Genomic DNA, 57,671 nt, shown 5'->3' with positions numbered 1-57,671 from the left:
GACCTTTGAACTGGAAGGGTACGCCGTCAGGACCTTTGCCTCGGCGGCAGAGGTCCTTCCCCATATCGACCCGGACTGGCTTGGGGTGGTGATCACCGACGTGAAAATGCCGGGCATGGACGGACTGGAGCTCCTTGCCGCCATCCGGGAGATGGCCCCGGACCTTCCCGTGGTGATCCAGACGGGCCACGGCGACGTGCCCATGGCCCTTTCCGCCATAAAGGCCGGTGCCTACGATTTCATCGAAAAGCCGGTGCCCCCGGAGTACCTCATTGATGTGGCCAACCGGGCCCTGGAGTCCCGGCGCCTCAGCCTGGAGAACCGTTCCCTTAAAAAACGTCTGGCGTCGGAGGCGGACATCGGCTCGCGCATCATTGGCGAGTCCCAGGCGGCCTCGGGGCTCAGGCGCACCATCGGATCCCTGTCTCTCATCGACGTGGATGTCCTTCTCATTGGAGAGACCGGCGTGGGCAAGGAGCTTGCCGCCCACTGCCTCCACGACCTGGGCAACCGCAAAGCCGGAAAGTTCGTCCCCTTAAACTGCGGGGCCATTCCCCCCAACCTGGTGGAGAGCGAGCTCTTCGGGCACGAGCGCGGGGCCTTTACCAGCGCCTCCACCCGGCGCATCGGCAAAATCGAGCAGGCCCACGGCGGTACCCTCTTTCTCGATGAGATCGAGTCCATGCCCCTGTCCGTTCAGGTGAAGGTGCTCAGGGCCCTGCAGGAGCGGACCATCGAGCGCGTGGGGGGCGATCGCCTGATTTCCGTGGACTTTCGGGTCATCGCCGCCACCAAGGTGAACCTGCGGGACGCCGTGACCCAAGGGGCTTTCCGTGAAGACCTCTTCTACCGACTCAACGTGGCCCGGGTGCCCATCCCTCCGCTTCGAGAGCGCACCGGCGATGCCCGGCTGCTCCTTCAGTGGTTCCTCATGAAGATGGCGGAGCGGTTTCACACGGCCCCGCCGTCCCTGGAGTCGTCTGTGCTGGAGCGCCTCGAAGCCTACGACTGGCCCGGCAACGTCCGGGAGCTGCGCAACGTGGCCCAGCAGCTGGTCCTGGGGCTGCCCCTGGACCTGGCCGAGCCCCGGAACCCCGCCACGGCCGAACCGGATGCGCCCGCACCCGATGGCCCATGCGGAACCGGGCTGGACGACCAGGTGAACCGCTATGAGAAACAGCTCATCGAAGAAGCCCTTGCCCGAAACGGCGGCAGCATGACCCGCACCGCCAACGACCTGGACATCCCGCGAAAGCGTCTCTACCTGCGCATGCAAAAATTCGGCATCCAGAAGTGATGTCTTCCGGGGGCGGGTTTCTCGCCCCCGGACCGCTGTCAATGGGTCAATTCCGGACCCTGTGGGTCGATTTTGACCCATTCCCTTCCCTCTTCCCTTTTCCCCCCTTGAAAAGATAGCGAGTCATTTCAACGGCAGGTTCGGCCTTACCGACTTTGGCACGGCATTTGCTATTTATTATGCCAGGAATAACCCCGGAGCGTTGAGGATGACGCCTCCGGCACCCGGGCGGGTGACGCCCTGCAGGGCACCCCTTGAAGGATCGGCGGGAACCGTTCGACCCTTTTTTTCTGTTGGATGCCCCATCTGCCCCATAAAGAAACATCAACCTTAGGAGAACCTGATGCGTAAAGTGATGACCCTCGTCCTGGCGTTGAGCCTTGCTCTGCCCCTCTCTCTTTCCACCGCCTTTGCGAAGGAGTACCCCTCCAAGCCCATCAAGATCATCGTGCCGTCCAAAGCCGGAGGGTCCACGGACACCGGCGCCCGCCTCTTTATCAAGGCGGCCAAGAAGTACTGGCCCGATGCCAAGTTCGTCATTAAAAACGTTCCCGGGTCCGGCGGCCAGAAAGGTTTTGAAGAGATCGCCAAGGCACGCAAAGACGGTCACACCATCGGCATGATCTTCACCACCCAGGTGGTGGCCCACGTGGTTGCCAAGCGCGCCCGCTACACCCTGGACAGCTTCCACGTCATGGGCAACGTCATGCAGGACCCGCTCATCGTGGCGGTTCCAAAAGACAGCTCCATCAAGGACATGGGCGCCTTCATCAAGGAAGCCAAGGCCCGCTCCCTCACCACCGCGGTCAACGGCATCGGCTCCGATGACTTCATCGCCGCCAAGAAGCTGGAGCGCCAGACCGGCGTGACCTTCAACCTCCTGCCCACCAAAGGCTCCACCGAGCAGAAAGCCATGATCCTGGGCGGTCACGTGGACGCCAGCGTCATGAACCTCTCCCAGCTCCAGGCCCAGCACAAGGCAGGCACCGCACGCATCATCGCCATCCTTGACGATAACCGCTCCGAGATCCTCCCCGATGTGAAAACCGCCGCCGAGCAGGGTTTCCCCGTCAACATGACCGCCACCCGCGGGTTTGTTGCTCCGGCCGGTGTGAAAAAAGAGATCCTGGCCAAGCTCGACGATCTCCTGGCCAAGGTGCAGAAGGACGAAGAGTTCATCGCCGAGTGCACCAAAGATGTCTTCTTCCTGCTGCCCATGAACGGTGTGGATTACCTTTCTTACCTCACCGACCTGCAGGCCGAAACCCAGACCTTCTACGATAAGAACCCATGGTGATAACACATGACAAAACGTGTCGCTGAGTTGCTCATTCTCGGGGGCTTCATGCTCCTGGCCATGCTGCTCTACCGCAGCACCGCCGCCTACCCCGAGGCTGTACAGGGGTCGACGGCCATGTATGTTCGATTCCTTGCCGTCTCCTTAGGGATACTGTGCGCCGTGGAGGTGGGGATGTGGCTCAAGTCACGGGAGCAGGAGATCAGCGAGAAGCTGAATATTACCGCAGCACCGATTCGGTTCTGGGGCCTTCTCGCGGAGCTGGTGGCCTACACCTTGCTCCTGGAGCCTTTGGGCTTCTACCTGGCATCCCTTATCTTCTTACCCGTGGCCATGGTGACCCAGGGGGCGAAAAAGCCGCTGACCATCGGAGCGACCACCGCAGGGGTCCTGCTGTTCGTCTTTCTGGTGTTTGAAAAGCTGCTGGCCGTTCCCCTGCCCGAGAGACTCTGGTTCTAAGCACGACGGGCCTCCACACCACGTGTGATCCGGTTGCAACACACACCACAGACCGGATCACACGGAGGCCCTACAAAGGACATCACTTATGATCGTTGAATCGTTAACTGCCCTCACAAACCCCTACTCCCTTCTGGCGGTCTTCATCGGCACCGTCTCCGGGGTGCTGGTGGGAGGCATGCCCGGGCTCACCGCCACCATGGCCGTGGCCCTTCTTATCCCCGTCACCTTTGCCCTGGAGCCCCTCACGGGCCTGCTCCTCATGGGCGGGGTCTACTGCGGTGCCATGTACGGCGGCTCCATCCCCGCCATCCTGCTGCGGACACCCGGTACCCCGGCGGCTGTCGCCACAGCCATGGAAGGCTACCCCATGACCCAGAAGGGCAAAGGGGGCCTTGCTCTGAAGGTGTCGGTGATCTCAAGCTTTGTGGGGGGAACCTTTTCCGCCTTTGTGCTGCTGCTTGTGGCGCCCATCCTTGCCAAGTTCGCCTTGAGCTTCGGGCCCCCTGAGTATTTCCTGCTGGCCCTGGTGGGCCTGGCGGGCATCGTCTCCATGGCCGACGACGAGAGCAGCCTGGTCAAGGCGCTGATCTCCGGTCTCATCGGGCTGATCCTGGCCGTGGTGGGCACCGATCCCATGTCCGGGATGCTGCGCTACACCATGAATAACCCGGACCTGTTCGACGGCATCGCCTTCATGCCCGCCCTCATCGGCCTCTTCTCCATCTCCCAGATGCTGGAACTCACCGGCTCCGGGAGCATTGTGGCCGATACCAGCGTCATCACCAAGATCAAGAGAGAGCCCATGCCCAAAGGCCTGGGCAAGTACATCGGCACCGGCTCCCTGGTGGGCACCATCGTGGGGATCCTCCCCGGCGAAGGGGCTACCATCGCCGCCTTTCTCTCGTATAACGTGGCCCGCCAGCGCTCCGAGAAAAAAGAGCTCTTCGGCAAGGGCAACCCCGAGGGCATCGCCGCTGCCGAGGCAGGCAACAACGGCTGCGTGGGCGGCTCCCTTATCCCCACCCTCACCCTGGGCATCCCCGGCAACAGCGTTGCCGCAGCCCTCCTGGGCGGGTTGCTGGTCCACGGTCTTATTCCCGGGCCGGAGCTGTTCACCAAGTACGGGGTCATGACCTACGCCTTTATCCTCTCCCTCTTTCTGGCCAACGTGGTCTTCCTGATCATGGGCCTGCTCATGGCACCCCACTTTGCCAGGATCTCCCTGACCCCCACCGGGCTTCTCATCCCCGTGGTCTGTCTCTTCTCGGTCCTGGGCTCCTACGCCATGAACAACAGCATCTTCGATATCTACGTGGCCCTGGGCTGCGGTATCGTGGCCGTGGTGCTCCACAAGACCGGATTCTCCCTGGGCGCCCTCATCCTGGGCCTCATCCTCGGCCCCATCGCCGAGAGCGGCTTTGCCCAGGCCCTCATCATGGGCCACGGGGACTACCGCATCTTCTTTAACCGGCCCCAGGCCATGGCCCTCTGGGTCCTCATCATCCTGCTGCTGGTTCCCCCCGCCTACCAGGCCGTGAAGCGGCATCGGGAGAAAAAAGAAGCAGACACCCTGCAACCGGTTTAAACGAAACATCCGGTGGCCCATGGCCGCCATGAAAAAATATATGCCGCAGCGCGTTGCCCCGAAAAATGAGGGGCAATGGGCTGCGGTATTTTTTTTGGACGGTTTTTGAGGTGGGGCGATGGGGCGCGTGACGTCGGGCGGTGCCACCCGCGAAATTGGTCGGTGAATTGTCGGGTGTGCTGTGTGTGTCGAAAGGCGTTCAAGGTGTTGATATGGATCGGGTTTTGAGTAGAGGCCGGTGGTTCGCGTTACGCCAGGCGGTGCGGGGGCCGCACCCTACAGCCTGCGAAACCGGTCGATGAATTGTCGGGTGTGCTGTGTGTGTCGAAAGGCGTTCAAGGTGTTGATATGGAACGGGTTTTGAGAGAGGTCGGTGGTTCGCGTTACGTCGGGCGGTGCGGGGGCCGCACCCTACAGCCTGCGAAACCGGTCGGTGAATTGTAGGGTGCGCCGTGCGCACCGAAAAGCGGTCAAGGTGTCGATATGTAGGGATTTATGAAGTAGGCCGGTGGTCCGCGTTACGCCGGGCGGTGCGGGAGCCGCACCCGACAGCCTGCGAAACCGGTCGGTGAATTGTAGGGTGCGCCGTGCGCACCGAGTTGTCGTATCGATATGTAGGGGCTTTCAGAGGCCGACTGGCCGCGTTACGCCGGGCGTTGCGGGGCTGCACCCCACAGCCTGCGAAACTGGTTGGTGAAATCGGAGGGTGCGCCGTGCGCACCGTAAAACGTTCAAGGTGCGGATATAGATGGGTTTTCGAGGTGGACCGGAGGTCCGTATTCCGTCAGGGGCGACGCAGGACCGCCCCCCAGGAAAAAAATCAATTCCAAGCCAGGTTTTTCCGAAAAGCCCAATACGCCTCCGGGGACTCGGCCAATGGAGAAAGGGCTTCTTCGGCTTCTGCGTCCCAGGCCACGTCAAGGGCGGTGAGGTTGGAGGCGAGGTGTTCGGTGGTGGATGCGCCGCTCAGGACCACGTGGGCCCATGGTTTGGCGAGGACCCAGGCCATGGCCAGGGCGTCCATGGTGCAGGAGAGGCGCTCAGCCTGAGCAGCGAGTACCTTGCTTATGGGGGCAAAATCCGGGTGGGCGTTGCGGCCGGTGAGCCTGCCGTTGGCAAGGGCCTCTTTGATGATGATCCCCATGCCCGCGTCGGCTGCCTCGGAAAGGGCGGTCTGGGCCGATGGTTCCAGGAGGTTGCAGGTGGCCTGCACCGCGTCGAAGAGGGGCACGCCGTCAAAGGTGACGGCACGGGCCGCTTCAAGGGTTCGGGCCTGCATGGGGCCGCTGAAGGAGAGCCCCAGTAGCCCTTGTGCCTGCTTGACTTCAAAAAGGCGGGCCAGGAGCCGGGTGTTGGTGAGGACCCCGCTCTCCAGGGTGGCGGAGTGGATCTGATAGAGGTCGAGGTGGGAGCCTAATAGGGCCTGGACTTCTTCCCCCACTGGGACGAGAAGTGGTCCAGGGCGTAGGTCTTGATCTCGTGGTGGTCTGCGGTGACCTGCCAGTCCGCGGTGTAGCGGTAGCCCCACTTGGAGCCTACGGCGGTGCCGCCTGACGGGATCTTGCGTGTGGCAAGCCAGGAGCTCAAAAAGAGTTCGGCCTTGCCGTAGGAACGCGCCGCGTCCATATACCGGATGCCGTGCTCCCAGGCCGCGTCCAGCACGGCGTGGGCGTTGGCTTCCATGTTCGCCACGTCGGTGCGGCCCTCAAGGTCTGTGCCATGGCCCAGGTTGATGTACCCGGGCCGCCCCAGAGCCGCCATGCCCAGCCCCATGGGCGAGACAAAGCAGCCTGTGTTCCCCAACGGCCTCAGTTTCATGATGGCTGATCTCCCGATTGTTTTTCGTTGATGCGCCTCTTCTGGTCCCTGGCCTGGTCAGCCCAGTAGCGGTCCCGCCTCAGGTAGATCTCCGCCAGCTTGTTGAACCGCTCGGCCTGCCCGTAGTTCCCCTTTGCCATCCAGGCTTCGGCCAGATAGTAGTAGCCGGGTCCGTCCGACGGGTTGATGCCCACGGCCTTTTCCAGAAGCCTCAGGGCGCCATCCACGTCTCCTTTTTCCAGGCGCTCGTAGCCCTTGGCCGTGAGGCTGTGGGAGGCCATGGTTCGGGAATCGCTGTACCCCCGGCTCTTGTCCGGCGGGGCAATGAGCTCCGGTGCCGGCAGGGATCCGTCCGGGGTTCCTCCCGGAAGCGTGGCACAGCCGGACCCGATAACGGCAAGAAGAAATACCAGAAAAAACGTCTTTGCATTCAATGACATGGGACCATCTCTTTCATGCGTTGGTTAAAGATTTGTGCGGTGGGTCTATCCCGCCTTACGATCACTTAAAAAGCCCTTTGACTCCCCTGCCCATGCGCTCCCACAGGGAGGCCTTGCCGTGGATGGGGCAGGTCTCGTCCGGGGTGTTGGACTCCAGGAAGTATTCTTCATAAACGTCCGGGCACTTGAGCCCGGCGGCCCGCTTGCCGCTCTCCCGGCACACCTTGAGTTTCACCACGTCCGGGGGCGGGACAAAGCCGTTGCCCGAGATGTAACCGGGCAGGGCCGACACCAGCTCCGCCCAGATGGGCAGGGCCGCGGTGGCACCTGTGGCGTAAATGGGGTCGTTGTTGTCAAATCCCACCCAGACCAGGGCCAGGAGATCGGGGGTGTAGCCCACGAACCAGGCGTCCCGGTAGTTGTTGGTGGTGCCGGTCTTGGCAGCCACGGGAAAGTCGATGCCGTAACGCGCCAGGGAGCGCCCGGTTCCGCTCTTGGCGGCTCCCTCCAGCATGGAGGTGATGAGGAAGGCCTCCCCCGGGGAGAGGACCGAGTCGATCTGCATGTGGCGGCCCACCAGGAGTTCGTCTCTTTCATCCACCACGTCTTTGAGGGACAGGGGAAACGGCTGGATGCCGTCTGAGGCGAACACGGCGTAGGCCCGGGCCAGGTCCATGGGAACAACCTCCGAGGCGCCCAGCACCATGGAGGGCCAGGGGGCCACGGGGGTGGAAAAGTGAAAGGCCTCCAGCCTGTCCACGGCATGCTCCAGGCCGCCGCGCATCAGCATGTCCACGGCAGCCCGGTTGCTGGACTTGCGCAGCATATCCCGCACGGAGAGCTGTTTTTCCGGCTCTTCGCTGAAGTTTTTCGGGGTCCAGATCTTGCCGTCCACCTCGTAGTCGGTTTTTTCGTTGGAGAGCAGGTCCGCAGGTGTGAACTTGTCCAGAAGCACCGAGGCCACCACAGGCTTAAAGCAGCTCCCGGACTGCCGTCTGGCGCGGGTGGCGCGGTTGAACTGGCTGATTCGGTAATTGCGCCCGCCCACCATGGCCAGGATGTTGCCCGTGCGGGGCTGGATCACCACCACGGCGCCCTGGAGCCGCTTGGCGGGGTCGTTGCGCCGGAGCTTGGGGTTGTTGTTTTCCAAACGTTCGAGGCCACGCTTCAGGGCTCGCTCTGCCGCCTTCTGTACCTGGGTGTCCAGGGTGGTGTAAATGGAGAAACCCAGGCTGGTGAGGCTGGTGGCCGGGTAAAGCTCCCGGAGCTGGGACGACACATAGTCGAGGAAGTACGGTGCTTTCTGGCTGTAGGCCTCGTACCCTGCCACGGTGATGGGCTCGGCCGAGGCAGCGTCGCGCTCCTCTTCGGTGATCCAGCCGTTTTTCTGCATGGAGGAGAGCACCACGTTGCGTCGCTTGCGGCTTCGCTCCAGGTCCTTGTAGGGGGAGTAGAGGTTGGGCCCCTTGATGAGCCCTGCGATGGTGGCGGATTCAGCCAGTGTGAGATCCTGCACCCGCTTGTTGAAGTAGAACCGTGCAGCCTCCCCTGCCCCGTTCACCGAGGCAGACCCCTTCTGCCCGAAGTAGATCTCGTTCAGATAGATGCCGAGGATCTCTTCCTTGTCGTACTTGAGTTCGATGGCAAAGGAGATGAAGAGCTCGTTGAGCTTGCGGGTGAAGGTGCGCTCCGGGGTGAGAAAATAGTTCTTGGCCAGCTGCTGGGTCAGGGTGGATCCGCCCTGGCGGATGGAGCCGTGCTTGAGGTTGGTGTAGACAGCCCGCAGGATGCCCCGGGGGTCCACGCCGTAGTGGGTATAGAACCGGGCGTCTTCCGCTGCCATCACCGCATGCTGAAGGCTTGCGGGGATCTCGTCGATGGGAACCACCTGGCGGATTTCTCTCTCCTTGCCGAAGTAGCGCATGAGCACTTCGGGCTCCAGCTCCAGGATGGGGAGATCCTGGCCCGAGTCCCTGCGGGCCATGGAGTGAATGGTCCCCTTCTTAAAGGTGAGGACCGCCGGAAACCCGTAGCGCACCTTCCCCGGCAGGGTGAGGTCGTTGAGGTAGATTTCGAGGCCGTCGTCCGTGGGGCGGTAATACCCCTTGCTGGCGGGGGCACCCGAGGATTCGCGGTAGCCGATGCCGATGAGTTTTTCGCGGAGGGAGGGCCAGTGGATCTTTCGGCCGGGGTAAAGCAGGGTGGTGTCCGAGTAGATGACCGACGGAATCTGCCATCGCCTTCCGGAGAACCGCTTTTCAACCCGACCCGTCAAATGCCAACAATAAAGTGAAGCAATCAAAAACCCTGAAATACCAGCCACCAGGGCGATCTTGATCAGTCTTTTTATCCAGAGAATCATACAACCAAGCCTGAGTCATGAAGGAACACCCGCAGAGACGGCAAGGCCCTCAGGGGCCCGGCCCCGTACGGGAGACGGTGGGCTTGAACCTGCCGCACAGGCAATCCCTGCACCGGCCGTAACACCCGGCGTTGAGGTTATTTCCGGCCGCGTGACGGTTCAAGACCCGTTCTTGAATGCAGGTATCATAATCGAAGCTTGGACGAATGAACAGGGCCGAGTTTCCCCGGCCCGGTAACAAAGACCTCAGTCCATGGGGGTGTAATTGAATTTCGGGATTTCCAGATTGTAGTAAATGGCCAGGAGCCGGAGGGAAAATCCCGTGCCCAGGGTGATGAGGAGCACCGAGAGTTCAGGCAGGCCGCGGGCCTGGAGGAAGAGGAAGAGCCAGGCCGAGACAATGGAGACCCCGGCGTAGACCTCTTTCTGGAAGACCAGGGGAATGTCCCGACACAGGACATCGCGGATTACGCCCCCGGAGACCCCTGTGATCACCCCCATGATGGAGGCCACGATGAACCCGTGGCCCAGGGCCAGGGTCATGCGGACCCCGATGATGGTGAAAGTCACCAGCCCCAGGGCGTCAAGTACCAGAAAAACCCGGTGAAAATACTTCATGAAGGGGGACAGCAGGATGGTGATCAGCGCCGCGCAGGTGGTGATGACGATGTACTCCGGGTGCCCCACCCAGGAGATGGGATGGTTGCCCAGAAGGACGTCCCGGATGTTTCCACCGCCGATGGCCGTGGCGCAGGCGATGATAATCACCCCGAATACATCCATTTTTTTTGTGCCTGCTTTCAAGGCTCCGGTGATGGCCTCCACGGTAATGCCCAGTATGTAGAGATGATGCAGGATCATGCGACGCTTACTCCTTTCAAACGCTGATCAATTTCCAAAAAACGCAGGAGATAAACATGAAACTGCGGGATGTGTCAATGGATGAATCAAAAAATACCGAAAACCATCAGGCCGGCGGTTTTAAGGCCGTCGGCTGGACTTGGAGGGTGGCCTCTCCGGCCGTGAACCAGAGGGTGCCGTCGTCGATGGTGGCCTGGAGGGTCATGGTGCGCCGGACCATGGCCTCGAAGTCCGTCTCCTGGGGGATGGGAAGGTGAATCACGGTGAGGTTGTTGCAGCGGCCCAGGGCTTCGCGGTTCTTCTGCCACCAGGGCTCGGTCTTGTGCTCTCCGTAGCCCACAATCACCACCTCCCCTGCCTTTGCGCAGGCCTTGCGGATCCTTTTTTCATCGGGTTGGCCCAGCTCGACCCAGAGGTCGATATCCCCCTGGGGGCTCATCTTCCAGAGCTCGGGTTCGCTGTCCGTGCTGAGCCCGCGTGTAAAGGCCAGGCCTTCGTCCGCGTAAAGGGCAAAGGCCATGAGGCGGATCATCATCCGTTCGGCGGTTTCAGAGGGGTGTTTTGCCACGGTGAGGGCATAGGTCTCGTAATGGTGCCGGTCCAGGTCACTGACCTGAAGTTCGGCTTTGTAAATAGTCGCTTTAAGGGCCAACGTCGTATCCTGTGTTTCTGGTAATCAGCTTCAAAAAAGCCTCCGGCGGGTCGTTTTTTTGAAAAAAAGCTCCGCAAAAAGCTTTCCCACACCGTGCGTCGTTTTGATCGCCCTGAAGGGCGAGCAAAACGACGCACGGGTGCGAACATATCAAAAATTATTTTTTTCGTTCCCAGGCAGAGCCTGGGAGCGAGGGCAAAGAGGTTTCAGGAAATACATTCAAGAGAATCTAAATCAAGGGCGACTGTGCTTTCAAGGTGGCACAGCTTGCCGCCGGAGGCAGCCCGGTTAAAGCTGATAATCCACGGGTTACGACAACGGATTCTAACCCGTCAGGGCTTGTCGTATCGCTCGTAGAAGCCATCAGCTTTCGAGGTGGCTCACCTCGCCGCCGGAGGCTTGCTTTTGCTCCCGACTTTAACCTTGGAAGGCCTTCTTTTCAGCTCTACTTCACCATGGCACGGGCAAAGGCCAGGGCGCGCTCTTTGGCGTCCTCGGGCATCTGGCCGTCCATACCGCAGCCGCCGATGAACAGGTCCCCCGCGTCCTCTGCCTTGTAGAAGGCACGGAGCCGTCCGAAGGCGGTAAACAGGGGCTCCACGTTGTTGTCGTACTGACCGCCACCGGTGACGAGGAGGGCCTGGCCCTTGCCCGCCACAAGGGAGGCGTGCTCCGGGGTGTGGTATCCGGTCACCAGGCTCCAGCTGCGGTCCATGAGGGACTTGACCTGGGCGGTGAATCCCCAGAAGTAGGCAGGAGAGGTAAACAGGGTGACGTCTGCGGTGATCATCTTTTCAAGGATCCCTTCGGCGTCGTCCTTCTGGACGCAGGCAATGGAGGTGGTGTCCTCCTTGCATTTTGCGCACCCCAGGCACCCTCTGATGTTCTTGTTTCCGAGGTCCACACGCTCCACCTCATGGCCCAGGGCCTTGAGTTCGTCTTCCACCCATCCCAGGACACAGGCTGTGTTGCCTTTTTTCCGCGGGCTGCCAAGCAAGGTCAAAATTTTCATTTAACACCTCAATGATTTTTTATAACACGTTGTAATTATGACTTTCATGGTGGTTTATTGCTGACAGGGGCCTGCCCCCAATAACGGTCTGTTGCCACTATTCAGCGTATGCCTCCCCGGGATCTAACCGTTCAAAACATTGAACAAACCTTAATTATTCGTTTGAAATGACGTTTAGACCTTGGTTATCGTTTGGCCGTTACCTTCAAAATACCCGTGCCGCACAGGAGTGCGGCGCTCCAGCCAAGGTGGTGATTCAGGAAGCGATCGCTGGTCTTGTTTCAGCAGTGGAAAAAAATCCAGCAGGGATAATTACAGGGCCCGCGGGAAAACGGCTGTCTTTGACTGCTGCCATGCTGTTGCTTGTGAGGTAACGCGGAGCATCATGCTTTACATCCTTTTGGAAACCCTGTAAGCCAAGGCTTTATGCCGAATCCTTCCCTGGTTTTCGGCCCCTTGTCATCTTCTTGAGTTGGACGGATTTACCCATGCCCCGAAGTCACACCGCCGCTGTTGGATTCAGGAGCACCCTGCCCTGGATTTTCATCATCACCGCCATGTATTTCCTGAGCTTTTTTGCCCGAAGCATCCTCTCCCCCCTGCTGGTGCCCATGGAGGGCGCTTTTGCCGCGTCCCACGCCGAAACCGCAGGGCTCATGTTCTTTCTCTCCTTAGGGTTCGGCTCAGCCCTGGCCCTTGCAGGGATCGTCTCCAGCAAAATCCGCCACCGAAACGTTTTGGTCATGGCCATCGTCACCCTGGGGATCTCCCTGGTGCTCCTGGCCAAGGCCCCGGGGCTGATGACAGCCCGTCTCGCCTTTTTTATCTTTGGGGTGGGCTCCGGGCTCTACCTTCCCAGCGGCATGGCCACCCTGGCTTCGGTGGCAGACGGTCGCTTCTGGGGACGCGCCATCGCCATCCATGAGCTGGCCCCCAACATCGCTTTTATCGTGGCTCCGGTGGCCGTGGAAGCAGCCCTGGGCGTGGTGGACTGGCGGGGCATCCTCATGGCCATGGGGGCGGCCTGTTTTTTAGGGAGCGCCCTCTTTCTGAAGTTCGGCCGCGGCGGCGACGAGCTTGGCACCGCCCCCGATACCCAGACGCTGCCCCTCATGGTGAAGCGGCCCGCCTTTTGGGCCATCATGGTTCTCATCGGCCTTGGCGTGGGCCTGGAATCCGGCCCCTACAGCCTGACGCCCCTGTTCCTCGTCAGCGAAAAGGGCATGAGCCCGTCCGCAGCCAACCATCTGCTCTCCACCTCCCGCCTGGTGACGCCCCTTATGGCCCTTGCCGGGGGCTGGCTGGCCGACCGGGTGCGGATCCCGTGGATCCTCATCGCCACCATCCTGGGCAGTGCCCTTTCCCTTGCGGGCATGGGGTTTCTGGATGGGTCCGGCCTGAGCGTCTCCATCATGGTGCAGGCCTCCATGCCCGCCCTTATGTTCCCGGCGGTCTTCAAGTCCGTGACGGAGGTCTTCGGTGTCAAGGAGCAGTCCCTGGTGCTCTCCCTCACCATGCCCGTGGCCATTTTTGTGGCCCTGGGCATCATCCCCACCCTCCTGGGCTGGTGCGGAGACCGGGGCCACTTCGGCTACGGATTTGCCGCCGTGGGCGTCATGACCCTCTTTGCCCTGGGTGCCCTGCCCTTTCTTAAAAAATTGCCTCCGGCGGCGAGGTGAGCCACCTCGAAAGCTCATTGTCCTTGCGCTTCGGGAGCATACGGGTATGACGACAGGGACTCGCTATATTGAACATGGAGGCGGAGCCTCCAAAAACAGCGTTCCCAGGCGGAGCCTGGGAACGAGGGAATATGTGCTTAGCGGCGAAGGCCGGGAGCATTCGTGAACCAAAAAAGCCCCGGGCATTTGCCCGGGGCTTTTTTTATGTGACGTGGATCCCGGTGGGGATCGGGTTACTTGATGATGGCATCCAGGACGCCCTGGCCCCAGGCTTCGCCCACGTCTTTCAGGACAACGGGCCACACCTGGCTCTGGATCTTTATGGCGATGGCGGCGATTTCAGACTCGCTGATGGGAACAATCTGGGCGCCGCTGTCTGCCAGGCGCTTTTCATTGGCCTTCTGGTCCTCTTCGGCGGCGTTCCAGCGGCGGGTTTCAAATTCGGCGGCCACCTTGGACAGCTTTGCCTGAAGCTCGGGAGAGAGGGTGTCGTAGAGTTCCTGGTTCATGATGAAGTACCACACCTCAAAGTGGGTGTTGGCCGGGATGTAATACTTGGTCACGTCCCTGAAGGAGGCGTAGTAGCCTTCGGCACCGGAGCCGATGACCCCGTCCACCACACCGGTCTGCACGGCGGTGAAGGCATCGGAAAAGGGAATGGGCGTGCCCAGGTAGCCGGTGGTGTCAGCCATGAGCTGGAAGGTTTTCATGGGGGGGACGCGGAGCTTGATCCCTTTGGCAGCGTCCGGGTCGCCCTGGGCCACGGGGGCGGTGTTCAGGGCGATACCGCCGAAGTAGACAGGCCAGGCGGCCAGCAGCTTGATGCCCTGCTCTGCGTACAGCGTTTCCACGGTACCGCGCAAGGGGGCGCCCGGGGAGTAGTTTTTCCGGGCCTGGTCCCAGTTCTTCACCATGTACGGGAAATAAGGCAGCTGGAACCGCTTGTCCGCAGCAGATGACGGGGGCTGACAGGCCATGTCCACGGCACCCAGGCTCACCCTCTCCTGGACCACGGTGTAATCGCCCAGGGCGCTGGCCGGGTAGACCTTGGTACGGATCTTTTTGCCGGTGGCCTCCTTGATGCTGTCGGAGAACCACCGTAAGTCGTTGTCAATGGCCGTGCCCTGGGGACGGACATGGGAAATCTTCCAGGTGCGTGCCTCGGCTCCGCCGATCATCAACACAAAACACCCTGCCAGTGCCATGAGGCTGTACCTTAACGTCTTGGTCATTGCGTCACTCCTCCTACGTTGTTTCTTGCCAAAATCATAACTTTAGTAGCCGAACAGTCCCGGGATGAAAAGGGATAGTTTCGGCCATAACGAGGTCAGAAAGACCACGGGAACGTACCCGAAGATGATGAGGATCATCGCCGGTTTGATCACTTCGGAAAACTCCACTTTGCCGATGCGCATCCCGAGGTAGAGGATGCTGGCGTAGGGCGGGGTCACTCCGCCCATGGCCGTGTTGACGCCCATGATGGCCGCGAACTGCACCGGGCTGACACCGATGGCGCCCATGAGGGGCAAAAGCAGGGGCGCCAGCAGGATAATGGCGGTGATGTCGTTGACAATCATCCCCACGAAGAACAGAAGAAAGTTGATGAGGATGAGCAGCAGGACCTTGTTCTGGGTCACCGTAAAGATGCCGTCCACCAGGGCCTGGGGCACGTCTTCCATGACGAAGATCTGGCTGAGCATCAGGCTGAAGACGATCATGACCATGATGGCGCCCACGGAGGTGGCCGAGTTCTTGGCGGCCTTGAAGAAGGTGTCGAAGGTGAGGCCCCGATAGACGAGGAACCCCACGGGAAGTGCGTAGATCACGGCCACGGCCGCTGCCTCGGTGGGGGTCATGATGCCCCCGTAGATGCCGCCCAGGATGATGAGGGGCATCACCAGGGCCGGAATGGCCTTGGAGGTGAGGCTCACGCCCTGGCGGACGGTCTCTTCCACGGGCTTGGGCGGGTCCAGCACCAGGGGGAATTTCCGGGAGAGGACCATGTTCACCACGGAGAAGAGAAAGGTGATGAGCAGGCCCGGCCCCATGGTGGCCAGGAAACAGGCGAGGATGGAGGTGTCCGTGACCCACCCGTAGATGATCATGGTGACGCTGGGCGGGATCAAGAGCCCCAAGATGGACGAGTTGGCCACCAGGGCAGTGGCATAGCCCCTGGGGTAGCCCTTGGAGTCCATCTCCGGGATGAGGATGGGGCCTGTGGCGGCCACGCCCGTAAGACCGCTGCCGGAGATAGCCCCGATGATGGCGCAGCTCACCGTGGCCACAACGCCCAGGCCGCCCCGAATACGTCCCACGAAGACGTTGACAAAACGCAGAAGGCTTGCCGCGATGCCGCTTTCGCTCATGAGGGTCCCGGCAAAGACAAAAAGCGGAATGCAGAGGAGCACGGGGTTGGCCAGCTGGCTGAATCCCCACACCATGGTGCCTTTCATGGTGGCTCCGCCCAGGCCCACCATGGTCATGAGGGCACCGCCGAAACAAAACGGCAGGGGCACGCCAAAGCTCAGCATGAGGACAAGGAGTCCCAGGGCGATGAACGAGACAGTTACGATTTCCATGCGAGCCTCCTTGCGTTCCAACAAGGGGTATCGGCCTCCCCGGGTGTTTTTCACGAGGTGCCAGGCGGTGTAGAGGGTCATGAGACCCATGCCGAGGAAAAAAGCGCATTCGGCCCAGAACGTGGGGATGTACAGGGTGGGGCTCTCCTTCCATACCCTTCGGGCGTAGAGGAAGTAGTCCCAGGCCCAGTAGGTGAGCCAGATGGAGACCACCACGGACATGAGGTCCGCGATGACCCGAACGACCAGCCGGGACCGCTGGCTGTTCAGAAAGATATCCAGGACGTTGGCCTTGATCTGGGTGTCTTCCCGGCTTGCGTTGACGCTGCCTAAAAAGTAGAGCCACAAGGTGGGATACACGAGGATCTCGTCCAGCCCCATGACCGGGAGCTCCAGGACGTAGCGCATGACCACCTGGTAGAACTCAAGGGCGGCGACAATGGTGATCAGGGCGGTCAGCGTGTACTTGAAAAGTTTTTCCATTCCACACTCCTTCTCGTTATTTCTTGTCCAGCAACCAGTTGCCTCCGTCGGGGCCTGAGCTGAGGTCCATGGCGGCGATCTCCTCTAAGGGGATCGGTTTCAGCGGAGGACGCACCGAAAGCTGTCCGGTGCGATGCGGGGAGACCCCCAGGGCCGCTCCCACCACCTCGGCCAGGGCCGGTCCGCACATGCGCCCCTGGCAGGGACCCATGCCGCAGCGGGTGATGATCTTTATCTCGTTAAGGTCCCGTACGCCCTCTTTCACCACCTTGTGCACGTCGCCCACGGTAACATTCTCGCACCGACAGAGGACGGTGTCGTCGGTAAAAAGGAACTGACCGGGCCTGGGTGCGTACAGGGCATCGATGAAGGGGCGGGGCCAGGCATCGTGCATCAGGGCCTTGCGGAGAGGCAGGGCCCGGGCGTTGCGCTCCTCTTCGGAGAGGATGCCCAGGCATCGAGCAATCTCCAGGGCGGCAAGCTCCCCTTTGTACCGGGCTGCCGGAGCCCCGGAGACCCCGGCGCCGTCGCCGGCGGCAAAGACGTTTTCAAAGTTGGTGCGACCCCAGGGATCACAGGCGGGAATCCAGCAGCGCTGCCCGGCGTGCCAGGCCATGCGGCACCCCATCTGCCGAAAGATGTGGGTGTTGGGGATCACCCCGAAATGGAGCAGGAGCATGTCGGCCTTCAAATGCAGCTTTTTCTCGCCGCAGGTGGCCTCCACCGCCTCCACGGCCTCCTCGCCCAGGGCGCGGATTCCGGTAAGTCCTTTCTGATGGGGCACGCCCGAGCGTTTGATCTCCCGGAGCATAAAGGCCCCTTTCAGGAGAAAGTCGGCCCTCAGCAGGGCCTGGGGAGCCCGGGGCAAGGCCCGGATAGACGGCACCGCCGGAGTGGTCTCCAGTACGGCGGCGATGTTCACCCCTTTTTTAACCAGCAGGGAGGCCTCCAGGAGCAGCAGGGGCCCGCTGCCCGCAAGGACCACCCGTCCCGACGGGGTCAGCCCTGCCTCCTTGGCAAGGTTGTTGGCCGCACCTGCCCCCATGACGCCGGGGAGGGTCCAGCCCGGGATGGGCATGGGCCGCTCCATGGCTCCGGTGGCGGCCACGATGTAGTTGGCCACCACGCGCCGGGAGACGCCGTTCTGGGAATAGCAGACCGTGCCGTCGGATTCGGCCTGCCACACACAGGCACCCGGCTCATAGCGGGCGCCGCTTTTCCTGAATCGTTGGGTGAGGTCGAGGCCCCGGGTGTAGTCCGGCCCGAAAAGGGCGTGGGCCGCCTTGGGAGCCTCTTCCACGTTACGGTAGATCTGCCCTCCCACACGATGCTGTTCGTCCAATGTAAGGACATCAAGGCCCATCTCGGCAAGGGCTGCGCTGGCGGCAAGCCCGGCCGGTCCGGCACCGATGACGATGACATCCACGTGTCGGCTCATGGGCGGCCTCCTTTTTCGTCGTCTGTGTCCTGAAGGTGGCGACGGATCACCATGCCCTCCTGGACCTCGGTCATGCAGGCCTGGCGGTTGACCCCGTCAATCTCCAGGAGGCATTCAAAGCAGACCCCCATGAGGCAATAGGGAGAACACGGCCTGCCGGAGGACGGCGAGGTGCGGGAGAGGATCTCACCAATGCCCAGAAGACCCGCAGCCACGCTCACCCCGGCGGGCAGTGCCACGGGTCGCCCGTCCAGGGTTACCGACACGGTTTGGTGCGTCTTTTTTTTGTCGAGTTTAAACATGAAAGCGTCCGTTGCTGAAGTGAGAGATGATATCGTTTTCGCCCTCGTCCAGGATCCACGCGGCAATGTCGCTGGCCTGCAGGGGGGCCAGGGAGACGGCGCTGTGCAGGGCCAGGACCGTGATGTTTTCATGGCCGGGGATGCGGCTGTAGATGGGAGCCCCGTCCGGCGTCATGACCCGGATGGCACCCCAGGAGCGGACCCAGTTGAGCTTGCCCAGCATGGGAAAGAGCCGGATGGCGTTTTTGGCCTGGGACTGCATGGCCTCGGGGGTGACCCGGGTGTCCAGGGCCGTGTCCTCCGAGGAGAGGCCGATCATGAAGGTGCCGTCCACGGTCTGGCGGACGCTGAGCAGGGGCACCCGGAGCAGGCGCTTGTGCCGTTCCGTGACCATGAGCTGGCCGCGCTGGGGGTAAATGGCGAGTTTTTCGCCCAGGGGGGCCACCAGGCCCGAGGAGCCGTGTCCTGCGGCGATGACCACCTTGCCGCACAGGTAGTCGCCCCGGCTGGTCGTCACTTTCACCGTGCCGTTTTTAAGGGGGACCACGGCCCGGGCGCTTTCGGCGGCCCGGTATTCTCCGCCCTTTCGCTGAAAGGCGCACCGCATGGCTGCCAGGAGCTTTAAGGGGTTCACGTGGCCCTGCTCTTTGGTGTACATGGCCCCTGAGACCTCGTCACCCAGGGTCATCTCCGGGACGATGTCCGCAAATTCGTCGCGGTTGAGGATGCGTACCGGGTAATCGAGTCCGGCTTCGGCGCAGGTGTCGGTGAGGCTGGCAACGGAATCGGCATAGCCCTTTAGCTCGTCTTCGCCAAATGCGTGGACCGCGCCCCCTGTCCATTCGAGTTCCACGTCGTAGCCGGACTCTTCTTTGAGCTGGGCTGCAAACTCGGGCCACTGGCGTGCGGCCATGCGGCACCACCGTGCATAATTGGGGTTGCCGGTGCCTTTGCACATGAACCAGGTGAGGCCGAAGTTGCCTCTGGAGAGGCGCTGGCTGGGAAGCTGTTCGTCCAGGAGCACGACCCTGCCTGCGGCACGGCGCATGAGGCCCAGGGCCGTGGCCGCACCGGAGAGTCCGCCGCCGATGACGAGAATATCAACGGTTTTCACAAGGCACCTCCCGGGTGGAAGGCCCTGGGCGGCACACCGTTGTGGGGAAGGAAGCGTGGTGTCTTCATAAAGGATTGCCCCCCTACGTTGTTGTGTGAATGGGAAATTGAGTTACCCGGTAAACAAAGCAAAGGGTGTACCAACGGGTTAAACCACGGGATCAGGTATTGCGTGCAACTCACCTTATTGATTTGGTATCAAGGTATTTTTACGGCAAAAAGCCCGGTGGCCGGGCTGCCCACGCCCCCGGGAGGAAGCAGGCAAACTGTTTCATTTTGAGAAAGCCCCGAAGGAAAGGCCGCGTAAAGGGCTTGTTTTTAAAGAGAGAGGAAAGGTTTGATTCAAAATGCGACATGTGTCAAAATGAGACTCCCTGTGACCGATGACCCCAGACACACACCCGGAGGCCCATGAAACAAGGACAGATTCTCGGCGTCGATGAGATGCGCCGACAGATCGCGTTGTCACACCGGCGCTCAGCAGCGCGGGGGATCAATCCCATCCTGCGCAACACCAAACAGACCCTGCTCTCCCCTTCCGAGCTCAAGGCGAAACGCAATGAGAACAGCGAGCTTCTGGATGTGCTGCTGCCGCAGTTCGAGGAGTTTTACAACTTCCTGTCACCCAACGAGTTTGTCATCGCCGCCGTGGACTCCGAGGGCTATATCCTCCATATCGAGGGCAGCAGCAATCTCATTGAGAGCGCGGCCAAGCGAAACTGCATCCCCGGGTACCGGTGGACGGAAAAAGACGTGGGCACAACAGCCATCGCCCTGTGCCTGAAGCTGGGGAGCCCCATTCAGCTCATCGGGGATGAGCACTACTGCCGCCAGGCCCACGGCCTGACCAGCTCCACAGCCCCGGTGTTCGGGAAGAAGGGAACACTCCTCGGTGTCATTGCCGTATCCGGTCCCTCGAACAAGGCCCACCCCCACACCCTCTACATGGTCACCACCGCGGCCCGTGCCGCCGAGCAGCAGCTTCGGGTTCTCCGGCGCAACAAAGAGCTGGCCCTGAACGTGCGGTTTCTGGACCAGGTCATCGACACCTCCCGCACCGGGCTTATCATCATCAACAGCGAGAACCAGATCTGGCGGGTCAACCGGCGGGGAGCCGAGATCCTTAAAATGGACAACCTGGCAGGCCAGCCCATCACAGCCTTAAAGGGCTTGAAGATCGACCTGGACGATGTGCAGACCCGCCCCGAGTCCTGGGTGAACAAGGAGAGCCGCCTCAAGATCCAGAACCAGACCCTGACCCTCATCCACACCGTTCAGCTGGTGATGTCCCCGGAGGGAGAGCGTCTGGGGGCCCTCATCACCTTTTCCGAGGTCAAGGAGATCTACAAACTGGCCGACACCATCGCAGGGACCCGGGCCCACTTCACCTTTGACAGCCTGGTGGGCTCCTGCCCTCCCTTTGTGGAGGCCCTGAACCTTGCCAAGCGGGCCGCCACATCGGACACCACCGTGCTGCTCCAGGGGGAGACCGGCACGGGCAAAGAGCTCTTTGCCCAGGCCATTCACAACCAGAGCGACCGGAGCCAGAACGCTTTTGTGCCCATCAACTGCGGGGCCATCCCCGCCAACCTCCTGGAGAGCGAGCTCTTCGGGTACGTGGAAGGGACCTTTACCGGCGCCTCCAAAGGGGGAAAACCCGGAAAATTCGAGCTGGCCAACACCGGCACCATCCTTCTCGACGAGATCGGGGACATGCCCCACAAGATGCAGGTGAAACTCCTGCGGGTGCTCCAGACCGGGGAGGTCTACCGCATCGGCGCCGACAAGCCCGTGAAGATCAACACCCGCATCATCGCCAGCACCCACGTGAACCTTCTCGAAGCCATCCGGGAGGGCCGGTTCCGGGAGGACCTCTACTACCGCTTGAACGTCTTTCCCATTGCCATCCCGCCCCTGAACACACGAGGGCCGGAGGACATCCTTGCCCTGTCGGCCCTCTTTCTGTCGGAAAACGCCGAGGAGCCCCCGGGGCTCAGCCAGGAGGCCCGGGACCTTCTGTGTTCCCACCCGTGGCCGGGAAACGTCCGGGAGCTGGAAAACTGCATGCAGCGCGCCCTGCACCTCTGCGAAGGCCGGGAGCTTAAGCCCGAGCACCTGAGCCTCTCCCCTGCCCCGGCGGATCAGCCCAGCCAGGCCGGCACCCTGGAGGAGATGAACCGGAAGATGATCCAGGACACCCTGGAAGCCACCTCCCGCAACATGGCCCGCACCGCCAAGATCCTGGGGATTTCCCGGGCGACCCTTTACCGGAAGCTGAAGCAGTATGCTATGTAACACTTTAGATGTGGTGTCTAAGTGCTTGAAAAGATGGCATGGGGCGCCGCACTCCTGTGCGGCTTTTTTCGTGGGATGAAGCGCCTGCCGCACGGAGTGCGGCGCTCCACGATGTGTGGTTCTCCGGGGTATTTTTGAAACTGCGGGCCTGGATGAAAGACCCATGGCTGGGGATGTCATATGGAGCGCCGCACTCCTGTGCGGCTTTTTCGTGGGGCGAAGCGTCTGCCGCACGGAGTGCGGCGCTCCAGGATGTGTGGTTCTCCGGGGTATTTTTGACACTGCGGGCCTGGATGAAAAAGCCACGGTTGGGGATGTCATATGGAGCGCCGCACTCCTGTGCGGCTTTTTTCGTGGGATGAAGCGTCTGCCGCACGGAGTGCGGCGCTCCACGATGTGTGGTTCTCCGGGGTATTTTTGACACTGCGGGCCTGGATGAAAAACCCATGGCTGGGGATGTCATATGGAGCGCCGCACTTCTGTGCGGCTTTTTTCGTGGGTCGAAGCGTATGCCGCACGGAGTGCGGCGCTCCAGGATGTGTGGTTCTCCGGGGTATTTTTGACACTGCGGGCCTGGATGAAATAGCCACGGCTGGGGATGTCATATGGAGCGCCGCACTTTTGTGCGGCTTTTTTCGTGGGACGAAGCGTATGCCGCACGGAGTGCGGCGCTCCAGGATGTGTGGTTCTCCGGGGTATTTTTGACACTGCGGGCCTGGATGAAGCTGGCGGTTGGGGATGTCATATGGAGCGCCGCACTCCTGTGCGGCTTTTTTCGTTGGATGGAGCGTCTGCCGCACCGAAGTGCGGCGCTCCCATTCCATGGGATTTACTCCTCTTTCAGGCGAATCCCCGTATCGCTCAGTTCGATGAGCCCTTTTTTGTAAAGCGCCCCCACCGTACGTTTGAACTCTTTCTTGCTCATGGAAAAGACGCCCTTGATCTCTTCCGGGGCGCTCTTGTCGTGGCAGGCCACAAAGCCTCCGGCTTTTTTAAGGATCTCCAGCACTCGCTCAGAAGAGCCTTCAATGGACTGGTAGCCCGGTTTTTTCAGGGTGAGGTCAATCTTGCCGTCTTCCCGGATGCGGGAGACGTAGCCGGTGAGGCGTTCTCCGATGGACACCTTTTTAAACACCTCATTGCGGTAGAGGATGCCCAGGCAGGTGTCGTCGATGACCGCCTGGATGCTCAGCTTGGTGATGCCGTAGATGAGGAGGGATACTTCCTGGCCCACGGTCTGGTCGGTGGCGACCTTTGCGCAGTGGCGGCCCAGGCGCGTGGAGCCGAAGACCCTGCCGGTCTCTTCATCCAGGCTCACATACACCACGTACTTCTCCCCCACGGCCATGGGCTTCTGCTGCTCGCTTCGGGGCACCAGAAGGTCCTTTTCCAGGCCCCAGTCAAAAAAGGTGCCGAAGGGGTTCACGTCCTTTACCGTCATGACGGCAAACTCCCCCACCATGGCATTGGGCTTCAGGGTGGTGGCCACGGGGCGGTCTTCGGAGTCGGTGTAGACAAAGACGTCGATGCGGTCCCCGAGCTTGAAGCCTTCGGGCACGTATTTGTTGGGAAGGAGAACCTGCTCCTCCCTGGGGTTGAGGTAGAAGCCGAATTCCATGTAACGCTCGGCAACGAGCGAGTTCATCTGACCGATCTTGAGCATATCCTGCCGTCCTTCAGAAGCCGTAATCCCCTGAATAAGGGCCTTCGGCGTTGACTTTCTATTTGATTCACACCGGCTCCACAGCCGATTCGCCCCGTTACATATCAGCAATGGGCCACCGAATCGAGGGATTTGACGAGAGGAAGGCGAAAAAGACCGGTTGATTACAGGGACCCCATCTTGAGAAGCCGGAAAAATTCGGTGGCCGGGACCGGGGCTTTGAAATAGTAGCCCTGGGCTTCGTCGCAGCCGTAAGATTTCAGGAGCTCGTACTGCTCTTCGGTCTCGATGCCCTCGGCCAGGATCTTTTTGCCGAGGCTGTGGCCCATGGCGATGATGGCCTTGATGATGATGCGGTTGTTTTTGTGGATGGTGCTGCCGATGACAAAGGATCGGTCGATTTTGATGACGTCCACGGGAAAGGTGGTGAGGTAGCTCAAGGAGGAGTAGCCCGTGCCGAAATCGTCCAGGGCGATGCGCACCCCGAGGTCCTTGATCTCTTTGAGGGTCTCAATGGTCTCTTCGGTTTCCTGCATGAGGATGGTCTCGGTGATCTCTATCTCGATGTTGGCAGGGGCAAGGCGGGTGTTTTCGAGCACGTCCCGGATGCTGGTGACGATGTTCTGGTGGGCAAATTTGTAGCCCGAAAGGTTCACGGCGATGTTGAGGTCCGGAAATCCATTTTATCGATCCCGTCGCTCTGGCGGCAGGCCATGAGCAGCACCCACTTATTGATGTCGATGATGAGGCCCGACTCTTCGGCCACGTGGATGAACTTGTCCGGGGGGACCATGCCTTTCTGGGGATGCATCCAGCGGATCAGGGCCTCGGCGCCCACGATCTTTCGCGTGGCCAGGTCGATCTGGGGCTGGTAGTAGAGCACGAGCTCGTTGCGGTCGATGGCCCGGGCAAGGTCCCGTTCCAGGGAAAAACGTTCGGTGGCAACAATGTTGAGGGATTCGATGTAGAACTGGAACTGATTTTTTCCACTGTTCTTGGCGTTGTACATGGCCGAATCCGCGTTTCGAAGCAGGATGTCCGCGGTCTGCCCGTCGTTGGGGAACACGCTGATGCCGATGCTGGCGGACACCGAGACCTCCTGGCCTTCCAGGTCGTATTCGGTGGAGATCTCCTTGATGAGGCGTCTTGCTACCAGGGCCGCGCTCTCCGGGGACCTTATGTTGGAGAGGATGATGGTGAACTCGTCCCCTGCCAGCCTGGAGATGGTGGGCTCGGAGCGGTCCATGACGTTGCGGGTGGCCAGGTCCGTGCTTCGGATACAGGCCTGCATCTTTTCCGCCACCTGCTTCAGGAGCAGGTCGCCTATGTGGTGGCCCAGGGTGTCATTGATGCGCTTGAACCGGTCCAGGTCCAGAAAGAGGAGCGCAAACTTCTGGTCGTTGCGGGTGGAGTCCTTGATGGCCATGTCCAGCCGGTCCAGAAAGAGCATGCGGTTGGCAAGCCCGGTGAGCCCGTCGTAGAAGGCAAGGTGCATGATCTCTTCTTCGGCGCGTTTCAGCTGGGAGACATCCTGCACCACCCCCAGCATCATTTCCGGCATGCCCTGTTCGTTGAAGAGGATCTCCCCCTGGTTGAGGATGTGCTTCTGGGTGCCGTCGGGATAGAGAACGCTGTAGCTCACGCTCATATTTTTCCGTGCCTTGACCGCATCGTTCATCTCTTTTCGGACCTTCTCCTTTTCATGGCCCATGATGGGCGCCAGAAAATCATCCAGAGAAACGGGGGCGTTGCCCGTGTCGAGCCTCAGCAGGCGACTGGCTTCGGTGGAGCAATGGAAATCGTTGCTGTTGAGGTCGATCTGCCAGTTCCCCAGTTTGGCCAGCTCCTGGGTTTTGGCCAATCGGCTCTGGCTCATGTAAAGCTCCCGAAAGGCGAATCCGGCACGGAGCATGTATCGGGCCCGATGGCCCAGCATCACCCAGTTGATGGGCTTGGAGACAAAATCGTTGGCCCCGACTTCAAAAGCCCTGGCCGTTGACTCCACATCATCCAGGCCCGTTACCATGAGAATCTGGGGATACCGGCCGTACAGGGATTTGCGGATGGCAGCGCAGACGTCAAAGCCGTCCATCTCGGGCATGATGACGTCCAAAAGGATAAAGTCCGGCTTCTCTGCATGGAACAGCGCCAGGGCCTGACGCCCGTTTTCCGCCTCCAGGACATCAAAATCGCATTTTTTCAGGGCCGCCTTTATGGAGAGACGCAGCGACAGGTCGTCATCTGCGATGAGGGCCAGCGGTTTTTTTCGTGCATGCTTTTCATACATCATGGGATGTTATCTCCTCTTCCAGGGCGTTCCTGACCAACATGAGTTCCGATTCGATGGCTTGTACCCGTGCGTCGGCGTCATCGCAGCACTGCCTGCTGCATCTCACCTCAAGGTCCCTGCACAGGTCTGCCAGTCCGGTTGCGCCGATGTTGGCGCTGCTCGATTTGAGGCTGTGTGCCGCCCGCTGAAGGGCGGATATATCCAAGGGGTTCAGGGCCTGTGTCATCTGCGTGCGGATGGCCTCGGAATTTCTCAGGTAGGCCGTAAAGACCTGCACGAGGATGTCGGGCTCTCCGTCTGCCTGGAGTTCCTGGAGGGCGGCGAGGCGTTTCCGGTCGATGAGGCCGACGCCGTCCGCTTCGTCCGGGGCCCCTTGCCGGTCCGCTGAGGACGCGGAGAGCTTCGGGCGGGTGCCCGCCCCTTCGCCGAACCATCGTTCCAGCGTGGCGCCGATCCTGTCGATGTCAAAGGGCTTGCTGATGAAGCCGTCCATGCCCGACGCCAGGCAGCGCCGGTCGTCTTCATCCTGTGCCTGGGCGGTGAGGGCCACGATGGGCGTCCGGGCAAACCCTTTCTCCGCTTCAATGCCGCGGATCTCTTCGGCAGCGCCATACCCGTCCAGAACCGGCATCTGGCAGTCCATGAGGATGAGGTCATAGGTGCTGTTTTGCCGGAACGCTTCCACAGCCTCCCTGCCGTTTTCAACCACATCCACACGGCATCCGAACAGTTTCAGCATGGAGACGACCACCTCACGGTTTGTTTCGTTGTCCTCGGCCACGAGCACATGGCGGTGAAACCGACGCATCTCTTCGGCGATGGAGTGCTGGGTAATCAAGGGCAGGTCGGAGCGTTGGGGTGTCTCCGACATGGCCTTCACCAGGGCCGCGTGTAGATCGGTGCGGCTCACCGGTTTGGTGAGATAAGCCGAAACCCCTGCCCGTGCCGCCAGCCTGGCTTCCCCGCGGAATCCCGGGGGGGTGATAAGGATGATGGGAAGGTGGCTCAGCTCCGGGCGGGCCTTGATGGCCCGGGCCAGTCCCAGGACGTCGGTTTCGGCAGGGCTGTCCAGCAGGATCACCAGGTCAAAGGGCCGGTCCGAAGCCCTGGCGTCGTTCAGGAGGGTCAGGGCGGCGCTGCCGTCGTCGATGATCGTGCGGGGAACCCCCAAGGACGAGAGCATGGGCTCGATGATGGCCCGGTGGGGCTCAATCCTGTCGTCCACCATAAGGACGTTCAGGCCGGAGATATCCACGGATCGGCCCTCTCGTGTGCTTCGCCACGTTCCCTGCCCTGCCCTCAGGGGCACGGTGAAAAAAAAGCGGGACCCCTTCCCTGGTGTGCTTTCGCAGTCAAGACAGCCCCCCATGAGGGAGATGAGTTCCATGGAGATGGCCAGCCCCAGGCCGGAGCCGCCGTATTTTCGCGTGGTGGCCCCGTCAGCCTGGGAAAAGGGCTTGAAGAGCTTGGTCCGGTCCCGGGGACTGATGCCGATGCCGGTGTCTTCCACGGACACGCTGAGCTCCACGGTCTCCTTCGTCTTCATGGTGGTGGACGCCCTGATCACCACCGAGCCTTTATCCGTGAACTTGACGGCGTTACCCAGAAGGTTGGTGAGCACCTGGCGCAGCCGGGTGGGATCGCCGCGCAGGTGGGTGTGGGTGGCCTCGGGGATGTGAATGCTCAGCTCGTTGCCCTGGGCATGGGCTCGCAGCAGGAGCAGGTCCACAACTCCCTCAATGAGGGTCCGCAGGTCAAAGTCGATGGTCTCCAGCTCCAGCCTGCCCGCCTCGATCTTGGAAAAATCGAGGATGTCGTTGATGATGGTGAGCAGGGATTCCCCGGAGTTGCGGATGGTGCGGGCAAAGCGCTCCTGCTCCGGGGTCAGGCTGGTTTGCAGCAGCAGACCCGCCATGCCCAGCACCCCGTTCATGGGGGTGCGTATCTCATGGCTCATGTTGGCCAGAAACTGGGATTTGACCCGGGTGGCTTTCTCCGCGTCGTCCTTGGCTCGGCTGAGGCCCAGGCTGTGCGTTTTCAATTCGTTGTCCCGCCGCTGGATCTCTTCGAGCATGTCGTTGAACCGGTCGATGAGGGTCCCGAACTCGTCGTCGCTCTCCTTGTGAACCCTCACCGCATAGTTTTTTTCCCGGATCACCCGGTTCATGGACTGCATGAGCCCCAGCACCGGACCGGTGAAGATGATTTGCATCTTCACCGACATCACGATGATGACCGCAAGGGTAAAGGCCACGAAAAATGCAAACACGATGTAATCCGTGTGCAGGCGGATGCGCATCTGCTGCATGTTGTCCACCAGGTGAATGGCACCGATGACCTCATCGTTGGCGATGACGGGCCGGAGCACATGGGCGTGGTGGGACACGAGGAAGATGGTTCTCTTTCCCCCGAGGACCTCACGGAAAAGCGCGGCCCTGTCCGGGTAGGCTTCCTTGAGCTCGGCCGTAAGCTTTGCGGTCGGCTTCCAGGGCCGTGTAGCTGCTGTAGAGCCTGCCGCGGGCATCGTAGAGGAGCGCTGCGGCGATATCGGGCTTTGCCTCCAGGGACATGAGGGTCTCCCGGGCGGACAATTCGTCGTTGAAGAGCAGGGCCGGGCCGCTGTTCACCGCGACGACACCGGCCATGGAGCTGAGCTCTCGGGCAAGGTTCTTCCTGCTGGTCCATTTCTCCTTGAACACAAGGGCCGTGGACAGAAGGATCACCGTCAGGACTGCGGGCAGGCTGAAGAGCAGGACCAGTTTGGTCCGGATGGACAGGTTTTTCATTTGTCGTACTGCGTCGCCACCGCTCATGGGCCACCCACAATGATTGCATGCCGCAGCAGCCGGGACCTGAACTTCAGCCTCACCTGCAGGGCACGTTCCACGTTGATTTCAAACCGCAGCCGGTCGTTTTTCTTGAACATGTTGATGAGCCCGCCGGACCCCAGGAAACGGGGCATGTCATCACCGATGGTCAGGGTGGATCCGTCCTTGACCGCGTCAAGGGCCGCAAGGCGTTTCTCCAGGGGCGTCTCCCGGCAGAAATAAACAATATGGGACCCTTCAAGGGTTTCGGGATCGTCGGTGAACCGTACTTTCAGCGGCCGGGACCCGATGGGTTTGCCCTCGATGCGTTGAAAGGCCTCTTCCATGCCGGTACCCCCGAACACGGCGAGCTCACAGGGCTCGTCAGCCGTCTCAAAGTGATCTTCGGGCCACTGGGTGTACCTTGCAAAATTGAGAACAAAAGCCGCTTTGACCGTGGGTTCGTCCATGGCAGCTGCAAGGGTGTCTTTCGGCCCGAAAGAAAGCTGGGCCGGAAAGATCAGGGCCGTACACGAGACGATACGCCAGGTACGGCGGATGTATTTCGCATAGGTCATCCGATAGCCTTAAAAACGGTAGGTGATTTTACCGTACACGCTGCGAGGGACCTCTGTGGGAAGACCGTAGTTTTCCATGACATACTCCGGGTGGCGTTCGTCCAAAAGGTTCTGGCCCACCACGGAGAGCTCCAGGGCCGGGGCGGGAGCCCAGCTCAGACGGACGTCCAGGGTGAGGTAATCGTCAATCTCATACGTGCCGTCCGGGGACGCGGCATAGGCCGCGCTGGAGTCGTCCACGTACCGGAGCCAGAGGTCCAGTTCCAGGTCATTTCCCATATCCACCGCCGACCGCAATGAGACCTGATGGGTGGGTTCCCGTCCCACCTGCCCCTCCTCTTCCAGGTTGCTGTTCAGGTAGGTGTAGGCCAGGTCTTCTTTTAACCAGTCCGTCACCTGCCAGGCCGTTGCCAGCTCCGCGCCGTAGGCACGGGACGAAAACTCATGCACCAGGAAAAAGGGCTGTTTGATGTAGGTTCCCTGAAACTCGGGGGCCCCCTGGCGGGTGACCCGCAGGTGGTCGTAGTCGTGGTAGTAGCCTGCAATGTCCACGGAAACGGTGGGCCTTGGCATGAACCGGTACCCCACTTCGTAGGCGATGAGCTCTTCGGACTGCTCGTCGTCCACACCGATTCCCGTAACCACAACGGGCAGGGGCGAAGGGTTCTCCGGGCTCATGGGGGGGACCACATAAAGGTTAACCACCCCGTCCCGTTCGACCCGTGACGGGGTTCGCACGGCACGGGAGACCGCGGCCCAGAGTTTGTGGTTGGGGCGGGGGGAAAAGAGGAGGCGCGCGCTGGGTTGGACCTCATAGCCCGTGGACTCGTTGTGTTCGACTTTGCTGCCCAGGGTAAGCCAGAGCCTGTTGTCGGAAAGGAGGATCTCATCCTGGAGAAAGGCGCTGAACAGGTCGTCGGTGCGGCTCTCCGGAGAGTACATCAGCACGGATGTGTCGGCCAGCTCATCGTGGATCCGCTGGTACCCGGCCCCCCAGACAATGTCATGACGCTCCCCGGCCTTGAAGTGGTGTTGAAAATCGACGTCGATGTTCTCTTTTTCTTCGTTGGTAAAGGCCTCTTCCCGCTTTGATACGTCGTAGATGAGCTGCAGGGAAAGGTCCGATGTGGAGGAGAGGACCCGTTGCCATCGGGTGAGCAGGTTGCCCCCGGACACATCGGCGGTGTCGTCCACGATCTCGGCATAGGGTGGTGCAAGGGAGGGAAGCACCACCTCCTGATTGATCTCCCCGTCGTAGAGATCCCCCTGGAAGGTGACCTTGTTTCGTTCGCCAGGGTGTCGCCGAAACCCTCCCTGGGCCATTTCCCAGTCGTCCCCTGCCCCGTCCCCTGATGCGCGCTCAAACTCATCCCGTTTGAAGCCCTTGGCATAAAAACGGCCGTGGGTGGCTTTGCCCAGGGCCGCGCCGTAACGCGCCTCGGCAAAGCCCTCTTCCGTGGTTCCCCCGCCCACAGTGGCCACGCCCCCCACTGTGTCCGAGGCCTGCTTGGTGATGATGTTGATGACCCCGTTCACCGCGTTGGCTCCCCAGAGGGTGGCCCCGGGCCCTCGGATCACCTCGATGCGGTCCACGTCTTCGAGCATCACGTCCTGCACCTCCCAGTAGACCCCGGAGAAAAACGGGGTGTAGACGGTGCGTCCGTCAATGAAAACCAGCAACTTGTCGGCAAACCGGCTGGTAGCACCGCGGCTGTTCACGGCCCACTTGTTGGAATCGATGCGGGAGACGGTGAGCCCGGGCACCATGCGCAGGGCATCGGGGATGTTGGTGACCCCGGATCGTTTCAGGTCCTGGTTGGTGATGACGAACACTGCGGCCGTGCTGTCCGAGAGGTGCTGCTCTTTTTTGCCCACCGAGGTCACGTTGATGTTCATGAGATCCTCGATACTCAAATCAACCACCTCCTGTTCGGAGGCCCGAAGCGGAGAGCTGAGAAGCAGGAGAAGAGACAAAACCATGAAATATGAGGCCGGGGACCCGGGTAGCTGCATTCATGATCGATTCCCTCGGTGCTGGGAAAAGGGTGCATGGCAGTCAGGTGATCGGCCCGGCGGGCTCGGCGTCCGCATCGCAGGGAAAAGGCATGGGGATACGGAGAAGACACTGCGTCACCGAAAGCGGACGGGGGCTTTGCTCGGAAAATGGCAAGGGGGCCGCTTACGGGTACTGGAGACATCCACGGGCTGTTGGCCTGCGAGAAGCCAGCAGGATTAATTGAAAGATCACCGCAGGTAGGGGGCGCGTGAGTTCGCGTGGCGAGGTGCGCGCATCGGGTAATGGTTAAAATGGTTAAAGATGTTTATTTACTAATAATTTCATCGATTTTTCAAAAAGTCCAGTTGAAAAAACAGTTGGCACGGCCCGGTCAGCCACCATTGAAGGCGCTTTCCATGGACTCTGCCTGCCTCACCGGTATGGGAGTCTTCCCGGGAAAACAATTCAGTCAGATGGCGACAGGGCCGCCATCGGTGGGCTATGGGTTGAAATATTTCGAAAAGCTGGAAATCAGGGCTCATATGCGTTTACTTATGCACGAAATCCGAAACTTATTTTGAGAAAAATGGAAGCCGAACCTGCTGATTTTAATGAATACATGAATCTGCAGGGTCCGCCCCGTTTCCCTTCCATGGATCAGACCAAGGAAAAACAGTGATCAAACAAGGGGTTACCAACATAGTGACAAGACCAAATCAGAGAAGGAGCGTTTCGTGAGTTTAGTCAAGCAGAGAGAGCAGCTCGGAAGCCGCATCGGCTTCCTTTTTATTTCCGCCGGATGCGCCATCGGCCTGGGGAACGTGTGGCGTTTTCCATTTATCACCGGAAAGTACAAAGAGGGGCCGCCTTTGTGTTGATCTACCTCCTCTTCCTCTTCATTCTGGGCCTGCCCATCATGGTCATGGAATTTTCCATCGGACGCGGTGGCCAGAAGAACATTGCCGGGGCTTTGAAAGCCCTGCAGCCTAAAGGGAGCCGCTGGCACCTCTACGGCTATTTCGCCATCCTCGGCAACCTGATCCTTATGATGTTCTACACCACCGTTGCCGGGTGGATGCTGGCCTATTTCTACCACACACTCACCGGTAACCTGGCGGGTCTCTCCCGGATGCGGTGGGCGGTTTCTTCGACGGGCTCCTGGCAAGTCCCGGCACCCTGGTGTTCTGGATGGGCCTCACCGTGGTTTTAGGCTTTTTTACCTGCTCTCTGGGGCTGCAAAAAGGGGTGGAGAACATCACCAAGTGGATGATGTCCTCCCTGTTCGTGATCCTTATCGCCCTGGTGGTCAAGTCCGTCACCCTGCCCGGCGCGTCCGCGGGGCTCTCCTTTTATTTAATGCCCGATTTCGGCCGCCTCATGGAGACCGGGGTCTGGGAGACCGTTTACGCGGCCATGGGCCAGGCCTTCTTTACCCTGAGCCTCGGCATCGGCAGCATGGCCATCTTCGGCAGCTACATCGGTAAGGACCGCTCCCTTACCGGTGAATCCCTCAACATCATCGGCCTGGACACCTTTGTGGCCATCCTCTCCGGCCTGATCATCTTCCCGGCCTGCTTTGCCTTCGGCAAGGATCCCGGCGCCGGGCCCGGCCTGATCTTCGTCACCCTGCCCAACATCTTCAACACCATGGAGGGCGGCCGCATCTGGGGCACCCTCTTCTTCCTCTTCCTGAGTTTTGCCGCCATGTCCACGGTCATCGCCGTGTTTGAAAACATCATGGCCTTTACCATGGAGGAGTGGGGCTGGACCAGAAAGCGCGCCTCCCTGAACAACGGGTCTGTCCCCTTCCTCTTCCTTCTCTCCCTGCCCTGCGCCCTGGGCTTCAACGTCCTGAGCGGCATCAACCCCCTGGGCGAAGGCACCGTGATCCTCGACCTGGAGGACTTTATCGTGGGCAACAACCTGCTGCCCATCGGCTCCCTGATCTTTGCCTTTTTCTGCAGCTATAAAATAGGGTGGGGCTGGGACTCCTTCGTCAAAGAGGCCAACGAAGGCCACGGGCTCCGTTACCCGGAGAAAACCAAATTCTACGTGAAATACATCCTGCCCCTGATCATCCTGGTGGTCTTCATCGGCGGGTACATTGAAAAGTTCGGCGGCTGATACCGAACCTGAGATTGCGTTACGTAAAAAAAGCCCCCGGCTGTGCCGGGGGCTTTTTTGTTTGCCGGGCAAAGCGGCTAAAGAGCTGTGCTGTGGGATTTTGGGGCAACGATGGGCACGCTTCGCTTTGCCCATCCTACGACCAAACACACCGACCCGCGTCGATGAGCGAGGCCATGTAGGGTGGGCAAAGGCAAGCCGAACCCATTGGGGTGGCGACGCCCTTGGCGCCGTGCCCATCGAGCACCACAAGCCCACCCGGTTGAATGGGGTTGCCGGGCAACGATGGGCACGCTTCGCTTTGCCCATCCTACGGTTAAACACACCGAGCCACGCCGATAATCCGCGACCACGTAGGATGGGCAAAGGCAAGCCGAACCCATTGGGGTGGCGACGCCCTTGGCGCCGTGCCCATCGAGCGCCACAAGCCCACCCGGTTGAATAGGCTTGTGGGGCAACGATGGGCACGCTCCGCTTTGCCCATCCTACGGTCAAACACACCAAGCCACGCCGATAATCCGCGACCACGTAGGATGGGCAAAGGCAAGCCGAACCCATTGAGGTGGCGACGCCCTCGGCGCCGTGCCCATCGAACGCCACGAGCCCACCCGGTTGAATGGGGTTGTTGGGCAACGATGGGCACGCTCCGCTTTGCCCATCCTACAGTCAAACACACCGAGCCGCGCCGATAAACCGCGACCATGTAGGATGGGCAAAGGCAAGCCGAACCCATTGAGGTGGCGACGCCCTTGGCGCCGTGCCCATCGAACGCCACGAGCCTATCCGGTTGAATGGGGTTGCCGGGCAACGATGGGCACGCTCCGCTTTGCCCATCCTACGGTTAAACACACCGAGCCACGCCGATAATCCGCGACCACGTAGGATGGGCAAAGGCAAGCCGAACCCATTGGGGTGGCGACGCCCTCGGCGCCTGCGGCCCCATCGAACGCCACGAGCACATCCGGTTGAATGGGGTTACCGGAGACCATGGGCACGCTTCGCTTTGCCCATCCTACGATTAAACACATCAAACCGCGCCATGGTCCGCCACCATGAATGTGGTCCCTTTTCCGCCTCTCCCTTTCATTTCTTAAAGAAGAAGGGCTCTCACAAGGGCTTTCCCGTCTTTTTTTTGATGGGCGGGTAAAAAATCGAAAACATGAACGGCGCCCGGTTTACGAATAAAAAGAAAGCTCGCCAAAAACTTTCTTTTTATCTGGTGGGTTACGACACTATCTTAATTAGACATTGTATTTATTGTGGATAATGCCTATCGGGTCCATCCCTGTCATCCCGCAAAAGATTGTGTTACCCTCCGATTTCTGTGTCAACGTGGAGTTGAAAAGCAACTCCCAAACAAGTGCTCGAATCGGTGGAGGTAACACCTGTGAATAAAGAGATGAAGGATATCGTTGTTGCGGGAGCAGCTCTGTTTGCCATGTTTTTTGGAGCGGGAAACCTGATCTTTCCCCCTGCCCTGGGATTTATGTCCGGAACCTCATGGTTTTTCTGTATGCTGGGCTTTTTTATCACCGGCGTGGGCCTGCCCATCCTCGGTGTGGCGGCCCTGGCCAAATCCGGCGGGTCCCTGGACCGGTTTGCCGGTCGGGTGAGCCCGATGTTCGCCAAGGTGATGGGCACGGCCATTGTCCTGGCCATCGGCCCGTTCCTTGCCATTCCCAGGACCGGTGCCACGGTCTATGAGATCGGCATCAAGCCCCTCTTCCCGGGTGTCTCCCCTTTAACGGCCTCCGTGGCCTTTTTTGCCGTCACCCTCTTTTTTGCCCTCAAGCCCTCCAGCATCGTGGACAAGATCGGGAAATACCTTACCCCCTTGCTGCTGCTCATTATCGGCCTGATCATTGCCAAGGGCATTGCAAGCCCCATAGGCCAGCCCGTGGACAAGGGGTTGATCCAGCCTTTGGGCCGCGGCTTCATTGAAGGCTACCAGACCATGGACGCCCTGGCCTCCATTCTCTTTGCAGGGCTGGTGCTTTCGGCCATCGCGGCAAAGGGGTACAAAACCGCCGAAGAGCAGATCTCCCTGACCTGCAAGGCAGGCCTCATCGCAGGGACGGGCCTGATGCTTGTCTACGGTGGGCTCCTCTTTCTGGGGGCCACGGCAAGCGGCATGTTCGAGGACGGGATCTCCAAGTCCGATCTCATCGTGACCATCACCAACACCGTGCTGGGCAGCGCCGGGCGCATGGCCATGTGCCTGGCCGTGTCCGCCGCCTGCCTGACCACCGCCATCGGCCTCACCGCCGTGGTGGGCTCCTGGTTTGAAAAACTCTCCCACGGAAAGCTCAAGTATCAGCCCGTGGTCATCGCCACGGCTGTCTTCAGCACCCTCATCGCCGTGTCCGGCGTGGAGAAGATCGTCACCTTTTCGGTTCCCCTTCTCATCATCGCCTACCCCATCGTCATCGTCCTCATTGCCCTGGCTCTCTGGGGAAGCAAACTGAGTTCCGCCGTGTACAAAGGCGCGGTCACCGGCTGCCTTATTGTCAGCGTTTTCGATGCGCTGTCTTTCCTGAAAGTGGGCACCGGGGCCGCAGGCAAGCTCATCGCCAAGCTCCCCTTTGCCGATGCCGGGTTTTCCTGGGTGCTGCCCGCCATCTTCTGTGCGGTGGTGATGGAGTTGATCCGTACCACCATGCATCACAAGCCCCTGAGCCAGAGCACCATGCCCAAGAGCTGATCCCTTTCCCCTTGAAGCCCGCCTTCCTTTCTGTGACAGGAGGAAGGCGGGTTGTCCCCTCCCCTCTCATTTATTTACCGCCCCGTCTTACGCAACGCCCGTCAATGGTGTATAAGGAAACCATTGACGATTCATGGATACATGATGAACGAAAAGGGCGATACCAGCGTGGCGGAATTCAAGACACATCTTACGGTTTCCAGTTTCTGCAGCAGTGCGGCAGCTACCTTTCTGCTTGCCGCCTCCCTTGCCACCCCCGATGAAGTGTTGCTCTTTTTCGTCATGGGCGTTGTGGGCGGCCTTTTGCCCGACATCGACTCGGACAGCTCCCTTCCCGTGCGGCTCCTCTTTACCTTCATCGCCACAGTGATTTCGTTTCTCATCATGTTCAACCAGTAGGTGCAATTTCGCTGCGCGGAGCTGTTTACCATCTGGCTGGTGAGTTTTTTCGTGGTCAATTTTCTCTTTTTCTCCATGTTCACTCGTATCACCGTGCATCGGGGGATCATCCACTCGGTGCCGGCCAGCTTTGTCTTCTGGTTTTCATCCACACTCATCCTCTACCACTTCTTCAGCTTTTCCAGGCAAACCGTCTGGATGGCAGGCTTTTTCGTCTTTGCAGGCTTTCTCATCCACCTCCTTTTAGACGAACTGGTGAGTCTCGATCTTTTCGGCAACGGCCCGAAGCGCTCCTCGGGGACCGCCTTTAAGTTTGCCAACCCCAGGGACCTGAAATCCACGGTGGCGGTCTACGGCCTGGCCGCTCTCCTCTTTGCAGCCACCCCGGACTACACCCCTTTTGTGCGTACCTATTTTTCTCCGGACAGTTTTGCATCCCTGCGGGTGTTTCCGGACAAGGGGTGGTTTACGCATCTCTACCGAACCTACCTCAGTCGCTGGCAGACCAAACCAAAAGGGGCCCCCGGCACGTCTGCCGGGGGCCCCTCCCTTCATCAAACACACACCATCTCTACAAGGTGAAGCGGATACCGCCCATGAGGTTGAGCCCGGGCATGGGATAGCCAGGCAGGTATTCGTAGGATTAGGATCGGTCAATTTTGCCAGCCACAAAGAGCTCGCCTTCCATGCCGGGCAGGTGGAAGGCGTAGCTCAGCTGGCCGTTGACGAGGGTATACGAATCCACCGGAGAATTATTGCTTGCACCGGCCTTGCGGGCCTGGGAGCTGACGGTCATGCTCGACAGGTAGGAGGCGTCAAAACTCAGGGTAAAGGCTTTAAAGAAACGCCAGTTGAGCCCGCCGGTGACCGTGGTCTCCGGAGCGTAGGGCATGTCCCCGGGGTCGGTGTCCAGAAAGGTCGCCCCGGCAAACAGGGAGAGGTTCCGGGTGGGGTTGACGCTTACGGTGATCTCCGAGCCTTTGATGGTGAATTCTTCGATGTTGTCGTACACGGGGGGAGGCGGCGGCGTGATCGTACCGGTCTGTGCCGTCGTCGTAGAAGAAGGTGACGTCCACAACGGCGCGGTCCCCGAACTTCCGGGTGATTCCCGCCTCGAAATGGTCCACCTTTTCAGCGTTCAAGTTTTTCCAGGAATCCCTGAGCATGGGGATGACCTTCTCGGAGAAGACCACCACCTCAAGGCCCGGGTAGACCACGCCCCGGGCATAACTCAGGTGCACCTCGGTCTCTTTGTAACCGGCAACCAGCCCTGCGTGGGGTGCGAGTTCGTCATCGAAGTCGGTGTTGTCGTAATAGCGCATCCCCGCCGACGGCACGGCGTAGAACCCTTCTTGGGAACCGAACTGTCTGCTCACGGCCGTGTACGGAGAAAAAAGGGTCACGTCGTGGCCGTCCCATCGGTCGGTTGAGCCGTCGCTGAAGGTCTTGTCGTACTCTCCCTCGCTGTAATCCCAGTCAAACCCCACAAGCCACTCCAGGCCATAGTCCAGGTAGAATGTTTCCCGGGCCTTGACCCCGTAAAACAGGGAATCGTTGAAGAGGTTCTCCCTGACCCCCGGAGTGGGCGCGGGGTAGTCCAGCCAGTCCCCTTCCCCGCCGTTCCAGTACACCTTGACGCTGCCGTCGGCATGTTCGTAGCTGTTGGAGAGGGTGGCCTCGGCCAGCCAGGTCCGCGTCTCAAAGCTGCCTTCGCGCAGGGCGGGGTCTGCCCCCTCTTCGCCCGGGTCCTTGGCCTCATTATCATTCCAGAGGGTCACCATGTTGAGGTCCCAGTTGGGGCTTAAGGCAAAACCCAGGCTGGCGTGGACGTTTTTCAGCTCACCGTCGGCTTCGTCCCTGTGGCCGTCGGAGCTTCGGTACCCGCAGCCGATGTAATAATCAACCTTGTCTTTTTTTCCGCCGTGCTCCACGGTCCCCACCAGGGTGGACCAGCGGCCTGTTGCCACCTGGCCCTTGGTGACAAAGCCTTCGGTCTCCATGCGTTTGGGCACCACATTGATCACCCCGAAGGCGTTTCCGAAGTGCTGGGGCTGAGGGCTTTTGTACACCTCAATGGCATGGGCGGCGTCCACGGGGATGGTGTCCAGGAGGGGGTGGTTCCAGACGCTTAAGTACATGGGAATGCCGTCAAACAGTGTTTTGATCTCTGCCCCGGGCCTGCTGGAGCCCATGCCCCGGATAAAGACCCCGCCCCCTTCGGCCCCGCCGAAAGAGCCGATGGGGTTGTACCGGGAGATGTTGACCCCGGGGGTTCGCCTGAGGGCTGTCTCCAGGTCCTGGGCATTGAGGTCTTCCACCTGCTCATCGGTAACCCGGGTTTTCCTGGCCCCATAGGCGTCGGTGATGTTTGCTTCGATGACAGGGGACGCGGTGACCGTCACATCGTCCAGAAGAAGTGCCGGTTCTTCGCCTGCTGTGGCGCTGCCCGGGAGTGCTGCGGTGATGAGCAGCAGGATCATGATAAGGCCAGATTTTACGTATCTGTCAGAAGGGGTCATGCCTTTCTTGCACACAGGAAATACCCCCTTGCATCATCGCTCAATTCAATAATTCGCAGCCCTGCTTCGGTGCACATGCCCTCCATTGCCCCATGCTCGGGGATCATGTCCTGTTCCACGGCTGTTCCTGCCTTGCGGTGCACGTCGTTGATGACGGACAGCGGTTTAAAGTGGCAGATGATGAGAAGGCCTTCGGGCTTCAGGCTGTGGGTCAGAAGGGCAAGGGCCCCTTCCTGGTCTTCGAGGTGGGGAAAGACCTGATGGCAGAGGGCCAGGTCCACCCCTTCCCCGGGAAGGGGACAGGCTTCGAGACGTCCCTGCCGCAGCTCCACATGGGCCTGATCTGCGAGCCTTTCTTTAGCTGCTGCCACCATGCCACGGCTGATATCCATGGCAATGACCCGGCCCGACGGACCTACCCTGCGAGCCAGGATCTCGGTGAGGCGGCCGGTGCCGCAACCCGGCTCCAGCACGGTTTTTCCCTCCAGGGGACCGGCAGACGCAAACACCCGGTCCAGTTTATCCAGCTCCTCCGGGCCGTACGCTTCGGTTGCCCAGGGGGCGCCTGTTTGTGAATCAAAAAAGACCGCCTTGCGTGCATACATTTGGGTTGTATCCTTTCTTTTAAAACGCCTCGGGCCATGTCTTTAAGGTGTTTGGTCACCTTTCCAACAGGTTGGTCTCGGCAGGGCCGAAGGCTTTTATTTCATGGTCAGCTTGCCCCCCAAGGGGCCGTAGGCTGTTTTCATCTGCCCATACACCGGTTTTCCCACGAGAAAGGTGTAGATCTCGTCGGCCATGGCTGCGGGGTCGATATCGGCAAACCGGTTCGGGTAGAGGATCTTGCCGATGGTGTAGGCGTCTCCCATGGCCGTGCCGATGTTGGTCATGTACCAGTTGTAGGAGTGAAGGGTATGGACCCGTCCTTCCCGGAAAGCGGTGAGACCCTGGTAAAAAACGGGTTTGGCCTGCATGTCCCGGGCCACGTTGCCCCGCCCGCCGCCGTCGATGAAAATGATGTCCGGGTCCATGGCAAGGAGGGCTTCCCTGCCCACAAACAGATGACCGGTGGTGCTTTGCCCAGCCACCACGTTTCTGGCCTTTACCCAGTCAAAGGGGGCGTAGGCGGTCTCCGTGCTTCCGATGCCCTGGGTGCCTTTAAACCCGATGCCCCCCACAAACACCCCGGGTTGTTCCTCTGCGCTCTCCCCTTCCACCCGTTGGGCAAGGTCCTTTTCCGTCTCTCGGATAAAACCCACCACCTCTTCCGCCCGGTCCTCTTTGCCCAGGATTTTTCCGGCAAGGCGCAGGGAGCGGTACATGGTCTCGTCAAACCGGCCGAAGGGGCCGTAGGAGAGAACCACCACGGGAATCCCCAGCTTGGCCTGGAGCTTGTCGGCTTTGCGCCGTTCAAGGTAAGTGATGAAGATGAGGTCCGGGGCTGCGGCGAGCAGGGCCTCCAGATCCGGCTCACCGTTGATGGACCCGGGGCCTCCCGGGCCCACGGACGGCAGTCGGGACAGCTCGCTGTTGGCGACCCAGTAGGGGCGCGTGGTGGGGAACCGTTTTTCAATGGCTTCCACCCCCACCACCTTGGTCTTGGCCTCCAGGTAGATGATGAGCCTCAGGGTGCCCGGGGCCAGGCAGACGATGCGCTGCGGGATGGCTTCAACGGTGACGGTGCGTCCGGCCATGTCCTGCACCGTCACGGCACAGGCCGGTGAGAGCCAGCCAAAAAAGAGCAGGCATAGGATGATCAAGGTGCGTTTCATAAGGTGGCCTGCCTTTTCTTGACGGCAACAATCATCCGGGAGTCCAGCCTGTCCCCGAATTTGGCCAGGGGGTGGCCGGAGAAGGCGTCGGCTTCCAGGATCTCCTTGATGGTGAAGTGGCGTTCCAGAAGGTCCCTGTACGCCTCCCAGGAGAGGTCGCCGGAGAACCGGTAGATGTTGTCCTCCTTGCCCACACCCTTGAAGGCCGAAAGGCTCCACTCCAGGTCGAGCAGCCGGTCTTTGGAGCCCTCCCCTTTTCCGTAATAGACGTGCTTTGTTACAAAGAGCCCTCCGGGTTTTAGGGCGTCGTGGATCCGTTTTAAAAGGGCCGGGTTTTTGCCCCCCGGATTGTAGGAGAGAAAAATCACGTCGTGGTCGCTTCCCAGGTCGTCGGTAAAGAGGTTTCCGGACACAAACCGGACCCGGTCCGCGCCGTGGGCCGCCATGACCTCTTCGGCCTTGCGGGCAATGTCCGGGAAATCAAAGACCGTGGCTCGGAGTTCGGGGTTGATACGGCTCAGCGCAATGGCATAGAGCCCGTGGCCGCCCCCCAAGTCCAGCAGGCTCCGGGCCTGTTGAAAGGCGGGGATGGCTGCCACGGCGTCAACGGTCTTTTGGAGCTCTCCGCAGAGGATCTCAGCTGCCAGGGAATCCACCATGCCATTTTCGAAAAAATCCTCTTCCATGACATCCAGAGGGCCTTCGCGGAGCACTCTGTCCAGGCGGTCCCACAGGGCAAACCCGTTCTGGATATCCCGCATGACCGCTCCTTGAAACAGAGGAGACGAGGAGACGAGGTAGAGGGCGCTCAAGGGGGTGTTCCGGTAGTGTCCCTCTTTCCGGCAAAGGAGCCCCAGCTCACAGAGGAGCTCCACAAGGTGCTCCGCCGCTGGGAGCTTCAGGTTGCAGGCCGTGCAGAGCCCGGTGAGGGTGAGGGGCTCTTCCAGGGCATCGAAGAGCCCCAGGCGAACAGCGGCATTCATGGCACAAAACTCTTTGTAGTGGCGCGAGGCCTTGTAGAACAGGCTGTGAAGCGCATCGGCTCCCGGTGCGTCACCTTCCCCTTTCATGTGGGTGGTCGATTCGTCTGTTGCAAACACTGAAGGTCCCTTTCATTTATCGTTGGGTGGTAAGCAAGAATGTCGCTGGGATTTTTATCCGGCTTTGGCCAGGGACGGCCCCATGGTTTCTGCCTGCCGTCGGCTGTCCAGGGGCACGGCCACGGTGTGGCCCCGGATGCGTTCCAGGGCCACAGGAACGCCGTAGACCTCCCGGATCATCTCCGGGGTCACCTCGTCCCTGGGGCAGAAACCATGCATGGCGCCGTTTTTCAGCAACAGGAAATAGTCGGCATGGCGAAAGGCCAGGTTCAGGTCGTGCATGGAGACCACCACCGTAAGGTTCTGCCGGGTGGCGATATCGGAGATGCGTTCCATGACGTCCATCTGGTTTTTCAAATCCAGGCTGCTGGTGGGCTCGTCCATGAGGAGGAGCTCAGGCTCCTGGGCCAGGGCCCGGGCGATGGTGACTTTCTGAAGTTCCCCGCCGCTCAGGCTGCCCGCGGGCCGAAGGGCCAGGTGGTCCAGGTGCATGGTGGTGAGGATGCTCTCCACCATGGCCAGGTCCCGGCGGGACGGTGCCCAGGTGATATAGGGCTTGCGCCCCAAAAGCACGGTGTCAAAGACGGAGAGAAGCTGGGCACCGGAGCTCTGGGGCACATAGGCCACGTGCCGGGAGAGTTGTCGCCTTGGTATGCGGAGGAGGTCCAGATCGTTTAAACGCACCTCCCCGCTCAAGGGGGGCAGGATCCGTATGAGGCTTTTCAACAGGGTGGATTTCCCGGCGCCGTTGACGCCCAGAACGCCGCAGACACACCCCGGGGGAAGCTGGAATCCCACACCCCTCAGGACCATGGCGTTGCCATACCCGACGTGGAGATTATCGACGGAAAAAGTCATCTGTGTATCCCCCTTATAAGAAGGAAAAGAAAAAGCGGGGCCCCCATAAAAGAGGTCAGCACCCCCACGGGCAGGGCCCCGGAACCAACGAGCAGGCGGCCTGCGGTGTCTGCCCCGAGGAGCAGCAGGGCCCCGATGAGGCAGGAGAAGGGAAGAAGCAGCCTGTGATCGCCTCCCACAAGCCGTCGGCCGATGTGGGGGGCCAGAAGCCCCAGAAAGGCGATGACGCCGTGGAACGCCGTGACCAGGGCGGCCACCAGGGTGGCAAGGATCATCCCTGACAGGCGGAGTCCGGTGACGTTGACCCCCAGGGCCTGGGCTTCGTCTTCCCCAGCTGCCAGGGCGTTTAAGTTCCACCGGTTCATCAGGAAATAGACAAGCACGGCAAGGGTCACGGCCCCTAAGATGCCGAGTTCCTGCCAGCCGGAACGGGCCACGTCCCCAAAGGTCCAGAAGACAACGGCGGCCAGCTCCACCTCAGAGGCAAAGTACTGGATCAGAATCGTGCCCGAGGTAAACAGGGCGGAAAGGGCAATGCCTGCAAGGATGACGGACTCCGGGGACATGCCCCGGAGCCGGGCCAGCACCAGAATCACCACCGTGGCGGTCATGGCACCGGTGAAGGCGCAGAGGGTTACGGCGCACACGCCGGGGATGGACCAGGCCTGGGGCCCTGAGGCTGCCAGGGCGCCCTGGTCCAGGCCACCGGCTCCCAGTGCCACGATGGCAAAGGCCGCGCCGCAGGCCGCTCCCTGATTGATGCCAAGTGTGAAGGGTGAGGCCAAAGGATTCTTGAGAAGGCTTTGGGTGACCACACCCGAGAGTCCCAGGCCGCATCCGGCCACCACGGCCGCCGTGATCCTCGGCAGGCGGATACTCCACACCACGATGCGGCCCGTTCCCGTCTCAAGGCCCATGAGGCTTCGGATCACTTCGGAAAGCGACAGCTGATATGAGCCCACGCTGACCGCCCAGATTCCAAGGACCACGAGGAGGATGCACAACCCTGCGAAAAGAAGGAAGCGCCGTGCCAGGGTTGTTCCGTAAAGCCGGGCCACAGCACCCTGCCCTTCGCCTGTGCCGACCTGGGCTCCACTTGTTACCATGTATTCCATGCATGCCCTCCGACAGGGGGAGCTGACCCGGATATGTCATGAGAAAGTAACCAGGCTAAAAACGATCATCTGTTTTTACGCCTGGTTGTCGAGGTGCGAATGGATATTTCAAAAATGCAAAATATCATTCGCCTTTTGTGCCTCGATTTTCTCACCCATCGGCCGAGTCCCCTTTCCTGCCCGGAAAATAAAAAAGGCCACGAAGGCTCAACCACCTCTTTTTTGAGATGGCGTGAGCCTTCGTGGCCTTTGGGTTGCGTATTGCGGCACCGGAAGCGCCGGGCTTAGTGCCCGAACGCATCACCGGATCACCGGGGATGTCAATAACGATCTGTCAATCGAATACCAACGGCTTCTTGCCGCAATTTATCTACACTTAAGCAGGTTTTTCGCTGTTGTCAAGGACGGGGTGGGTTCCATGGGAAAAAGTGGGCCCGGGCCGGGGGCTTGTGGCCTTTCGCCCCGACGACGACGGGACGACGCGACTTGATATGACAAATATGTATTTTTTATTTTTTCAAAACACAAAAATGTTACCCATTCAAAAAGCCATGACACCTCAATGCAAGTTTTGCCGGATAGATATTTGGAAGCCATGGGTTGTTGTTTCAAGGTCTTGTATCGGTGTAGCTCACCCATATCGCGAATTTGGCACACCCGTTGCACTATACACAAGTCAACATCACGGAGACAGGAATCCACGACAAAAAAGGAGAGTTTCATGCGAAAAATTGAAGCAATCATCAAGCCGTCCCGGCTGGACGAGGTAAAAGATGCCCTCAACGAAATCGGCATCAACGGGATGACCGTCAGCGAAGTTCGCGGGTTCGGAAGGCAAAAGGGCCATACCGAGATCTTTCGCGGCGCAGAGTACCAGGTGGACTTTATCCCGAAAATCAAGATCGAGATCATTGTGGAGCGCTCCATCATGGAGAAGGTGCTCTCGGTCATCGAAGAAAAGGCTGGAACCGGAAACATCGGGGACGGCAAGGTTTTTGTCCTGCCCGTGGAGCAGGCGGTGCGGATCCGCACCGGTGAATGCGGCCGGGAAGCCCTCTAACCAGAAGCCTGTATACGGAACATCACCCAACCAAACGCTTAAGGAAAAGAGAGATGAAAAAAAGATTCATGACACTTACCGCGCTGCTGGTCGCAGCTTCGTCAGCCTGGGCAGGGGACGACACCCCCACTGCTCTGACCAACCGGGATGCCATTGCACTGGTCCAGGAGCATGCCAACTTTGTCTGGACCCTGGTGGCTGCATGCCTCGTCTTTTTTATGCAGGCGGGTTTTGCCCTGGTGGAAGCCGGGTTTACCCGGGCGAAAAACGTCATCAACATCATGATGAAAAACCTCATGGATTTTTCCATGGGGTCCCTGGCCTACTGGGCCGTGGGCTTCGGCCTGATGTTCGGCGTGAGCAAGGGTGGCCTCATCGGCACCTCAGGCTTTTTCCTGAGCGACTACACCCCTGGCGGTGATCCCTGGATCCTGGCCTTCTGGATGTTCCAGGTGGTGTTTGCGGCCACGGCAGCCACCATCGTCTCCGGTGCCATGGCCGAGCGGACCAAATTCTCCGCATACCTTATTTACAGCGTGCTCATCAGCGCCATCATCTACCCCATCTTCGGCAGCTGGGCCTGGGGCGGCCTCCTCAACGGCAGCGGATGGCTTGAAAAACTGGGATTTATCGATTTCGCAGGCTCCACCGTGGTTCACTCCGTCGGGGGCTGGGCAGCCCTTGCCGGAGCCATGGTCCTGGGGCCGAGGCTCGGCAAATACACCAAGGACGGCAAGGTCAAGCCCATCCTGGGCCACAACATCGGCCTGGCTGCCCTGGGCGTCTTTATCCTGTGGCTCGGATGGTTCGGCTTTAACCCCGGCTCCACCACCACGGCAGATAAGAGCATCGCCATGATCTTTGTGAACACCAACCTGTCGGCTGCTTCGGCCGCAGTGGCCGCCATGTTCGCCTCCTGGATCATCTTCGGCAAGCCCGAGGTGGGCATGAGCTTAAACGGCGCCCTTGCCGGCTTGGTGGGGATTACCGCAGGCTGTGCCAACGTGTCCCCGGGAAGCTCCATCATCATCGGGCTTGTGGCAGGCGTCCTGGTGGTCTTCTCCGTGCTCTTCTTCGACAAATGCCGCATCGACGATCCCGTGGGTGCCATCTCGGTCCACGGCGTGTGCGGTGCCTGGGGCACCCTGGCAGCAGGAATTTTCGACATGAACGGGTTCTCCATGTCCGTGGTGGGTGTTCAGCTCATCGGCATCGCGGCCTGTTTTGCCTGGACCTTCCCCACGGCTTACGGCCTCTTCAAGCTCCTTGAAAAGACCATGGGCCTGAGGGTCTCCCCCGAAGAGGAGATGGAAGGCCTCGACCTCTGCGAGCACGGCGGCACAGCCTACCCCAACTTTGAGGTGTTCAACTACGGCGGTGGCGGCGGTTCCGCCAAGCCAGCAGGCGAAATGGGCGCCTCCGGGACCTATGAGAGGCCGCCCGAACCTGCCCACTGACCCACGCAACCCCATGTAAAAACGGTTTCCGGCGGTGCCGTTGTGCACCACCGGAGACCGGAAGCGAAAGGAGTTTTCCATGCATACCGTATCACGCTTACCCCACTGCTGCGAACCGGGAGCCGTACTCTCCCCCGTCACCGATGCCCTTCACCTGGTCTACGGTGACACAGGCCAGAGGGCCTGCCCCGTATCCTTGCATGGAAAATCCACCGTCAACCAGACCAAAAAACGCCCGCCCCTGTCCGTGCACTTGCCGGGCGTTCGGGGTCTTTCCCAGGGACGGCGCATGCTCTACAGGGGCCTCACGGATCTTATCGACGGCCATCACCCCGCCGCTGCCTTTGTCTACCCCACGGGCAAGGGAGAACGCCTGGGCGATGAGGTGGACGCGGTATGCAGTCGGGTGGAAGAAGAAAAGGGCATTCCGGTGATCCCCGTGCACTCCGAAGGCCCGAAAGGAATGCGCAGGGCCGCGGACCGGGCAGCCTGCCAGGCCCTGTTCCGGCTCATGGGAACCGGGGACATCTCCGGCATCACCCCTGCCTCGGTAAACATTCTTGCAGGGCCCGGAAACAGGTGTGCCGCCATGGCCCTGAAGAACCGTTGCCGGGAGCTGGGGGCCGAGGTGGTGGCCGTGCTTCCGGGATGCAGTAGCGTGGCGGAGATCCGCCGTAGCCACGGGGCGTCCCTCAACCTGGTTTTCGGTGGCGGGGCCATGCTGCAACTGGCCCTTATGATGGAGGTGGAGTACGGCATTCCCCTGGTGCAGGTGTCGGGGGATACAAAGGAGGCGGTAAGGGCTGCCCTTGCCGGCGTGAAAAGGTAAGGCGCAACGCGTTTTTGACTGGAGACGTGCAGGCCCTTTTCGCAAAAGGGCCTGCACGGTTTTATCTGGGTATCAGCAATAGTGGCAGGCCGTTTTTCGGCCTGCCTCTTTTGTTTCCAGCTCGGGTTCCACCAGGTCACACCCTTCCTGACGGTTGGGGCACCGGGGGTGAAAGCTGCACCCCTTGGGCGGGTGGATGGGACTCGGCACGTCCCCGGAGAGGATGATGCGTTCCCGCGGCCTGTCCGGGTCGGGATAGGGAATGGCCGAAAGGAGGGCCTTGGTGTAAGGGTGCTTCGGCTTGGCGTAGACCTCTTCGCAGGTGCCCTCTTCCACCACCTTGCCCAGGTACATGACGGCGATGCGGTCACAGATGTGCTCCACCACGGCCAGGTCGTGGGAGATGATGATGTACGAGAGGTTGAATTCCTGCTGGATGTCGATGAGCAGGTTGATGATCTGGGCCTGGATGGAAACGTCCAGGGCAGAGACGGGTTCGTCACCGATGATCATCATGGGGTTCAGGGCCAGGGCCCGGGCAATGCCGATGCGCTGGCGTTGACCGCCGGAGAATTCGTGGGGGTAGCGATTGCCCTGCTCAGGAGAGAGGCCCACCTTTTGTAAAAGCCAGGCCACCCGGTCGTTTCTCTCGGATTCGCTGCCCATGCCGTGAACCTTCATGGGCTCGCCGATGGCGCGGTTGACGGTCATGCGGGGGTTCAGGGAGGAGAACGGGTCCTGGAAGATCATCTGCATCTTCTGGCGCGTGCGCCGCATCTCGGCTGGGGTAAGGCTGTCCAGGTCGGTGCCGTTAAAGATGAGCTTTCCGTGGGTTTTTTCGATGAGCTTCATGGCGGCAAGGCCCGTGGTGGTCTTGCCGCAGCCCGATTCACCGACGATGCCCAGGGTTTCGCCCCGGCCCAGGGTCAGGTTGACGCCGTCCACGGCGTGGACCACGTCCTTGCAGCAAAAGCCGCCCTTGACGGGAAAATGGACTTTCAGGTTGTCAACGGTCAGAAGGTCTGTCACGCGGTGGCTCCTTTCACACCTGTGGATTCACACCGCCAGCACCGCACCGCATGGTCCGGAGAGACCTGGAACAGGGGCGGCAGCTCAGCATCGCACCGCTCACTCCGGTGGGGGCACCGGGGGGCGAAGCTGCACCCTTTGGGAAGATCGTAGAGGCTGGGGACCATGCCGGTGATCTCCGTAAGGCGGCTGTTGCCGTCTGAATCTTTGGAACCGATGACGGGCACCGAGTTCATGAGCCCTTTGGTGTAGGGATGGCCTGTCTCCCGAAACAGGGTGCGCGTGGGGGCGGACTCCACGATACGGCCCGCGTACATCACGATGACCCGGTTGGCCATCTCCGCGATGATTCCCAGGTCGTGGGTGATCATCATGATGGCGGTCTTCTGCATGGCCTGGAGCTTGAGCATGAGGTCCATGATCTGGGCCTGGACCGTGACGTCCAGGGCCGTGGTGGGTTCATCGGCGATGAGAATTTCCGGGTCGCATGCAAGGGCCATGGCAATCATCACCCTTTGCCTCATGCCGCCGGAGAGCTGGTGGGGATATTCCTTTACCCGTCGAGCGGGTTCCGGCACCTGGACTTTTTCCAGCATCTCCACCGCTTTGTTCATGCTCTCCCTTTTGGATACCCCGCGATGGAGGGCGTACACCTCACCGATCTGCCTGCCCACGGTTTTCACCGGGTTGAGGGAGGTCATGGGCTCCTGAAAAATCATGGAAATGCGATCGCCGCGGATTTTTCGCATCTGCCGGGCGGAGAGCCCGACGATGTCTTTGCCGTCGTAGAGGATTTCGCCGCTCTCGATGCGCCCGGGCGGTTCCGGGATGAGTCGCATGATGGATTGGGCGGTGACGCTCTTACCGCAGCCGGACTCCCCCACCACGCCCAGGATTTCGCCGGGGTACATCCCGAAGGAGACGCCGTTGACCGCGTGGGCCACACCCCGCTGGGTGTGAAACCGCGTGGTGAGGTTCTTCACTTCCAATAAATAATCGTTTTGCATGGTTCCCCTGATTGAATGAAAATTGAGCAAAAATTAATACCAGCAAATCATTGTCCATTCAACTCTTAAAAAAAACTCCATCGCCTTTAAACATATACCTAAGCGAATGCTTTACATATCTTACGTTCCTTAAGCGGAAACATAAAATCAGATTTAGTATAACTTATTGACAGTCAATTGATGGTGTGGTTCTATTTTTAGTTCTCGTAAAAAACTGTTTTCGAATAATCAGTCACAGTAACTCAGGAGGATCGTTTTGATGAAGAAGATTGGATTGTTGCTGCTTGCCGCAGCGACGGCTCTTCTGGTGACGGCGGGTGGGGCGGCGGCCTCATCCGGCGGGACCTTTGTATTCTGCGCGCCCTACGGCGGTGACCTTTTTTCCCTGGATATGCATAAAACCTCACGGACCCAGGACTACATCGTGGGGCTGAACATCAACCGCAGCCTCTACAAGTGGGACGCGGACCAGAGCAAGCCCGTCCTTGACCTGGCCACCGAAGCCAAGGTATCTGCCGACGGCAAGACCTACACCTTCAGCCTCCGCAAGAACGTCAAATTCCACAACGGCCGCACCCTGACCGCCGACGACGTCATCTGGAGCTACAACCGCATTGCCCAGCCCGAGACCACCTCTTCCGCGGCCAGCTACATCGCCAACATCGACGGTGCCGAGGCTGTCATCGCAGGCAAGGCCAAGACCATCACCGGCCTGGAGAAGATCGACGACCACACGTTCAAGATGACCCTGAAGCACCCCGTTGCCATCGGGTACTCCCTCTGCAAGGTGGAAACAGCCATCGTTCCCCGTGAGGCCCTCGAAGGCAAAGAAGCGGCATTCGCCACCAACCCCGTGGGTTGCGGCCCCTTCAAGTTCGTTAAGTGGGTGCGCGGCAGCGAAGTGATCCTCGAAAAATTCGACGGCTACTTTGAACCCGGCAAGCCCTACATCGACAAGCTGGTCTACAAGATCATGCCCGAAGGCGCGGCCCGTGACATTGCATTCCGCGCAGGCGAACTCGACGCCAACATCGTGGGGGCTTCCCAGTACCCCATCTACCAGCGTGACCCCGAGATCAAGGACAACATGATCGAGGTGGCCGAGATGTACACCCGTATCATCGGTTTCAACCCCGAGTTCAAGCCCTTTGCCGACAAGCGCGTGCGCCAGGCCATCAACCACGCCATCAACGCCGAGCTCATCATCAAAAAGCTCCTCAAGAACAAAGCGGTTCCCGCCACCGGTTACCTGCCCACCAGCTCCCCTGCCTATGAAAAGGCCATGAAGGGTTACGACTACAACCTGGCCAGGGCCAAGGAGCTGATGAAAGAGGCGGGCTACGAAGACGGCTTTACCTTTGAGTGCATCGCAACGGCCAACAAGAGCTGGGGCGTGGGCATCGTGGAGGCCCTGATCCCCTTTATGAAGCGCATCAACATCACGGTCAAGCCCCAGCAGCTCGAAGGCGCCGCCCTGGGCGAGCGCTGCCGGCGGGGCCGGGCCAGTTCGACGCCTTTATCTGGTCCATCGAGTCCGGTCCCGATCCCCTGGAGACCCTGAACCGTTTCCGTTCCACCACCCCGAGGTCTGCCGGCAACTACACCGCCTATGCCAACGCCGATTACGACAAGGCCCTGGACCAGGCTGCCGCCGCCTCCTCCGAGACCGAGAGAATCGAGTGGGTCAAGAAAGCCAACCGCATCCTCTTTGAGGACGCCCCCTTCTGGTTCTTCAACTACAACAAGGCCATCATCGCCTATCATCCCTGGGTTCACGGCATCAAGCCCGTGGCTATTGAGATGATGCTTCAGGACTTCACCAACCTGAAACTCGACGACAGCTCTCCGCGCAAGTAAGCCCGGAAGGCCGCGTAAGGGGGAGGACGCTCTCCCCCGATTCACACATCAAACCACAGAGCCTTGCCGGTACGGCAAAGGGGCTCTGTGGTTTTGCCATTGAATGCGTTTCATGGGTACCGTTACACCACAATTTCTCGGAAAGGCCTGCGTCGGCACACCCTGCCCATCGCAAGGCACCAGTGGCCTCGCCGGAATACCGGCGGGGCCATTGATACGCTTTTCGGCACCATTTATTATTTATCCCAGGTTGTTCAACGTATAAAGCTGACGCCTTTCGCCGTCTCCAGATTCATCCCCACGAGATCCTGATCATCTCCATGATCATGTTCGTGCTGCTCAACCTCCTGCCGGGGAACGCCGCCCTCATGGCGGGCGACCAGCGCAAGGCACCGGATCCCCGGATCGTCGAGCAGCTTAAGAAAGAGTGGGGCATCGACAAGCCGGTGCACACCCGTTACTTTATCTACCTCAAAGGGCTTGTCCGGGGCGACCTCGGTACCTCGTTTCTGCGCCGTGAGCCGGTGAACAAGCTGGTGGGCGAGCGCATCTGGCCCACCCTGCGTCTCTCCATCGCCGCCCTTCTCATCTCCGTGGGCATCGGCATCCCCCTTGGTTTTATCTCCGCCCTGAAGCGCGGGACCCTTGTGGACACAGCGTCCATGATCGGGGCGGTTTCCGGGGTCTCCCTGCCCCAATTCTGGCTGGGGCTCCTCTTGATGTACCTCTTTTCGGTGGTTCTCGGCTGGCTGCCCTCCTCGGGCTACGGCCACGGAAAATTCGCCAACCTCATCATGCCCGCCATCACCCTGGGCATCGGCTACACCGCCCTTCTCGCCCGGGCCACCCGGGCCGCTGTCCTTGAAGTGCTGCACAAGGATTACATCCGAACCGCACGGGCCAAGGGCCTCTCCGAGCTTCTGGTGAACTGGCGCCACGTCATGCGCAACACCATGGTGCTGGTGCTCACCACGGCAGGGCTCCAGTTCGGCGCCCTCATCGGCCAGACGGTCATCGTGGAGAAGCTCTTCTCCTGGCCGGGACTCGGCTCCCTTCTGGTGGACTCCATTTTTCAGCGGGACATCCCCGTCACCCAGGGCTGTATCCTGGTGATGATCCTTGTCTTTCTCATCGTGAACCTTGTGGTGGATCTTCTCTATTCGGTGGTGGATCCGAGGATTGAATACTGATGGCATTTTCCAAAGCGGCACTCAAAGGCAGAAGCAACCTGATTATCGGCGCGGTGCTGACCGCCCTGGTCATCGGCATGGCGGTGTTCGCCCCCCTGCTGGCACCTTATCACCCCATCAACGACGCGGACCTCATGGTCTCGGAGGAACCCCCGTCCGCAGATTACCTCTGCGGCACGGACACCCAGGGGCGTGACGTTCTCTCCCGGGTAATCTACGGATCCCGGATCTCCCTTTCCGTGGGGCTGGTGAGCCAGCTCATCAACACCATCATCGGTGTGATCCTAGGGGTCACCGCCGGGTATTTCGGCACCTGGTGGGACGATCTGGTCATGGGGCTCACCAACATCATGCTCTCCATCCCCTCCATGGTCTTTGCCCTGGCCATCATGGCACTTTTAGGCCCGGGGCTGGTGAACGTTTATATCGCCCTGGGGCTTACCAACTGGTCCTTTACCTGCCGGATCACCCGGTCCCAGGTCCTTTCGGCCAAGCGCATCGAGTACGTCCGGGCCGCCGAAGCCCTGGGCTACGGCAAGTGGCGCATCATGTTTGCCCAGATCCTGCCCAACGTGGTGGGGCCCATCCTGGTCATGGCCACCCTGGGCATCGCCTACGCCATCCTGACTGAGGCCTCCCTCTCGTTCCTCGGCCTGGGTACCCAGCCCCCCACCCCGAGCTGGGGCGGGATGCTCTCCAACGCCCGGGAACAGTTTTTCACGGCCCCCTGGATCTCCATCTATCCGGGCCTGGCCATCTTCGTCACCGTCCTGGGGTTCAACCTTCTGGGCGACGGCCTGCGGGATCTTCTGGATCCCCATAAGCATTAAACCATGCGAGCCTCCGGCGGCCCTGCCGGGGGCCTAACAGATAAACAGGGGTTAACCCCATTTGGGGTCGCTTTTTTCCATTCCGCAGACTGCGAGATGTCCCTTGGGTGATGCAACAACGGAAACATGCTGCTAAACTTGGGCTAAAAAAGCGACCCGCCGGAGGCAACATGAAGCGCGCCATTGTATCGACAAAAATCTACACGGGGGTACCCGATGCCCCCTTTGCAGAAGCCCTTCTCATGGAAGACGGCCTTATCACGGCTGTGGGCACCACCAAAGAGATCATGTCCCGGGTCACCCCGGACACCACCGTCTCCTCCATGTCCGGTCACCTTGTGGTGCCCGGGCTCGTGGACGCCCACTCCCACCTGGCCAGCTACGGCCTGACCCTGACCCGGGTCAACCTCGTGGGCCTGCCCTCCCTTGCCGCCTGCAGAAAAGCCATCGCAGAGGCCGTGGCCTACACCACCAGGCCCAATTCTACTGGATCATCGGGCGGGGCTGGAACCACCACTTCTGGGAAGAGCAGCGCGAACCCACCCGGGCCGACCTCGACGACATCTCCCCCGACCACCCCGTGGTCATGACCCGGGCCTGTGGCCACCTGATCTGGGTGAACCAGAAAGCCCTTGAAGTGGCCGGGATTACCAAAGAGACCGTCACCCCCGAAGGAGGCCAGATCGATCGGGATGAGAACGGCCTTCCCACGGGCATCGTCCGCGAGTGCCTGGAGGTGATCCGGGACCACATTCCCCCTGTCACCCACGAAGAGAGAAAGGCCGCCATCCTGGAAGCCCAGGAGCGTACCCTGGCCTACGGCCTTACCGGCACCCATGTCTGCGAAGAGCTCGTCGACTACCTGGCCTACGCCGAGCTGGAAAAAGAGGGAAAACTCACGCTGCGTGTCTGCCACCTGTTGCCCCCGGAAGACCTGGAAAAAGCCGATGCCCTGGGCATCACCGCGGGCTCGGGCAGCGAGCGCCTCTGGCACACCCACGTCAAGCTCTTCATGGACGGCTCCCTGGGTGCGGAAACCGCCTGGATGTTCGATGACTACGAAGGCTCTCCCGGGTGTTGCGGCCTGGCCTGCCTCACCAACGAAGAGCTTCTCGCACAGATCGAGATGGCCTACAAAACCGGACGCAGCGTCGCTATCCACGCCATCGGGGACCGGGCCGTCTCCGCCGCCCTTGACGGGTTTGCCGCCATGCGCGTTAAGTACCCAGGCACCAGGCGAGATCGCGTTGAGCACGTTCAGCGGGTCACCGACGAGGACCTGAATCGATTCAAAGAGATGGACGTCACCGCCTCGGTACAGCCCGGATTTCTCCCCACGGACTGGAAGACCGCCGAGGCCAAATGGGGGCTTTCCCGCTGCCGTCAGGCCTACACCTGGAAACGCATTCAGGAGACAGGCATCCGCATGCAGTTCGGCTCCGATGTGCCCGTGGAGTCCAACGACCCCATGATCGGCATCCGCGCGGCCATGTTCCGCACCGACGCCCAGGACAAGCCCACCGGCGGCTGGTTCCCCGAAGAGGCCCTCACCTTCTGGGAAGCCATCGACGGCTACACCAGAACCGCTGCATGGACCGCTGGTGTGGAGGAAAAGTCCGGTACCATTGAGGCTGGCAAGTGGGCAGACCTGACCATTTTTGACGATGCCTTTGACGAACCGGAAAAGTCCGTCCTCAAAGCCTCTGTGGTGAAAACCATTGTGGGGGGCAAAGAGGTATAATAAACACCAGGTCGCGGGATACCCCCACACCATGGCAAACAGGGCCATGGCCCCTATGTGCTTCAAGGGGCTGGCCCTGCATCCCCTTAACGTTTTCTCAACTCGTTTACAGGATGATGGACCCATGACACGACTGGTAATGATCCCCGTGCTTCTCTTCGGGATTCTTCTGCTCTACTTCTCTCAGAGGTCATTTTTTGAATCCTGGGACCTCACAAAAAACGCCGAGCACACCTACGGAGAGGTTGTGGATTACACGACCAGTCAATCCGACGGAACCACCTACTACTACCCCGTGCTCACCTTCACCACCCGGGACGGCCAAACCATCACCTTTGATGCAAAATCAGGCAGCTCCAAGCCGAAGTATGCTTACGGCGAGAAAGTTGAACTTCTCTACGACGCCACCAACCCTTCCAACGCCCGTGAAAAAGGCTTTTTCGCCCTTTGGGGCGGTGCGCTCATCGCAGGGGTCATGGGGCTCATTCAGACCGGTATCGCCCTGTTCTTTCTGGACAACCCCTTTGCGTCCAAGGATGACGACGATGATGATGAAGATGACGATTACGATGAGTCGTAATCAGGCCCCTGCATCCTGATGGATGCATTCCGGCTCGACCATATAAAAACGGTTGCTCTCCCAAGGTGCGGGAGGCAACCGTTTTTTATTGTCAAAAAAGCCTCCGGCGGCAAGGTGAGCCACCTTGAAAGCAGGGGCCCCACGGTGTTTTGCCCCTCGCTTCTCGGGTCAAAGCACATCCCACCTTTAAAGCGACATTCATTCAAATAGTTTTAATTGCGAACTGTTTGTTCACCTTTTTTAAATGCTTAATTCCGGTTAATGTCAGGCGAAACCTTTTTTGTTTTCCAGAACCGATGACGCTACCTGCCGCCCCCTTGCTTTTGCCGCAAGGCCTCCAGGGCTTCCCCGACAACCGGGGCCTGCGCGATAAAGCCCCTCAGCGTTTCACAGACATACTCAGGGCACGCTGCGCAGTGAGGCGCCTCCTTTTCCATGGCGCATTTCCGGATTTCACACAGCGATTCGGTGAAGAAAAATTTTTCTCCCTCCGACGTGCATCCCCGGCAGTTGATCTGCTCCGGAGAAATGTCGGTCTTGTACTCAATGGTCCACGCCTCGGCAACCTCTTTGCGCCTGGCATCTGAATCATCCCGGGTCGCTTTATACGCCTCGCATTGCGAGCAGTCCATACCACAACGAGCTATCATTTCTGTTCCTTTCATCAAAAAAAACGGTGCAATGCTCCACCCCGGTGTCACGACCATCCGGGCTGAACATCAGTTGACGGTAAAAAAGCGTACCTGAAGGAAAGCTGCGGTGTATTGGAAAAATGGAACCTTTTTATGCGGGGGAAAGGTACTCTGCGGGGGTAAGGCCGGTGATGCCCTTGAATTCATGGATCATATGGGACTGGTCAAAGTAGCCGCCCTCCTGGGAAAGGTGACTCCAGCCATGAAGGTTCCCATTTTTGTGCAGGGCGATGGTTTGGTGCAGGCGCACCACCTGCATCAGGAACTTGGGGGACAGGCCCGTGGCGTGGAGGCATCTGCGGGTAAAGTGCTGCCTGCTCCAGCCAATGGCATCGCTGATCTGCTGCACCGAACACTGCCCGCCGGCATTGCGGATCAGGCGAAGGGCCTCGGCAAGGGGGCGTTCCGGGGGAGATAAACCGGCTATCTGCCTGAGAAACACCTCATCGAGCAGGGCGACGCGATCCTGCGGCAGGGCCTTTTCCGCCAGTTGGTCCGAGAGTGCATGGGTGGGATTGCCCAAGGCGTCACAGGCGTCCACCATCAGGTCGGTGAAGTGATGCATGGGAGTCTTGAAAAGGGAGGTCGCCATGGCGGTGTGGAATCGCACCCCAAAAAGGTTGGTTTTCCGGCTTTGAACGGGCTTTGTCATGGCGCCCACGACAAAACACCTCAAGGGAGCTGCGGGTTCCAGATCAAAAATGATGTCCACGCAGCCATCGGGTATCACGGGCTTCCGGGCCGACAGCCGGGCTTTGGACTGGACATGGCACGACCAGTAGCAATCGATGAGAGACGCAAGGAGAGGATGGGGCCTGTACTCCGCGTATTCCGGGGGTGTCATCATGGGCATGGGCAAATTACACAACGGTAATTTCTTGAAGACAGATGGTGTCCCCGTTGAGAATGGATTTCAGCAGGGTGACCTTCACCGGCCTGCCGAAGAGCGTCTCAAAAATCTGCCGGGTATACCCGACGGTGCAGTTGCAGAGAAACGGATGGGTCACCTTGCCGGATGTCACCATGCCGCAGGCACACTCGGTGTACTCCAGGTAGATCGTTCCATCCTTTTTATAGAGGGATGGTCTGTTGTCATACAGCTTGGCCTTGTAGGTATCAAACAACAGGTCCAGGTCATCCTTGTGGGCAACGGACTCCCGAAGGGCTCGGATTGATTCAAACCCCTCGGAGGACTTCAGGCAGGCCCTGCCGCAGTTTTCCACGGCTGCTGCGGCGTCGGGGCTCTTGCTGGTGCTCAGCTCGCTGAGGATGGTGTTGATCCATGCGGACGGGTCGTTGGATTCCATGATTCTCCCCTTTGTGTTTCCGATGCCATGGCCCGATGATGTCTCTGGCTGCGTGCATCAATGTTCCGTAAGGGGTTCCTTATACCACGATGGCATAAAAAAACAAAAACGCCACCGCCTCAGAGCACATGCCTTAAAACGCCGGACAGGGATTGAACGGAATAGGTTTGCCCGTAATCCGCTGTTTCCCCGGGTGCCAGCAGGATGGATCTGGCCCCCGCGTTTGCTGCGCAGGCCATGTCTTTTTCTTCGTTGCCCACATAAAAAACGTGGCCGGGGTTTGCGCCAAACGCCTTCATCAAGTTGATGAGCCCCAATGGATGGGGTTTTCTGACCCCCACCTCGCATGACGACACAACGCGATCCATGAGGGGAACCAGCGGCCCCAGATCGTCCATCAGAAAATCCCGGGGCATGCCGTAGGGCACGTCGGAGAGCACGGCCGTAAAGACCCCTGCGTTTTTTAACTCGGTAAGGGTCGTGACCGCAGACGCT

At 60.1% G+C, this 57,671-nt stretch carries 53 protein-coding genes and 1 pseudogene (2 of these 54 cut by a window edge); 22 read left to right on the top strand and 32 right to left on the bottom strand.

From position 1 onward, the window contains the following. The 4 genes from ACOYW1_RS11785 to ACOYW1_RS11770 form a co-directional block, all read left to right on the top strand. Positions 1-1,297, top strand: partial view of a sigma-54-dependent transcriptional regulator gene (locus ACOYW1_RS11785; protein ID WP_482422946.1) — the 3' portion only. The gene continues 68 nt to the left of window position 1, outside the view; the window shows 1,297 of its 1,365 coding nt (coding positions 69-1,365); the start codon falls outside the window, past its left edge; it ends in the stop codon at positions 1,295-1,297. Positions 1,298-1,640: 343 nt separating this feature from the next. Next, on the top strand, positions 1,641-2,594 hold the full coding sequence (locus tag ACOYW1_RS11780) for a tripartite tricarboxylate transporter substrate binding protein (protein ID WP_482422945.1): 954 nt from the start codon (positions 1,641-1,643) through the stop codon (positions 2,592-2,594). Between the two features lie 6 nt (positions 2,595-2,600). After that, positions 2,601-3,053, top strand: a complete 453-nt coding sequence (locus ACOYW1_RS11775; RefSeq protein WP_482416297.1) for a tripartite tricarboxylate transporter TctB family protein — start codon at positions 2,601-2,603, stop codon at positions 3,051-3,053. Between the two features lie 88 nt (positions 3,054-3,141). Continuing rightward, the gene (locus ACOYW1_RS11770; RefSeq protein ID WP_482416298.1) at positions 3,142-4,641 is read left to right on the top strand and encodes a tripartite tricarboxylate transporter permease; all 1,500 of its coding nucleotides are present in this window, start codon (positions 3,142-3,144) and stop codon (positions 4,639-4,641) included. An 820-nt stretch (positions 4,642-5,461) separates the two neighbouring features. On the opposite strand, the gene ACOYW1_RS11765 is transcribed toward ACOYW1_RS11770, so the two are convergent. The 7 genes from ACOYW1_RS11765 to ACOYW1_RS11735 form a co-directional block, all read right to left on the bottom strand. Further along, positions 5,462-6,082, bottom strand: a complete 621-nt coding sequence (locus ACOYW1_RS11765; RefSeq protein ID WP_482422944.1) for an aldo/keto reductase — start codon at positions 6,080-6,082, stop codon at positions 5,462-5,464. Continuing rightward, positions 6,055-6,459 (bottom strand): aldo/keto reductase, encoded by a 405-nt coding sequence (locus ACOYW1_RS11760; RefSeq protein ID WP_482422943.1) that lies wholly within the window; start codon positions 6,457-6,459, stop codon positions 6,055-6,057. The genes ACOYW1_RS11765 and ACOYW1_RS11760 overlap by 28 nt, the downstream gene beginning before the upstream one ends. Then, on the bottom strand, positions 6,456-6,899 hold the full coding sequence (locus ACOYW1_RS11755) for a tetratricopeptide repeat protein (RefSeq protein ID WP_482416301.1): 444 nt from the start codon (positions 6,897-6,899) through the stop codon (positions 6,456-6,458). The genes ACOYW1_RS11760 and ACOYW1_RS11755 overlap by 4 nt, the downstream gene beginning before the upstream one ends. Before the next feature lie 61 nt (positions 6,900-6,960). After that, a complete protein-coding gene (locus ACOYW1_RS11750) occupies positions 6,961-9,261 on the bottom strand; it encodes a PBP1A family penicillin-binding protein (protein WP_482422942.1) in 2,301 nt (766 codons plus the stop codon). Positions 9,262-9,507: 246 nt separating this feature from the next. Then, positions 9,508-10,122: a trimeric intracellular cation channel family protein gene (locus tag ACOYW1_RS11745; protein ID WP_180145410.1), complete on the bottom strand. Its 615-nt coding sequence runs from the start codon at positions 10,120-10,122 to the stop codon at positions 9,508-9,510. A gap of 106 nt (positions 10,123-10,228) precedes the next feature. After that, positions 10,229-10,774 carry a YaeQ family protein gene (locus tag ACOYW1_RS11740; protein ID WP_482422941.1) on the bottom strand — a complete coding sequence of 182 codons (546 nt, stop codon included), beginning with the start codon at positions 10,772-10,774 and terminating at the stop codon, positions 10,229-10,231. 445 nt (positions 10,775-11,219) lie between these two features. Then, positions 11,220-11,786 (bottom strand): flavodoxin family protein, encoded by a 567-nt coding sequence (locus ACOYW1_RS11735; RefSeq protein ID WP_482422940.1) that lies wholly within the window; start codon positions 11,784-11,786, stop codon positions 11,220-11,222. 488 nt (positions 11,787-12,274) lie between these two features. Between ACOYW1_RS11735 and ACOYW1_RS11730 the strand changes: the two genes are divergently transcribed. After that, positions 12,275-13,465 (top strand): MFS transporter, encoded by a 1,191-nt coding sequence (locus tag ACOYW1_RS11730; RefSeq protein ID WP_482422939.1) that lies wholly within the window; start codon positions 12,275-12,277, stop codon positions 13,463-13,465. Between the two features lie 233 nt (positions 13,466-13,698). Here ACOYW1_RS11730 and dctP read toward each other — a convergent pair whose 3' ends face one another. Genes dctP through ACOYW1_RS11705 form a run of 5 tightly spaced genes read right to left on the bottom strand, consistent with a single transcriptional unit; the run spans position 13,699 to position 19,381 of the window. Then, on the bottom strand, positions 13,699-14,697 hold the full coding sequence (gene dctP, locus ACOYW1_RS11725) for a TRAP transporter substrate-binding protein DctP (RefSeq protein WP_482422938.1): 999 nt from the start codon (positions 14,695-14,697) through the stop codon (positions 13,699-13,701). A 42-nt stretch (positions 14,698-14,739) separates the two neighbouring features. Continuing rightward, positions 14,740-16,527, bottom strand: coding sequence for a TRAP transporter large permease (locus ACOYW1_RS11720; RefSeq protein WP_482422937.1), 1,788 nt, complete (start codon positions 16,525-16,527; stop codon positions 14,740-14,742). A 16-nt stretch (positions 16,528-16,543) separates the two neighbouring features. Then, complete coding sequence (locus ACOYW1_RS11715) at positions 16,544-17,965, bottom strand: FAD/NAD(P)-dependent oxidoreductase (protein WP_482422936.1); 1,422 nt, start codon at positions 17,963-17,965, stop codon at positions 16,544-16,546. Beyond that, complete coding sequence (locus ACOYW1_RS11710) at positions 17,962-18,267, bottom strand: (2Fe-2S)-binding protein (protein ID WP_482422935.1); 306 nt, start codon at positions 18,265-18,267, stop codon at positions 17,962-17,964. Before ACOYW1_RS11710 ends, ACOYW1_RS11715 begins: the two co-directional genes overlap by 4 nt. Continuing rightward, on the bottom strand, positions 18,260-19,381 hold the full coding sequence (locus tag ACOYW1_RS11705; RefSeq protein ID WP_482422934.1) for an NAD(P)/FAD-dependent oxidoreductase: 1,122 nt from the start codon (positions 19,379-19,381) through the stop codon (positions 18,260-18,262). The genes ACOYW1_RS11710 and ACOYW1_RS11705 overlap by 8 nt, the downstream gene beginning before the upstream one ends. Positions 19,382-19,791: 410 nt before the next feature. Here ACOYW1_RS11705 and ACOYW1_RS11700 point away from each other — a divergent pair, with 410 nt between their 5' ends. Next, positions 19,792-21,675 carry a sigma-54-dependent Fis family transcriptional regulator gene (locus ACOYW1_RS11700; protein WP_482422933.1) on the top strand — a complete coding sequence of 628 codons (1,884 nt, stop codon included), beginning with the start codon at positions 19,792-19,794 and terminating at the stop codon, positions 21,673-21,675. Positions 21,676-22,504: 829 nt separating this feature from the next. Here the strand turns inward: ACOYW1_RS11700 and ACOYW1_RS11695 are convergent. The 7 genes from ACOYW1_RS11695 to ACOYW1_RS11665 all read right to left on the bottom strand — a co-directional run bounded on the left by ACOYW1_RS11695 (position 22,505) and on the right by ACOYW1_RS11665 (position 30,927). Further along, a complete protein-coding gene (locus tag ACOYW1_RS11695; RefSeq protein WP_180145375.1) occupies positions 22,505-23,338 on the bottom strand; it encodes a CvfB family protein in 834 nt (277 codons plus the stop codon). A 164-nt stretch (positions 23,339-23,502) separates the two neighbouring features. Next, positions 23,503-23,994: an EAL domain-containing protein gene (locus tag ACOYW1_RS11690; RefSeq protein ID WP_482422932.1), complete on the bottom strand. Its 492-nt coding sequence runs from the start codon at positions 23,992-23,994 to the stop codon at positions 23,503-23,505. Then, positions 23,991-25,628: a diguanylate cyclase domain-containing protein gene (locus ACOYW1_RS11685; RefSeq protein ID WP_482422931.1), complete on the bottom strand. Its 1,638-nt coding sequence runs from the start codon at positions 25,626-25,628 to the stop codon at positions 23,991-23,993. The genes ACOYW1_RS11690 and ACOYW1_RS11685 overlap by 4 nt, the downstream gene beginning before the upstream one ends. Then, the gene (locus ACOYW1_RS11680; RefSeq protein ID WP_482422930.1) at positions 25,618-28,014 is read right to left on the bottom strand and encodes a response regulator; all 2,397 of its coding nucleotides are present in this window, start codon (positions 28,012-28,014) and stop codon (positions 25,618-25,620) included. The genes ACOYW1_RS11685 and ACOYW1_RS11680 overlap by 11 nt, the downstream gene beginning before the upstream one ends. A gap of 31 nt (positions 28,015-28,045) precedes the next feature. Next, positions 28,046-28,414 (bottom strand): CHASE sensor domain-containing protein, encoded by a 369-nt coding sequence (locus tag ACOYW1_RS11675; protein ID WP_482422929.1) that lies wholly within the window; start codon positions 28,412-28,414, stop codon positions 28,046-28,048. Between the two features lie 23 nt (positions 28,415-28,437). Further along, the gene (locus ACOYW1_RS11670; protein ID WP_482422928.1) at positions 28,438-29,013 is read right to left on the bottom strand and encodes a YfiR family protein; all 576 of its coding nucleotides are present in this window, start codon (positions 29,011-29,013) and stop codon (positions 28,438-28,440) included. Between the two features lie 9 nt (positions 29,014-29,022). Further along, on the bottom strand, positions 29,023-30,927 hold the full coding sequence (locus ACOYW1_RS11665) for a TonB-dependent receptor plug domain-containing protein (RefSeq protein ID WP_482422927.1): 1,905 nt from the start codon (positions 30,925-30,927) through the stop codon (positions 29,023-29,025). A gap of 384 nt (positions 30,928-31,311) precedes the next feature. Here ACOYW1_RS11665 and ACOYW1_RS11660 point away from each other — a divergent pair, with 384 nt between their 5' ends. The 7 genes from ACOYW1_RS11660 to ACOYW1_RS11630 all read left to right on the top strand — a co-directional run bounded on the left by ACOYW1_RS11660 (position 31,312) and on the right by ACOYW1_RS11630 (position 36,815). Then, on the top strand, positions 31,312-31,590 hold the full coding sequence (locus tag ACOYW1_RS11660; RefSeq protein WP_482422926.1) for a hypothetical protein: 279 nt from the start codon (positions 31,312-31,314) through the stop codon (positions 31,588-31,590). Positions 31,591-31,743: 153 nt separating this feature from the next. Further along, a complete protein-coding gene (locus ACOYW1_RS11655) occupies positions 31,744-31,887 on the top strand; it encodes a hypothetical protein (protein WP_482422925.1) in 144 nt (47 codons plus the stop codon). Beyond that, positions 31,881-32,219, top strand: coding sequence for a hypothetical protein (locus tag ACOYW1_RS11650; RefSeq protein ID WP_482422924.1), 339 nt, complete (start codon positions 31,881-31,883; stop codon positions 32,217-32,219). The genes ACOYW1_RS11655 and ACOYW1_RS11650 overlap by 7 nt, the downstream gene beginning before the upstream one ends. Beyond that, the gene (locus tag ACOYW1_RS11645) at positions 32,144-33,133 is read left to right on the top strand and encodes a sodium-dependent transporter (protein WP_482422923.1); all 990 of its coding nucleotides are present in this window, start codon (positions 32,144-32,146) and stop codon (positions 33,131-33,133) included. The genes ACOYW1_RS11650 and ACOYW1_RS11645 overlap by 76 nt, the downstream gene beginning before the upstream one ends. 1,387 nt (positions 33,134-34,520) lie before the next feature. After that, positions 34,521-35,834, top strand: a complete 1,314-nt coding sequence (gene brnQ / locus ACOYW1_RS11640; RefSeq protein WP_482422922.1) for a branched-chain amino acid transport system II carrier protein — start codon at positions 34,521-34,523, stop codon at positions 35,832-35,834. 123 nt (positions 35,835-35,957) lie between these two features. Next, positions 35,958-36,233: a hypothetical protein gene (locus ACOYW1_RS11635; protein ID WP_482422921.1), complete on the top strand. Its 276-nt coding sequence runs from the start codon at positions 35,958-35,960 to the stop codon at positions 36,231-36,233. After that, positions 36,234-36,815 carry a hypothetical protein gene (locus ACOYW1_RS11630; RefSeq protein ID WP_482422920.1) on the top strand — a complete coding sequence of 194 codons (582 nt, stop codon included), beginning with the start codon at positions 36,234-36,236 and terminating at the stop codon, positions 36,813-36,815. It begins immediately after the preceding gene. 61 nt (positions 36,816-36,876) lie between these two features. Here the strand turns inward: ACOYW1_RS11630 and ACOYW1_RS11625 are convergent, their stop codons facing one another. The 7 genes and pseudogenes from ACOYW1_RS11625 to ACOYW1_RS11595 all read right to left on the bottom strand — a co-directional run bounded on the left by ACOYW1_RS11625 (position 36,877) and on the right by ACOYW1_RS11595 (position 43,597). Beyond that, positions 36,877-37,245 carry a TonB-dependent receptor domain-containing protein gene (locus ACOYW1_RS11625; RefSeq protein ID WP_482422919.1) on the bottom strand — a complete coding sequence of 123 codons (369 nt, stop codon included), beginning with the start codon at positions 37,243-37,245 and terminating at the stop codon, positions 36,877-36,879. Positions 37,246-38,278: 1,033 nt separating this feature from the next. Then, positions 38,279-38,713: pseudogene (locus ACOYW1_RS11620) on the bottom strand (TonB-dependent receptor); the annotation flags it as partial. 35 nt (positions 38,714-38,748) lie between these two features. Beyond that, entirely contained in the window at positions 38,749-39,357 is a 609-nt protein-coding gene (locus ACOYW1_RS11615; protein ID WP_482422918.1) for a class I SAM-dependent methyltransferase, read from the bottom strand. 96 nt (positions 39,358-39,453) lie between these two features. Continuing rightward, positions 39,454-40,524, bottom strand: coding sequence for an iron ABC transporter substrate-binding protein (locus ACOYW1_RS11610; protein WP_482422917.1), 1,071 nt, complete (start codon positions 40,522-40,524; stop codon positions 39,454-39,456). Next, positions 40,521-41,624, bottom strand: coding sequence for a class I SAM-dependent methyltransferase (locus tag ACOYW1_RS11605; protein WP_482422916.1), 1,104 nt, complete (start codon positions 41,622-41,624; stop codon positions 40,521-40,523). Before ACOYW1_RS11605 ends, ACOYW1_RS11610 begins: the two co-directional genes overlap by 4 nt. A gap of 54 nt (positions 41,625-41,678) precedes the next feature. Beyond that, a complete protein-coding gene (locus ACOYW1_RS11600) occupies positions 41,679-42,482 on the bottom strand; it encodes an ABC transporter ATP-binding protein (RefSeq protein ID WP_482422915.1) in 804 nt (267 codons plus the stop codon). Beyond that, positions 42,479-43,597, bottom strand: a complete 1,119-nt coding sequence (locus ACOYW1_RS11595; RefSeq protein WP_482422914.1) for a FecCD family ABC transporter permease — start codon at positions 43,595-43,597, stop codon at positions 42,479-42,481. Before ACOYW1_RS11595 ends, ACOYW1_RS11600 begins: the two co-directional genes overlap by 4 nt. Before the next feature lie 721 nt (positions 43,598-44,318). Between ACOYW1_RS11595 and ACOYW1_RS11590 the strand changes: the two genes are divergently transcribed. The 3 genes from ACOYW1_RS11590 (at position 44,319) to ACOYW1_RS11580 (ending at position 46,943) form a co-directional block, all read left to right on the top strand. Next, entirely contained in the window at positions 44,319-44,657 is a 339-nt protein-coding gene (locus ACOYW1_RS11590; RefSeq protein WP_482416327.1) for a P-II family nitrogen regulator, read from the top strand. Positions 44,658-44,710: 53 nt separating this feature from the next. Continuing rightward, a complete protein-coding gene (locus ACOYW1_RS11585) occupies positions 44,711-46,114 on the top strand; it encodes an ammonium transporter (protein ID WP_482416328.1) in 1,404 nt (467 codons plus the stop codon). Positions 46,115-46,193: 79 nt separating this feature from the next. After that, complete coding sequence (locus ACOYW1_RS11580) at positions 46,194-46,943, top strand: nitrogenase component 1 (protein ID WP_482422913.1); 750 nt, start codon at positions 46,194-46,196, stop codon at positions 46,941-46,943. A gap of 72 nt (positions 46,944-47,015) precedes the next feature. Here the strand turns inward: ACOYW1_RS11580 and ACOYW1_RS11575 are convergent, their stop codons facing one another. Both ACOYW1_RS11575 and ACOYW1_RS11570 read right to left on the bottom strand, forming a co-directional pair. Further along, positions 47,016-47,972 (bottom strand): ABC transporter ATP-binding protein, encoded by a 957-nt coding sequence (locus tag ACOYW1_RS11575; RefSeq protein WP_482422912.1) that lies wholly within the window; start codon positions 47,970-47,972, stop codon positions 47,016-47,018. Then, the gene (locus ACOYW1_RS11570; RefSeq protein WP_482422911.1) at positions 47,969-48,979 is read right to left on the bottom strand and encodes an ABC transporter ATP-binding protein; all 1,011 of its coding nucleotides are present in this window, start codon (positions 48,977-48,979) and stop codon (positions 47,969-47,971) included. The genes ACOYW1_RS11575 and ACOYW1_RS11570 overlap by 4 nt, the downstream gene beginning before the upstream one ends. Before the next feature lie 259 nt (positions 48,980-49,238). On the opposite strand from ACOYW1_RS11570, the gene ACOYW1_RS11565 reads away from it, so the two are divergent. The 6 genes from ACOYW1_RS11565 (at position 49,239) to ACOYW1_RS11540 (ending at position 55,177) form a co-directional block, all read left to right on the top strand. After that, on the top strand, positions 49,239-50,540 hold the full coding sequence (locus tag ACOYW1_RS11565) for an ABC transporter substrate-binding protein (protein ID WP_482422910.1): 1,302 nt from the start codon (positions 49,239-49,241) through the stop codon (positions 50,538-50,540). A 538-nt stretch (positions 50,541-51,078) separates the two neighbouring features. Continuing rightward, the gene (locus tag ACOYW1_RS11560; RefSeq protein WP_482423708.1) at positions 51,079-52,026 is read left to right on the top strand and encodes an ABC transporter permease; all 948 of its coding nucleotides are present in this window, start codon (positions 51,079-51,081) and stop codon (positions 52,024-52,026) included. Further along, positions 52,026-52,856: an ABC transporter permease gene (locus ACOYW1_RS11555; protein ID WP_482416334.1), complete on the top strand. Its 831-nt coding sequence runs from the start codon at positions 52,026-52,028 to the stop codon at positions 52,854-52,856. The genes ACOYW1_RS11560 and ACOYW1_RS11555 overlap by 1 nt, the downstream gene beginning before the upstream one ends. A 170-nt stretch (positions 52,857-53,026) precedes the next feature. Then, entirely contained in the window at positions 53,027-53,446 is a 420-nt protein-coding gene (locus ACOYW1_RS11550) for a hypothetical protein (protein ID WP_482422909.1), read from the top strand. Then, positions 53,347-54,597, top strand: a complete 1,251-nt coding sequence (locus ACOYW1_RS11545; protein ID WP_482423707.1) for an amidohydrolase — start codon at positions 53,347-53,349, stop codon at positions 54,595-54,597. Before ACOYW1_RS11550 ends, ACOYW1_RS11545 begins: the two co-directional genes overlap by 100 nt. Positions 54,598-54,721: 124 nt before the next feature. Continuing rightward, entirely contained in the window at positions 54,722-55,177 is a 456-nt protein-coding gene (locus ACOYW1_RS11540; protein ID WP_482422908.1) for a DUF3592 domain-containing protein, read from the top strand. Between the two features lie 302 nt (positions 55,178-55,479). Here the strand turns inward: ACOYW1_RS11540 and ACOYW1_RS11535 are convergent, their stop codons facing one another. The 4 genes from ACOYW1_RS11535 to ACOYW1_RS11520 all read right to left on the bottom strand — a co-directional run. Further along, entirely contained in the window at positions 55,480-55,827 is a 348-nt protein-coding gene (locus ACOYW1_RS11535) for a DUF3795 domain-containing protein (RefSeq protein WP_482422907.1), read from the bottom strand. Positions 55,828-55,960: 133 nt separating this feature from the next. Then, on the bottom strand, positions 55,961-56,716 hold the full coding sequence (locus tag ACOYW1_RS11530) for a DUF6597 domain-containing transcriptional factor (protein WP_482422906.1): 756 nt from the start codon (positions 56,714-56,716) through the stop codon (positions 55,961-55,963). Between the two features lie 13 nt (positions 56,717-56,729). Continuing rightward, on the bottom strand, positions 56,730-57,176 hold the full coding sequence (locus tag ACOYW1_RS11525) for a DUF6144 family protein (protein ID WP_482416339.1): 447 nt from the start codon (positions 57,174-57,176) through the stop codon (positions 56,730-56,732). Between the two features lie 119 nt (positions 57,177-57,295). Beyond that, positions 57,296-57,671 carry the 3' portion of an HAD family hydrolase gene (locus ACOYW1_RS11520; RefSeq protein WP_482422905.1) on the bottom strand. 305 nt of this gene lie beyond the right edge of the window, so only the last 376 of its 681 coding nucleotides appear in the window; its start codon lies off the right edge, out of view — the gene reads right to left on this strand; the stop codon is at positions 57,296-57,298.

The sequence above is a fragment of the Desulfoluna sp. CYM3A genome (assembly GCF_056829965.1).
This window is presented reverse-complemented; position numbering and strand designations above follow the sequence as displayed.

Coding starts and splice junctions, on each gene's coding strand:
- ACOYW1_RS11780 (WP_482422945.1), top strand. CDS start 1,641: ATGCGTAAAGTGATGACCCTCGTCCTGGCGTTGAGCCTTGCTCTGCCC.
- ACOYW1_RS11775 (WP_482416297.1), top strand. CDS start 2,601: ATGACAAAACGTGTCGCTGAGTTGCTCATTCTCGGGGGCTTCATGCTC.
- ACOYW1_RS11770 (WP_482416298.1), top strand. CDS start 3,142: ATGATCGTTGAATCGTTAACTGCCCTCACAAACCCCTACTCCCTTCTG.
- ACOYW1_RS11760 (WP_482422943.1), bottom strand. CDS start 6,459: ATGAAACTGAGGCCGTTGGGGAACACAGGCTGCTTTGTCTCGCCCATG.
- ACOYW1_RS11755 (WP_482416301.1), bottom strand. CDS start 6,899: ATGTCATTGAATGCAAAGACGTTTTTTCTGGTATTTCTTCTTGCCGTT.
- ACOYW1_RS11750 (WP_482422942.1), bottom strand. CDS start 9,261: ATGATTCTCTGGATAAAAAGACTGATCAAGATCGCCCTGGTGGCTGGT.
- ACOYW1_RS11745 (WP_180145410.1), bottom strand. CDS start 10,122: ATGATCCTGCATCATCTCTACATACTGGGCATTACCGTGGAGGCCATC.
- ACOYW1_RS11735 (WP_482422940.1), bottom strand. CDS start 11,786: ATGAAAATTTTGACCTTGCTTGGCAGCCCGCGGAAAAAAGGCAACACA.
- ACOYW1_RS11730 (WP_482422939.1), top strand. CDS start 12,275: ATGCCCCGAAGTCACACCGCCGCTGTTGGATTCAGGAGCACCCTGCCC.
- dctP (WP_482422938.1), bottom strand. CDS start 14,697: ATGACCAAGACGTTAAGGTACAGCCTCATGGCACTGGCAGGGTGTTTT.
- ACOYW1_RS11720 (WP_482422937.1), bottom strand. CDS start 16,527: ATGGAAAAACTTTTCAAGTACACGCTGACCGCCCTGATCACCATTGTC.
- ACOYW1_RS11715 (WP_482422936.1), bottom strand. CDS start 17,965: ATGAGCCGACACGTGGATGTCATCGTCATCGGTGCCGGACCGGCCGGG.
- ACOYW1_RS11710 (WP_482422935.1), bottom strand. CDS start 18,267: ATGTTTAAACTCGACAAAAAAAAGACGCACCAAACCGTGTCGGTAACC.
- ACOYW1_RS11700 (WP_482422933.1), top strand. CDS start 19,792: ATGAAACAAGGACAGATTCTCGGCGTCGATGAGATGCGCCGACAGATC.
- ACOYW1_RS11695 (WP_180145375.1), bottom strand. CDS start 23,338: ATGCTCAAGATCGGTCAGATGAACTCGCTCGTTGCCGAGCGTTACATG.
- ACOYW1_RS11685 (WP_482422931.1), bottom strand. CDS start 25,628: ATGATGTATGAAAAGCATGCACGAAAAAAACCGCTGGCCCTCATCGCA.
- ACOYW1_RS11675 (WP_482422929.1), bottom strand. CDS start 28,414: ATGAAAAACCTGTCCATCCGGACCAAACTGGTCCTGCTCTTCAGCCTG.
- ACOYW1_RS11670 (WP_482422928.1), bottom strand. CDS start 29,013: ATGACCTATGCGAAATACATCCGCCGTACCTGGCGTATCGTCTCGTGT.
- ACOYW1_RS11660 (WP_482422926.1), top strand. CDS start 31,312: ATGGTTAAAATGGTTAAAGATGTTTATTTACTAATAATTTCATCGATT.
- ACOYW1_RS11615 (WP_482422918.1), bottom strand. CDS start 39,357: ATGTATGCACGCAAGGCGGTCTTTTTTGATTCACAAACAGGCGCCCCC.
- ACOYW1_RS11610 (WP_482422917.1), bottom strand. CDS start 40,524: ATGAAACGCACCTTGATCATCCTATGCCTGCTCTTTTTTGGCTGGCTC.
- ACOYW1_RS11600 (WP_482422915.1), bottom strand. CDS start 42,482: ATGACTTTTTCCGTCGATAATCTCCACGTCGGGTATGGCAACGCCATG.
- ACOYW1_RS11595 (WP_482422914.1), bottom strand. CDS start 43,597: ATGGAATACATGGTAACAAGTGGAGCCCAGGTCGGCACAGGCGAAGGG.
- ACOYW1_RS11590 (WP_482416327.1), top strand. CDS start 44,319: ATGCGAAAAATTGAAGCAATCATCAAGCCGTCCCGGCTGGACGAGGTA.
- ACOYW1_RS11585 (WP_482416328.1), top strand. CDS start 44,711: ATGAAAAAAAGATTCATGACACTTACCGCGCTGCTGGTCGCAGCTTCG.
- ACOYW1_RS11580 (WP_482422913.1), top strand. CDS start 46,194: ATGCATACCGTATCACGCTTACCCCACTGCTGCGAACCGGGAGCCGTA.
- ACOYW1_RS11570 (WP_482422911.1), bottom strand. CDS start 48,979: ATGCAAAACGATTATTTATTGGAAGTGAAGAACCTCACCACGCGGTTT.
- ACOYW1_RS11565 (WP_482422910.1), top strand. CDS start 49,239: ATGAAGAAGATTGGATTGTTGCTGCTTGCCGCAGCGACGGCTCTTCTG.
- ACOYW1_RS11555 (WP_482416334.1), top strand. CDS start 52,026: ATGGCATTTTCCAAAGCGGCACTCAAAGGCAGAAGCAACCTGATTATC.
- ACOYW1_RS11550 (WP_482422909.1), top strand. CDS start 53,027: ATGAAGCGCGCCATTGTATCGACAAAAATCTACACGGGGGTACCCGAT.
- ACOYW1_RS11540 (WP_482422908.1), top strand. CDS start 54,722: ATGACACGACTGGTAATGATCCCCGTGCTTCTCTTCGGGATTCTTCTG.
- ACOYW1_RS11535 (WP_482422907.1), bottom strand. CDS start 55,827: ATGATAGCTCGTTGTGGTATGGACTGCTCGCAATGCGAGGCGTATAAA.
- ACOYW1_RS11530 (WP_482422906.1), bottom strand. CDS start 56,716: ATGATGACACCCCCGGAATACGCGGAGTACAGGCCCCATCCTCTCCTT.
- ACOYW1_RS11525 (WP_482416339.1), bottom strand. CDS start 57,176: ATGGAATCCAACGACCCGTCCGCATGGATCAACACCATCCTCAGCGAG.